This is a genomic window from Pseudomonas subflava, assembly GCF_023823685.1.
In the GTDB taxonomy this organism is placed as follows: Bacteria; Pseudomonadota; Gammaproteobacteria; order Pseudomonadales; family Pseudomonadaceae; genus Aquipseudomonas; species Aquipseudomonas subflava.
This window is the reverse complement of record NZ_JAMXBF010000001.1, coordinates 618,274-668,153: the sequence shown is the minus strand read 5'-3', so window position 1 is coordinate 668,153 and position 49,880 is coordinate 618,274. Positions and strand designations below refer to the sequence as shown.

Annotated in this window: 48 protein-coding genes (1 of these 48 running past the window's edge); 18 read left to right on the top strand and 30 right to left on the bottom strand. The window is 66.8% G+C overall.

Annotated elements, in window-relative coordinates; translation table 11 throughout:
* The 3 genes from NF616_RS03155 to NF616_RS03145 form a co-directional block, all read left to right on the top strand.
* Nucleotides 1-580: methyl-accepting chemotaxis protein (locus tag NF616_RS03155; RefSeq protein WP_252271582.1), on the top strand; the 580-nt coding region annotated here is incomplete at its 5' end.
* Nucleotides 581-693: 113 nt separating this feature from the next.
* Complete coding sequence (locus NF616_RS03150; protein ID WP_252271581.1) at nucleotides 694-1,425, top strand: 1-acylglycerol-3-phosphate O-acyltransferase; 732 nt, start codon at nucleotides 694-696, stop codon at nucleotides 1,423-1,425.
* 97 nt (nucleotides 1,426-1,522) lie between these two features.
* The gene (locus NF616_RS03145) at nucleotides 1,523-2,497 is read left to right on the top strand and encodes a magnesium and cobalt transport protein CorA (RefSeq protein ID WP_252271580.1); all 975 of its coding nucleotides are present in this window, start codon (nucleotides 1,523-1,525) and stop codon (nucleotides 2,495-2,497) included.
* On the opposite strand, the gene NF616_RS03140 is transcribed toward NF616_RS03145, so the two are convergent.
* On the bottom strand, nucleotides 2,475-3,551 hold the full coding sequence (locus tag NF616_RS03140) for a GGDEF domain-containing protein (protein WP_252271579.1): 1,077 nt from the start codon (nucleotides 3,549-3,551) through the stop codon (nucleotides 2,475-2,477). The genes NF616_RS03145 and NF616_RS03140 overlap by 23 nt on opposite strands.
* Nucleotides 3,552-3,670: 119 nt before the next feature.
* A complete protein-coding gene (locus NF616_RS03135) occupies nucleotides 3,671-4,399 on the bottom strand; it encodes an amidotransferase (RefSeq protein ID WP_252271578.1) in 729 nt (242 codons plus the stop codon).
* Nucleotides 4,400-4,744: 345 nt separating this feature from the next.
* Here NF616_RS03135 and ptrC point away from each other — a divergent pair, with 345 nt between their 5' ends.
* Nucleotides 4,745-4,954, top strand: a complete 210-nt coding sequence (ptrC, locus tag NF616_RS03130; protein WP_252271577.1) for a type III secretion system co-regulatory protein PtrC — start codon at nucleotides 4,745-4,747, stop codon at nucleotides 4,952-4,954.
* Nucleotides 4,955-4,964: 10 nt separating this feature from the next.
* Here the strand turns inward: ptrC and NF616_RS03125 are convergent, their stop codons facing one another.
* From NF616_RS03125 to NF616_RS03115, 3 genes are all read right to left on the bottom strand, one after another.
* Complete coding sequence (locus NF616_RS03125; protein WP_252271576.1) at nucleotides 4,965-5,738, bottom strand: substrate-binding periplasmic protein; 774 nt, start codon at nucleotides 5,736-5,738, stop codon at nucleotides 4,965-4,967.
* Nucleotides 5,739-5,840: 102 nt separating this feature from the next.
* Nucleotides 5,841-7,985, bottom strand: a complete 2,145-nt coding sequence (locus tag NF616_RS03120) for a 3-hydroxyacyl-CoA dehydrogenase NAD-binding domain-containing protein (RefSeq protein ID WP_252271575.1) — start codon at nucleotides 7,983-7,985, stop codon at nucleotides 5,841-5,843.
* A gap of 111 nt (nucleotides 7,986-8,096) precedes the next feature.
* Nucleotides 8,097-9,302 carry an acetyl-CoA C-acetyltransferase gene (locus NF616_RS03115; protein WP_252271574.1) on the bottom strand — a complete coding sequence of 402 codons (1,206 nt, stop codon included), beginning with the start codon at nucleotides 9,300-9,302 and terminating at the stop codon, nucleotides 8,097-8,099.
* Nucleotides 9,303-9,923: 621 nt separating this feature from the next.
* On the opposite strand from NF616_RS03115, the gene NF616_RS03110 reads away from it, so the two are divergent.
* Nucleotides 9,924-10,274, top strand: coding sequence for a rhodanese-like domain-containing protein (locus NF616_RS03110; protein ID WP_252271573.1), 351 nt, complete (start codon nucleotides 9,924-9,926; stop codon nucleotides 10,272-10,274).
* 1 nt (nucleotide 10,275) lies between these two features.
* Nucleotides 10,276-11,097: a c-type cytochrome gene (locus NF616_RS03105; protein WP_252271572.1), complete on the top strand. Its 822-nt coding sequence runs from the start codon at nucleotides 10,276-10,278 to the stop codon at nucleotides 11,095-11,097.
* Between the two features lie 59 nt (nucleotides 11,098-11,156).
* Here the strand turns inward: NF616_RS03105 and NF616_RS03100 are convergent, their stop codons facing one another.
* A complete protein-coding gene (locus NF616_RS03100) occupies nucleotides 11,157-11,882 on the bottom strand; it encodes a type 1 glutamine amidotransferase (RefSeq protein WP_252271571.1) in 726 nt (241 codons plus the stop codon).
* A gap of 188 nt (nucleotides 11,883-12,070) precedes the next feature.
* A complete protein-coding gene (locus NF616_RS03095; RefSeq protein WP_252271570.1) occupies nucleotides 12,071-16,933 on the bottom strand; it encodes an NAD-glutamate dehydrogenase in 4,863 nt (1,620 codons plus the stop codon).
* A 258-nt stretch (nucleotides 16,934-17,191) separates the two neighbouring features.
* Between NF616_RS03095 and NF616_RS03090 the strand changes: the two genes are divergently transcribed.
* The 9 genes from NF616_RS03090 to NF616_RS03050 all read left to right on the top strand — a co-directional run bounded on the left by NF616_RS03090 (nucleotide 17,192) and on the right by NF616_RS03050 (nucleotide 26,169).
* The gene (locus NF616_RS03090; RefSeq protein WP_252271569.1) at nucleotides 17,192-18,079 is read left to right on the top strand and encodes a DUF1353 domain-containing protein; all 888 of its coding nucleotides are present in this window, start codon (nucleotides 17,192-17,194) and stop codon (nucleotides 18,077-18,079) included.
* A gap of 62 nt (nucleotides 18,080-18,141) precedes the next feature.
* Nucleotides 18,142-19,101 carry an AAA family ATPase gene (locus NF616_RS03085; RefSeq protein WP_252271568.1) on the top strand — a complete coding sequence of 320 codons (960 nt, stop codon included), beginning with the start codon at nucleotides 18,142-18,144 and terminating at the stop codon, nucleotides 19,099-19,101.
* 241 nt (nucleotides 19,102-19,342) lie between these two features.
* The gene (locus NF616_RS03080; RefSeq protein WP_252271567.1) at nucleotides 19,343-20,284 is read left to right on the top strand and encodes a DUF58 domain-containing protein; all 942 of its coding nucleotides are present in this window, start codon (nucleotides 19,343-19,345) and stop codon (nucleotides 20,282-20,284) included.
* Nucleotides 20,281-20,778 carry a DUF4381 domain-containing protein gene (locus NF616_RS03075; RefSeq protein ID WP_252271566.1) on the top strand — a complete coding sequence of 166 codons (498 nt, stop codon included), beginning with the start codon at nucleotides 20,281-20,283 and terminating at the stop codon, nucleotides 20,776-20,778. Before NF616_RS03080 ends, NF616_RS03075 begins: the two co-directional genes overlap by 4 nt.
* Nucleotides 20,771-21,790, top strand: coding sequence for a vWA domain-containing protein (locus NF616_RS03070; protein WP_252271565.1), 1,020 nt, complete (start codon nucleotides 20,771-20,773; stop codon nucleotides 21,788-21,790). Before NF616_RS03075 ends, NF616_RS03070 begins: the two co-directional genes overlap by 8 nt.
* Complete coding sequence (locus NF616_RS03065; RefSeq protein ID WP_252271564.1) at nucleotides 21,790-23,547, top strand: VWA domain-containing protein; 1,758 nt, start codon at nucleotides 21,790-21,792, stop codon at nucleotides 23,545-23,547. Before NF616_RS03070 ends, NF616_RS03065 begins: the two co-directional genes overlap by 1 nt.
* A complete protein-coding gene (locus NF616_RS03060; protein ID WP_252271563.1) occupies nucleotides 23,544-25,157 on the top strand; it encodes a BatD family protein in 1,614 nt (537 codons plus the stop codon). The genes NF616_RS03065 and NF616_RS03060 overlap by 4 nt, the downstream gene beginning before the upstream one ends.
* A 15-nt stretch (nucleotides 25,158-25,172) precedes the next feature.
* Nucleotides 25,173-25,790, top strand: a complete 618-nt coding sequence (locus NF616_RS03055) for a hypothetical protein (protein ID WP_252271562.1) — start codon at nucleotides 25,173-25,175, stop codon at nucleotides 25,788-25,790.
* Nucleotides 25,791-25,803: 13 nt separating this feature from the next.
* Nucleotides 25,804-26,169: a VOC family protein gene (locus tag NF616_RS03050; protein ID WP_252271561.1), complete on the top strand. Its 366-nt coding sequence runs from the start codon at nucleotides 25,804-25,806 to the stop codon at nucleotides 26,167-26,169.
* 37 nt (nucleotides 26,170-26,206) lie between these two features.
* On the opposite strand, the gene NF616_RS03045 is transcribed toward NF616_RS03050, so the two are convergent.
* The 6 genes from NF616_RS03045 to NF616_RS03020 form a co-directional block, all read right to left on the bottom strand.
* Nucleotides 26,207-26,485: a hypothetical protein gene (locus tag NF616_RS03045; protein ID WP_252271560.1), complete on the bottom strand. Its 279-nt coding sequence runs from the start codon at nucleotides 26,483-26,485 to the stop codon at nucleotides 26,207-26,209.
* 68 nt (nucleotides 26,486-26,553) lie between these two features.
* Entirely contained in the window at nucleotides 26,554-27,123 is a 570-nt protein-coding gene (locus NF616_RS03040) for a DUF1285 domain-containing protein (RefSeq protein WP_252271559.1), read from the bottom strand.
* 29 nt (nucleotides 27,124-27,152) lie between these two features.
* On the bottom strand, nucleotides 27,153-27,758 hold the full coding sequence (locus NF616_RS03035; RefSeq protein WP_252271558.1) for a DUF4823 domain-containing protein: 606 nt from the start codon (nucleotides 27,756-27,758) through the stop codon (nucleotides 27,153-27,155).
* A 68-nt stretch (nucleotides 27,759-27,826) separates the two neighbouring features.
* Nucleotides 27,827-28,720: a radical SAM protein gene (locus NF616_RS03030; RefSeq protein ID WP_252271557.1), complete on the bottom strand. Its 894-nt coding sequence runs from the start codon at nucleotides 28,718-28,720 to the stop codon at nucleotides 27,827-27,829.
* 141 nt (nucleotides 28,721-28,861) lie between these two features.
* Nucleotides 28,862-29,830, bottom strand: a complete 969-nt coding sequence (locus tag NF616_RS03025) for a GTP 3',8-cyclase MoaA (protein WP_252271556.1) — start codon at nucleotides 29,828-29,830, stop codon at nucleotides 28,862-28,864.
* A 79-nt stretch (nucleotides 29,831-29,909) separates the two neighbouring features.
* Entirely contained in the window at nucleotides 29,910-30,548 is a 639-nt protein-coding gene (locus NF616_RS03020) for a TetR/AcrR family transcriptional regulator (RefSeq protein WP_252271555.1), read from the bottom strand.
* Between the two features lie 75 nt (nucleotides 30,549-30,623).
* Between NF616_RS03020 and NF616_RS03015 the strand changes: the two genes are divergently transcribed.
* Nucleotides 30,624-31,757, top strand: coding sequence for an aminotransferase class V-fold PLP-dependent enzyme (locus tag NF616_RS03015; RefSeq protein ID WP_252271554.1), 1,134 nt, complete (start codon nucleotides 30,624-30,626; stop codon nucleotides 31,755-31,757).
* Between the two features lie 237 nt (nucleotides 31,758-31,994).
* Here the strand turns inward: NF616_RS03015 and NF616_RS03010 are convergent, their stop codons facing one another.
* From NF616_RS03010 to NF616_RS02950, 13 genes are all read right to left on the bottom strand, one after another.
* Nucleotides 31,995-32,777, bottom strand: coding sequence for a TatD family hydrolase (locus NF616_RS03010; protein WP_252271553.1), 783 nt, complete (start codon nucleotides 32,775-32,777; stop codon nucleotides 31,995-31,997).
* A 215-nt stretch (nucleotides 32,778-32,992) separates the two neighbouring features.
* Nucleotides 32,993-33,349 (bottom strand): PilZ domain-containing protein, encoded by a 357-nt coding sequence (locus NF616_RS03005; protein ID WP_043310025.1) that lies wholly within the window; start codon nucleotides 33,347-33,349, stop codon nucleotides 32,993-32,995.
* A 34-nt stretch (nucleotides 33,350-33,383) separates the two neighbouring features.
* On the bottom strand, nucleotides 33,384-34,370 hold the full coding sequence (locus tag NF616_RS03000; RefSeq protein WP_252271552.1) for a DNA polymerase III subunit delta': 987 nt from the start codon (nucleotides 34,368-34,370) through the stop codon (nucleotides 33,384-33,386).
* Nucleotides 34,363-34,995, bottom strand: coding sequence for a dTMP kinase (gene tmk / locus NF616_RS02995; protein WP_252271551.1), 633 nt, complete (start codon nucleotides 34,993-34,995; stop codon nucleotides 34,363-34,365). The genes NF616_RS03000 and tmk overlap by 8 nt, the downstream gene beginning before the upstream one ends.
* A gap of 9 nt (nucleotides 34,996-35,004) precedes the next feature.
* Nucleotides 35,005-36,042 (bottom strand): endolytic transglycosylase MltG, encoded by a 1,038-nt coding sequence (mltG, locus tag NF616_RS02990; protein WP_252271550.1) that lies wholly within the window; start codon nucleotides 36,040-36,042, stop codon nucleotides 35,005-35,007.
* 3 nt (nucleotides 36,043-36,045) lie between these two features.
* Complete coding sequence (pabC, locus tag NF616_RS02985; protein ID WP_252271549.1) at nucleotides 36,046-36,861, bottom strand: aminodeoxychorismate lyase; 816 nt, start codon at nucleotides 36,859-36,861, stop codon at nucleotides 36,046-36,048.
* Complete coding sequence (fabF, locus tag NF616_RS02980; RefSeq protein WP_252271548.1) at nucleotides 36,861-38,105, bottom strand: beta-ketoacyl-ACP synthase II; 1,245 nt, start codon at nucleotides 38,103-38,105, stop codon at nucleotides 36,861-36,863. Before fabF ends, pabC begins: the two co-directional genes overlap by 1 nt.
* Nucleotides 38,106-38,214: 109 nt before the next feature.
* Nucleotides 38,215-38,448 (bottom strand): acyl carrier protein, encoded by a 234-nt coding sequence (gene acpP, locus NF616_RS02975; RefSeq protein WP_220815957.1) that lies wholly within the window; start codon nucleotides 38,446-38,448, stop codon nucleotides 38,215-38,217.
* Nucleotides 38,449-38,628: 180 nt separating this feature from the next.
* Entirely contained in the window at nucleotides 38,629-39,372 is a 744-nt protein-coding gene (gene fabG, locus NF616_RS02970; protein ID WP_252271547.1) for a 3-oxoacyl-ACP reductase FabG, read from the bottom strand.
* A 17-nt stretch (nucleotides 39,373-39,389) separates the two neighbouring features.
* Nucleotides 39,390-40,328, bottom strand: a complete 939-nt coding sequence (gene fabD, locus NF616_RS02965; protein ID WP_252271546.1) for an ACP S-malonyltransferase — start codon at nucleotides 40,326-40,328, stop codon at nucleotides 39,390-39,392.
* A gap of 188 nt (nucleotides 40,329-40,516) precedes the next feature.
* Nucleotides 40,517-41,497: a phosphate acyltransferase PlsX gene (gene plsX, locus NF616_RS02960; RefSeq protein ID WP_252271603.1), complete on the bottom strand. Its 981-nt coding sequence runs from the start codon at nucleotides 41,495-41,497 to the stop codon at nucleotides 40,517-40,519.
* A gap of 30 nt (nucleotides 41,498-41,527) precedes the next feature.
* Entirely contained in the window at nucleotides 41,528-41,710 is a 183-nt protein-coding gene (gene rpmF, locus NF616_RS02955) for a 50S ribosomal protein L32 (protein ID WP_013791824.1), read from the bottom strand.
* Nucleotides 41,711-41,723: 13 nt separating this feature from the next.
* Nucleotides 41,724-42,251 carry a YceD family protein gene (locus tag NF616_RS02950; protein WP_252271545.1) on the bottom strand — a complete coding sequence of 176 codons (528 nt, stop codon included), beginning with the start codon at nucleotides 42,249-42,251 and terminating at the stop codon, nucleotides 41,724-41,726.
* Between the two features lie 117 nt (nucleotides 42,252-42,368).
* Between NF616_RS02950 and NF616_RS02945 the strand changes: the two genes are divergently transcribed.
* The gene (locus tag NF616_RS02945; RefSeq protein WP_252271544.1) at nucleotides 42,369-42,947 is read left to right on the top strand and encodes a Maf family protein; all 579 of its coding nucleotides are present in this window, start codon (nucleotides 42,369-42,371) and stop codon (nucleotides 42,945-42,947) included.
* Nucleotides 42,948-42,973: 26 nt separating this feature from the next.
* Here the strand turns inward: NF616_RS02945 and sppA are convergent, their stop codons facing one another.
* Genes sppA through rluC form a run of 3 tightly spaced genes read right to left on the bottom strand, consistent with a single transcriptional unit; the run spans nucleotide 42,974 to nucleotide 45,564 of the window.
* Complete coding sequence (gene sppA, locus NF616_RS02940; RefSeq protein WP_252271543.1) at nucleotides 42,974-43,933, bottom strand: signal peptide peptidase SppA; 960 nt, start codon at nucleotides 43,931-43,933, stop codon at nucleotides 42,974-42,976.
* Nucleotides 43,926-44,618, bottom strand: coding sequence for an HAD-IA family hydrolase (locus NF616_RS02935; protein ID WP_252271542.1), 693 nt, complete (start codon nucleotides 44,616-44,618; stop codon nucleotides 43,926-43,928). Before NF616_RS02935 ends, sppA begins: the two co-directional genes overlap by 8 nt.
* Entirely contained in the window at nucleotides 44,611-45,564 is a 954-nt protein-coding gene (rluC, locus tag NF616_RS02930; RefSeq protein WP_252271541.1) for a 23S rRNA pseudouridine(955/2504/2580) synthase RluC, read from the bottom strand. Before rluC ends, NF616_RS02935 begins: the two co-directional genes overlap by 8 nt.
* A gap of 609 nt (nucleotides 45,565-46,173) precedes the next feature.
* Between rluC and rne the strand changes: the two genes are divergently transcribed.
* Nucleotides 46,174-49,206, top strand: a complete 3,033-nt coding sequence (rne, locus tag NF616_RS02925) for a ribonuclease E (RefSeq protein ID WP_252271540.1) — start codon at nucleotides 46,174-46,176, stop codon at nucleotides 49,204-49,206.
* Nucleotides 49,207-49,291: 85 nt separating this feature from the next.
* Here the strand turns inward: rne and murB are convergent, their stop codons facing one another.
* Nucleotides 49,292-49,880, bottom strand: the 3' portion of a protein-coding gene (gene murB, locus NF616_RS02920; RefSeq protein WP_252271539.1) for a UDP-N-acetylmuramate dehydrogenase. 431 nt of this gene lie beyond the right edge of the window; the window shows 589 of its 1,020 coding nt (coding positions 432-1,020); its start codon lies beyond the right edge, outside the window — the gene reads right to left on this strand; its stop codon occupies nucleotides 49,292-49,294.

Here is a 49,880-nt window from a genome sequence, read left to right as displayed (position 1 = left end):
CCTGGCCGACGAGATGGACGACACCGGCCACGCCATCAACGAGCTGGCCAAGCTCAGCCACAACATCGAGTCGATTCTCTCGGTGATCACCAGCATCGCCGACCAGACCAACCTGCTGGCGCTCAACGCCGCCATCGAGGCGGCACGCGCTGGCGAGTCCGGCCGCGGCTTCGCGGTGGTCGCCGACGAGGTGCGCTCGCTGGCCTCGCGCACGCAGCAGTCGACCCAGGAAATCCGCCAGATGATCGACCAGCTGCAGACCGGCGTGCGCCAGGCCGAGGCACGCATGCAGCAGAGCCGCGATACCGCCAGCCGGACCGCCGACGACGCCAGCGCCGCCAACGACATGCTCGGGCGCATCCGCGAGGCGATCACACGCATCAACGACATGAACCTGCAGATCGCCACCGCCGCCGAACAGCAGAGCGCCACCACCGAGGAGATCAACCGCAACACCACCAACATCCGCGACATCAGCCACGAGGTGGCCGGCGGTGCCGAGCAGCAGGTGCGCCAGTGCGCGATGATGGTCGAGCAGGTCGGCGAGCAGGATCGCCTGCTGGGCCGCTTCCGCGTCTAACGCCGGCCAACGCGCTGGAAATGCGCGGTAATAATTGCTGATCGGGGTCAATTGCTGAATGCAGTGCACGCCCGTACACTGCGCGCCTTTTTGTCTGTCAGCGGGCCTTACCGATGCTTTTCCTCGCGCGCATGTTGTTGATGGGTGTGCACTTCATCATTGCCGGCACGCTCGGCCTGCTCCTGGGCCTGTGCCGGCCCTTCAACCCGGACAACAGCCGCCTCTGCGCGCGCCTGTATTCGCTGCCCGCCCTGTGCATGCTGCGCCTGAAGCTCAAGGCTGACGTGAAGAGCCTGTTCGGCCAGGACCGGCCCTGCGTGATCGTCGCCAATCACCAGTCCAACTACGACCTCTACGTGCTCGGCCGCGTGGTGCCGCCGCGCACCGTGAGCATCGGCAAGAAGAGCCTGAAGTGGGTGCCCTTCTTCGGCCAGCTGTACTGGCTGGCCGGCAATGTGCTGATCGACCGCGGCAACGGCCGCAAGGCCAAGCAGGCCATGCTGCAGACCACCGAGACCCTGCAACAGCGCGACACCTCGATCTGGGTGTTCCCGGAAGGCACGCGCAACCTGGGCAAGGGCCTGCTGCCGTTCAAGAAGGGCGCCTTCCAGATGGCCATCGCCGCCGGCGTGCCGATCATCCCGGTGTGCGTCAGCACCTATGCCGGGCGCTTCCGGCTCAACCGCTGGAGCAGCGGCAAGGTGATGATTCGCTCGCTGCCGGCCATCCCCACCCTGGGGCTGACCCTGGACGACCTGCCGCAACTGATGGAGCGCTGCCAGCAGATGATGCGCGAGTGCATCGAGCAGCTCGACGGCGCCGTCGCGGCCAAGGCCGCGGCCTGACGCCTCGCGCTGAACGAGGCCCGACTCCCGCCGGGCCTTTTGCTACCTGAGCCACGTCCTGGGTTAAGCTGCGGCATCGCCACGCAGAGGACACTCCATGGGTCAGGTCGTTGCCGCCGCCGCGTACCACAAGGGCAAGAAGGTCGCCGACATCACGCTCGACGAGGGGCGCAGCTGGGCCTCACGGCCCGATCATTTCGTCTGGATCGGCCTGCGCGACCCCGGCAGCCCGGAACTGAGCGTGCTGCAGCAGCAGTTCGACCTGCACGAACTGGCGATGGAAGACGCCATCGCCCAGCACACCCGCCCCAAGCTGGAGATCTTCGGCGACGCCCTGTTCATGGTGCTGTACTCGCCGATCCGCCGCCCGAACGGCCGCCTGGAGTTCGTCGAGACCCAGCTGTTCGCCGGCAAGGGCTACGTGATCAGCGCCCGCTACGGCGACTCCGCGCCCTACTCCACCGTGCGCCAGCGCTGCGAGGCGCGGCCGCTGCTGCTCGAGCACGGCGAAGACTTCGTGCTCTATGCCCTGCTCGCCTTCGTCATCGAGAATTACCGGCCGCTGCTGGACTGCATCCACGTCGAGCTGGAAGACATCGAGCAGACGGTGCTCAGCCGCCCCTTGACCCAGGCGGACGTGGAGCGCATCCACGCCCTGCGCCGCGACCTGCTGCGCCTGCGCCGCCAGGTGGCGCCACTGTCGGAGATCTGCCAGGAGCTGCAGCAGCTCGACTTCCCCTTCATCGACAAGCACATGCGGCCGTACTTCCGCGACATCGCCATCCACGTCAACCGCCTGCTGGAAGACCTCACCGGCCTGCGCGAGATGGCCGACCACGCCATCGAGATCGGCCTGCTGCTGGAGTCCTCGCGGCAGAGTCTGACCCAGCGCAAGTTCGCCGCCTGGGCGGCGATCCTGGCGTTTCCCACGGCGGTGGCGGGCATCTACGGGATGAACTTCGACTACATGCCGGAGCTGACCTGGCACTACGGCTATTTCGGCGTGCTCGGCGTGGTCGGCCTCGGTTGCGTCGGGCTGTTCGCCAACTTCAAGCGGATGGGCTGGCTGTAGCGCTCGCGCGGCGGCTGCGCTTGTCCGCGTACATGCGCTCGTCGGCGCGGGCCAGCACGTCGTCCAGGGTCACTCCGGTGCAATCCTCAACCTCGACCAGGCCGATGCTGGCGGCCAGCGGAAACAGCTGACCTTCCTCGTTGCAGGCGGCGATGGCCTGCTGCAGGCGCCGGCACAGGTTGTCGCCGGCCAGGCCCGGGGCCAGCACGCAGAACTCGTCGCCACCCATGCGCGCCGCCACGTCGGCCTCGCGCAGCACCGAGCGCAACACCTCGGCGGCGCAGCGCAGCAGTGCGTCGCCGGCCTCGTGGCCGGCCTGGTCGTTGACCTGCTTGAGGCCGTCCAGGTCCATCAGCATCAGGGTGTAGCCGCCGCCGTAGCGCGCCGCATGGCGCAGCGCCTGGTCGGCCAGCAGGTAAAAGCCGCGGCGGTTGTGCAGGCCGGTCAGCTCGTCGGTCATCGACAGCCGGTGGATACGGTCGTAGGCCTGCTGCAGCTCGCGGGTGCGCTCCTGCACGCGGTGGTCGAGGTGCTGGGAGAGCCGCACGTTCTCCAGGGCGATGGAGGTGGAGTCGGCCAAGGCCTGCAGCAGTTGCACCTCTTCCGCGCAGGGCTGGTGCGGCGCGGCCCAGTAGTTGCCGATGGCGCCGATCGGCTCGCGGCTGCGGATCGGCACCATCACCAGGCTCTGCACGAAGGTCGGCCGGTAGGCATCGTGGGGAATGCGTGAGTCGGCATAGATATCCGGGATCACCGCCTGCTCGCCGTGGAGCATCACCCAGCCGCTGATGCAGGATTCCATGGGGAAGCGCTTGCCCTTCCACAGCGGGCTCACGGCGTCCTCGTCGGCGTAGTAGCACAGATCGCCTTCGCGCAGCACGAAGGTCGCGCCATCGCAGCCGGTCAGCCGCCGGGCGGCGCGGCGGATGATGTCCTGCACGTTCTCCAGATCACGCGCCAGGGACAGCTCCTGCACCACCTGCAGCAGATGGAACATGCCCTGCTGGTAGCGCTCGCTGCTCCAGGGGGTACTGCCGAGTGGCTCGCTGTGCATCGTCTGTCCGCCGTGTCGCGCCCACCGCGGAAGAACCGGGCCGCACGCAGCATTGGGAAATCGGGTAGCCCGTGGGCTACGGGAAGTCGCCGGGCGGCAGCACTGCCGCCCGCGTTGCATCAGGCCGACTGGGCCTGCTTGCCCTGGGCCACGAAGCGCATCATCCATTCGGCCACGGTGACACCCTGGTGCTGACTCGCGAGGCTCTCCACCGCCTTGCTGTAGACCGGCTCGCCGATGCACCGCTGGCGAATGTCGAGCAGGGCGCGGGAGTAGTCGTGAACGAACTCCGGGTGGCCCTGGAAGCACAGGACCTGGTCCTCGATGCAGTAGGCCGCCACCGGGCAGAACGGGCTGGAGGCCAGCAGGGTGGCCTTTTCCGGCAGCGCGGTGACCTGGTCCTGGTGGCTGATCAGCAGGGTCAGCTGTTCCAGCGCCGGGCTCATCCACTGCGCCTGCTGCTTCATCTCGTAGTTGTGGATGCCCACGCCCCAGCCCTGGGTGGCGCGCTCGGCGCGGCCGCCGAGCAGCAGCGCCAGCAACTGGTGCCCGAAGCAGATGCCGAGCAGCTTGTCGCCGGCCTCGTAGCGCTCCAGCAGGTAGGTCTTCAGCGTCTGGATCCACGGATCGCTGCCGAACGAGTCGGCCTTGCTGCCGGTCACCAGGTAGGCGTCGTAGCGCTCTTGCGCGGCCGGGTAGTGGCCCTGCACCACGTTGAAGACCTCGAAGGCCGCCTCGACCGGCTGCTGAGCGAACAGGCGCTCGAACATGCGGCCGTAGCCCTGATATTGGTCGATGAGTTCGGGGCGGAGTACATCGGTTTCCAGAATGCAGATACGCAGGGACATGGAGCGGACTACCTGAGACAGCCGAGGTGATGGGGAGAGGTGGCTAGCGTGCATCGAAGCGGTGTCGGAACGCAACAGCCACGGGGCCTGCGGCGACATCCGGCAATTATCAGCGGCCTCGATACCTACCATGCCCACCATTCACTTCTGTCGATGCAGCGGCTCGGCAACCATGCAGCCGTACCCAGCCACTTTCCCAAGGAGAAAAAACCATGAGCAGCTTCGCCGCCCTCGCCAGCCTGATCGCCGCCTCCGCCTTCCACAGCGTTCCGGCCACCAACCCGCAACCGCAACAGGCTCGCGCCCGCCAGTAACCCTGGCGGCGCTTCATTCGGAGGATCGACCATGACCATCACCGAAGCCTTCTCCAGCAGCAACACCTATGGCATCACCTACGTCAGCCTGACCGACTCCGGCCTGCACTTCGAATCCGAAGCCGCGGTGCACATGGACGACGGCAGCCTGCTGACCCTGCGCATGCCGACCCGGCAGAACGAGAAGATGTCCATCCACTCCGTGGTGTGCATGCAGAACGGCTGGTGCCAGGCCGCCTGAGCGACGCCGCTCAGCGAACGCTCAGGCGCCGCGCCAGCTCGTCGCCCAGGTGCCGGGCGAGGATGCGCTGCCAGCTGCCGTCCGCACGCATGGCCGCGAAGGCCTGTCGCATCTGCGTACACAGCCGTTCGGCCTGCTGCAGCACCGGGCTGCCGGCGATGAAACTGTCGATCGAGCCCAGTGGCTTGCCGGTCCTGATCTCGCTTTCGGCGTAGCCGAGACTGTGCCAGAGGTAGTGCACCCGCAGGTCGATCTCGTACCAGCTCAGCACCCGGCCGCCGTGCAGCATGCGCGCCGCCTGCTCCGGGTCCGTCACCTCCACCACCGCCTGCCCCGCCTTCTTCAGCGCCAGCGCCTCCTGCGCCCGCGGCGTGCCGCCCATCACCACCACCGGGCCGGCGGCGAGCGCCTCGTCGAGCGTGTCGAAGCCCTGCCGCGGGCTGGCCAGCACGTAGGAGGTGGACACCACATCGAGCAGCCAGACGAAGCCACGCTCACGCCCGGCAGTGCGCCCCAGGTTGAGCACGATGCCGTAGGGGTCGTGGGCCACCGTCACCTGCACCCGCTTCCACGGCACGCTGTGATAGAGGCATTCGCGTTGCAGGCGGCGGCAGAGTTCGGCCATCAGGTCGCCGAACAGTCCGCGGTTGCGCGGATCGTCGTCGGCGAAGGGCATCTGCCCCTGACCGACGTAGACATTCAGCGGCGGTTCGGCCGCGGCCAGGCCGCCGCTCAACAGCAACCCCGCCAGTAGCAGCGCCCCGATTTCCGATCTGCTGTTCACACGCCCTCTGCACTCCTGGACCGCGCCTGCGAGCACGATGACAGAAAGCCCGAAAAAGCAAAACCGGCCACGCGGGCCGGTTCTGTTTGCAGCGGGTCGAGATCAGAAGCCCTCGCCCTTGGCCGCCTTCTCCAGCAGCAGGGCCGGCGGCAGGAAGCGCTCGCCGTACTGCTCGGCCAGGTACTGGGCGCGGGCGACGAAGTCCTTCACCCCGTACTGATTGATGAACTGCAGCGCACCGCCGGTCCAGGCGGCGAAGCCGATGCCGAAGATCGAGCCGATGTTGGCGTCGGCCACCGACTTCAGCACGCCCTCCTCCAGGCATCTCACCGTTTCGATGGCCTGGATAAACAGGATGCGATCACGCACGTCTTCCTGGGAGATCTGCGCATCGGCCTTCTCGAAACGGGCCTTGAGCTCCGGCCACAGGCGCTTCTTGCCACCTTCCGGATACTCGTAGAAGCCACCGCCAGCCGCCTTGCCCGGGCGCTTGTACTCCTTGAGCATCAGCTCGATGACGTCGAACGCCGGATGCTGCGGGATCTGCTTGCCCTCGGCGGCGAGGTCGGCAACGGTCTGCTGGCGGATGTGCTCCATCAGGCTCATCGACACTTCGTCGCTGATCGCCAGCGGGCCCACCGGCATGCCGGCCTTGCGCGCCTCGTTCTCGATCATCGCCGCGCTCACGCCCTCGCCGAGCATGGAGATGCCTTCGTTGGTGAAAGTGCCGAACACCCGCGAGGTGAAGAAGCCGCGGCTGTCCTCCACCACGATCGGGGTCTTCTTGATCTGCAGCACGTAGTCGAAACCACGGGCCAGGGTCTCGTCGCTGGTCTTGGCGCCACGGATGATCTCCACCAGCGGCATCTTGTCGACCGGGCTGAAGAAGTGCAGGCCGATGAACTTGTCCTGCTTCTGCACCGCGGTGGCCAGGCCGGTGATCGGCAGGGTCGAGGTGTTGGAGGCGACCACGGCATCCGGCAGCGCGGCGGCCTCGGCGGCGGCATTGACCTTGGCCTTGAGGTTGCGGTCCTCGAACACCGCCTCGATGATCAGGTCGCAGCCTTCGAGGTCGGCATCGCTGGCGGTCGGCTTGATGCGGGCGAGGAAGGCGTCACGCTTGTCGGCGGTCATGTGGCCTTTGCTGACCTTCTTGTCGAGCAGCTTGGCCGAATAGGCCTTGCCCTTCTCCGCCGCCTCGATGGACACGTCCTTGAGCACCACTTCGATGCCGGCGGCCGCCGACACATAGGCAATACCGGCCCCCATCATGCCGGCGCCGAGCACGCCGACCTTCTTGGTCACGTACTGGGGGATGCCCTGCGGGCGCGAGCTGCCGGCATTGATCTCGTTCAACTGGAACCAGAAGGTGCCGATCATGTTCTTCGCCACCTGGCCGGTGGTCAGTTCGGTGAAGTAGCGCGCCTCGATCAGCTGTGCGGTGTCGAAGTCGACCTGCGCACCCTCGACGGCGGCGCACATGATCTTCTCCGGCGCCGGGAAGCAGCCCTTGGTCTTGTCACGCAGCACGCTCGGGGCGATGGCCAGCATCTGCGCCACGGCCGGGGTGCTCGGCGTGCCGCCGGGGATCTTGTAGCCCTTCACGTCCCACGGCTGCGCAGCAGTCGGGTTGGCGACGATCCAGGCACGAGCCTTGGCCAGCATCTCTTCTTGGGTCGCGGCGATATCGTGGATCAGGCCGGCCTTGAGCGCGGCGTCCGGGCGCACCTTCTTGCCTTCGGCCAGGTACGGCAGGGCCTTTTCCAGGCCGAGGATGCGCACCATGCGCACCACGCCGCCACCGCCCGGCAGCAGTCCGAGGGTCACTTCCGGCAGGCCCAGCTGCACGCTGGAGCTGTCCAGGGCAATGCGGTGGTGGCAGGCCAGGCAGATTTCCCAGCCGCCGCCCAGCGCGGCGCCGTTGATCGCGGCCACTACCGGCTTGCCCAGGGTCTCCAGGCGGCGCAGCTGGCCCTTGATGTTGAGGATCATGTCGTAGAACGGCTTGGCGTCGGCCTTAGTGACCTTGATCAGCTCGTTGAGGTCGCCGCCGGCGAAGAAGGTCTTCTTCGCCGAGGTGACGATCACGCCAGCGATGGAGTCCTTCTCGGCCTCCAGGCGCGCCACGGTGGCGCCCATGGCCTCGCGGTATACCGCGTTCATGGTGTTGGCGCTCTGGCCGGGCATGTCGATGGTCAGGACGACGATATTGTCCTGGCCCTTTTCGTAACGGATGGCGTCAGTCATTTTTCATTCCTCGAATCCGGAGGGCCGCGTAGGGTGGAAAACCCGCAAAGCGGTTTTCCACCGGGGCGACTTCTGGTGGATGAGCTTCGCGTCATCCACCCTACAAATCGGTCAGATGCGTTCGATGATGGTCGCGATGCCCATGCCGCCGCCCACGCAAAGGGTGGCCAGGCCGTAGCGCAGCTCGCGCTTCTCCAGCTCATCCAGCAGGGTGCCGAGGATGGCGCAACCGGTGGCGCCCAGCGGGTGCCCCATGGCGATGGAGCCGCCGTTGACGTTGACCTTGTCCTCGCTTACGCCCATGTCCTTCATGAACTTCATCACCACCGAGGCGAAGGCCTCGTTGACCTCGAACAGGTCGATGTCTTCCACCGAGAGCCCGGCCTTGGCCAGCGCCTTGCGGGTGGCCGGCGCCGGGCCGGTGAGCATGATGGTCGGGTCGGTACTGGTCACCGCGGTGGCGACGATGCGCGCACGCGGTTTGAGGCCCAGCTCCTTGCCCTTGGCCGGGGTGCCGATCAGCATCAGCGCCGCGCCGTCGACTATCCCTGAGCTATTGCCCGGAGTGTGCACGTGCTCGATGCGCTCGACATGGCTGTACACGCGCAGCGCGGTGGAGTCGAAGCCCATCTGGCCCATCATCTCGAAGCTCGGCTTGAGCTTGCCCAGGCCCTCGAGCGTGCTGTCACCGCGAATGAATTCGTCGTGATCGAGGATGACGATGCCGTTCTGGTCGGTCACGGGAATCAGCGACTTGGCGAACGAGCCATCGGCGCTGGCACGCGCGGCCTTCTGCTGCGAGCGCAGGGCGAAGGCGTCTACATCGCTGCGGCTGAAGCCTTCCAGGGTGGCGATCAGATCGGCGCCGATACCCTGCGGCACGAAGCTGGTATGGATATTGGTTTCCGGGTCCATCACCCAGGCACCGCCGTCGGAGCCCATCGGCACGCGCGACATGGACTCCACGCCGCCGACCACCACCAGATCCTCGAAGCCGGAGCGCACCTTCATCGCGCCCATGTTCACCGCCTCCAGGCCCGAGGCGCAGAAACGGTTGAGCTGCACGCCGGAGACGCTGACGTCCCAGTCCGCCACCATCGGCGCGGTTTTGGCGATATCGGCGCCCTGGTCGCCCACCGGAGTCACGCAGCCGAGCACGATATCGTCGACCTGGCGGGTATCCAGGCTGTTGCGCTCCTGCAGCGCACGCAGCAGGCCGGCTACCAGATTGACCGGCTTGACGCTGTGCAGCGCGCCGTCCTTCTTGCCCTTGCCGCGCGGCGTGCGCACGGCGTCGAAAATATATGCTTCGGTCATGACGTCCTCGGTACATGGCAGCGGCGGATGCCGGGTCGCCTTACCTTAATTCCCCGTCCCGCGGACTCAATGACCGATGCGCTCAGCCCCGTTGACCATTGGGCTCAGACGAGCGGTCGTCGCCGCCAGTGCCACGCTTCGCTGGGCCGCGGCCCCTCTGGCTTGCGGCATGCCGCCTGGTGACCTGACCGGAGCCAATAACCACAGCGTTCAAGCTATTCGCCGCTAGAAACCAAGTCGTCTAAGGCGGCTGTGACCGGCCCCCTAGCCTTAAACGTGCAAGGTGCCGTCGCCGGGTTTTGCCGGGACGGCTTTTTTATCCGCGCCACGGTGTTCGCCCCGTCCGCAGCGTGCTACGGGCACAGGCCGGAACGCCTACAAGAACAAAGGCAGTCGCATCATGTTCAAACGAGACAAGTACCGGCAGGCAAGCCTGATCGTTCTCGCCACCACCGTCATCCTGATCCTGCCCAACGTCCCCCGTCTGGTCAGCTGATCGTCCTTATACTCGCCGTGGCCCGATGCCGTCGCTGCTCGGGCCGCGGAACAACCCCTCCCACATCTCTGCCGCAGGCGCCGCTGTGCTAGCGTGGAATCCCCTCCACGCCCGAGGCCATCGCCATGCGTACCCTGTTGCTCAGCCTGAGCCTCTGCCTGCCCCTCGCCCACGCCGGCGAAATCGACCAGCCCGCCGCCCTCGCCGCCCTGGAGCAACCGAATGCCGTGCTGATCGACGTGCGCACCACGGAGGAGTTCGCCGACGGCGCCCTGCCCGGCGCATCGCTGATTCCCCACGAACAGATCGCCCGGCGCATCGCCGAAGTGGCGCCAGACAAGGACGCCCCCATCGTCCTCTACTGCCGCAGCGGCCGACGCTCCGGCATCGCCCAGGACCGCTTGCTGGAGCTGGGCTACAACAACGTGATCAACGCCGGCAGCTACGACCACCTGCAACCCGCACTCAAGGACTGATATGCACAACCCGCTCAAATATATTGCCCACCTGCCTCTGCTCGCCGCCCTGCTGGCGCCTGCCGCCTGGGCCGCCGAACTCAAGCTGGAACTCGCCAGCGGCAGCCGCAGCTGGAGCACCGAACAGTTGCTCGCCCATCCCCGGGCCCGGCAGATCGAAATTCCCGCAGACGTGGCCTACAAGCGCGACATGACCTACCGCGCCGTACCGCTGGCCGCCCTGCTCGACGGTGTACAACCCGGCGACCACCTGCAAGCCGTGGCCCTGGACGGTTTCGCCGCCGAACTCCCCGCCGCCCCGCTACTCGGCACCCAGGGCGCCCGCGCCTGGCTGGCGGTGGAAGACCCGGCCCAGCCATGGCCCGCCCTGGCCACCGGCAAGCCCAGCGCAGGACCTTTCTATCTGGTGTGGCAGAACCCGGAAGCCGCGCAGATCGGTCCGGAGCAGTGGCCGTTTCAGGTTTCCACCTTCCGCCTGCTCGCCCCGGTGGCGAAGCGTTTTCCCGCGCTGCTGCCGGCGGCCGATGCCAACGCCGAGGTGCGGGCGGGGTTCGCGGTGTTCCAGAAGAACTGCCTGGCCTGCCACCGCCTGAACGGCGCGGGAGATTCGCAGTTCGGGCCGGACCTGAATATTCCGCATAACCCGACGGAGTATTTCGCGGGGGATTTTCTGCGGCGGTACATTCGTGATCCGCAGAGCCTACGGAAATGGCCGCAGGGGCGGATGCCGGGGTTTAGTCGGGAGGTTTTAAGCGATAAGGAGCTGGAACAGTTGATTGGGTATCTAGGGCATATGGTCGGGCGGAAAGGCAGCCCCAAGTAGCGAGGAGCAAGAGGTCCGACCTGCGCCCCGCGGCCTATCCGAACGGCGCGCCTTAAGGTTCAACGCACCTGAGCCAATCCCCGCTCGCCGAACGCCAGGCGCAGCCAGTGCCGATAGAATCCCTCGGCCACGCTGTTCAGCGCCGCGATCCGGGCCGGCAGGTCGGTGAGCATCTGCCGTGGGCTCTGCTGGCTCGGCTGGGTCTCGTCGAGCAGGTGCGACCAGTCGCGCAGCCAGTTGCGCACCAGGTCTTCGGTCACTTCCGGGTGGCCCTGCAGGGCCAGCACCTTGTTACCCCAGGCGAAGGCCTGGTTCGGGCACCAGGGGCTGGAGAGCAACCACTCGGCGCCGGGCGGCAAGTCGAAGGTGTCGCTGTGCCACTGGTACACGGGGAACTCGCGCGGCAGGTGCGCCAGCCAGGGATTGTCGGCGTCGCGCCGCTCGAGCGGCTGCCAGCCCGCCTCGGTATAGGGCATGCGATGCACCGCGGCGCCCAGGGCGCGGGCAATCAGTTGGCCGCCGAGGCAGTGGCCAATCAGGGGAATGTCGCGCTGGATGAAACGCTGTAGCGCGGCGATCTCCACCGCGATCCACGGCAGGTCGTCGTTGACGCTCATCGGCCCGCCCATCACCGCCACCGCGCGGGGGCGCTCCAGGTCGTAGCCGTCCAGCTCGCCGAGGTCGGTGCGCAGCACCGTGAAGTCGAGACCCTGCGCGTCCAGCATGGTCGCGAGATGGCCCGGAGCACAATAATCGACGTGGGTCAGAATCAGGATGTCGGTCATGACTACTCTCCGTTGTCCGCTTGCCGAGGCAAGGCCCGTGCCGGAACACGAACCTCGCCTCGGCGCGACGAACCGATTGTGTCGAGCGGGCTAACCGAAGCCGTACAGGCGGAGCCACCTCCGCCGGCGCAGACACGCACCGGCGAGAGAGTGTTCCCCTTCCCCGGGCGGGAAAGGGGCCGCACGCATCAGGAAACGCGCACGCTCTGGTTGTCGCTCTGCGCCAGGTCCATCAACTCGCGACTGGCCACGGTGTACATGGCGTAGTCGGTGCCGGTGGCCGCGCGCAGCTCGGCGAGCATGGCCAGCCAGCGTTGCACCAGGGTCTTGTGCTGCTCCAGCCAGTAGGCAACGCGCTCCTCGATGTCCTTCGGACCTTCGGCCATCTGCAGCACGGCGATGGTGATCGCCCGCTGCTGACCGTCCAGGTCGTCGCGGAAGGCTTCGCGGGCCAGGGCCTGCCAGTTGTTTTCCACCGGCAGGCCGGTGATCTGCTGCAGGTACCAGGTCAGCTCCAGCGCGCCGCCCACGGCGAAGTAGGCGGTGGCCACTTCGCTGGCATCCTTGCCGGCAACGTCGGCGGCCTCGATGATCGGCAGCAGGGTGTACAGGTGGCTGGTGCCAGCGACCACGCGGGCCAGGTCCTCCGGCGCGCCGGCCTCGACGAACGCCTGGTAGCGCGCCAGCCACTGCTCGCGGGCCGGGCCTTCGAGCAGCTCGTCCAGACGCCCGGCCAGCTCGGCCACGCGCGGGGCGAAATGGCCAACGTCGCGGGCGGCATCCAGGTTCTCGCGGCGGCTGCGCAGGAACCAGCGGGTGGCGCGGCGGCCCAGGCGCATCAGCTCGTCCATCAGCTGCAGCTGCAGCTCGGCCGGCACCTTATAGTCCAGCGCCTCGATCTGCCTCCACCAGTGCGGCAGACGGAACACGTCGCGCACGATGACATAGGCGCCGGCGACGTTGGCCGCGCTCATGCCGGTGGACTCCTTCAGGCGCTGCACGAAGGTGATGCCCATGTGGTTGACCAGGTCGTTGGCGATCTGCGTGCTGACGATCTCGCGCTTCAGGCGATGGCGGCGCATGGCCTCGCCGAACTTCTGGGTCAGGCGCGCCGGGAAGGCGGTCTCCATCTCGCGGGCGAGGTAGTCGTCGTCCGGCACCAAGGATTTCAGCAGCGCTTCCTTGAGGTCGATCTTGCTGTAGGAGATCAGCACCGACAGCTCCGGTCGGGTCAGGCCGCGGCCGCTGGCGGCGCGCTCGTTGAGCTCGTCGTCGGTGGGCAGGAATTCCAGCGCGCGGTCCAGCTTGCCGGCCGCCTCCAGCGCCGCCATCAGGCGCTTGTACTCGGCCAGGCGTTCGCGGGCGCGGCGCTCGGCCAGGGACAGGGCCTGGGTCTGCTTGTAGTTGTTGCCCAGCACCAGGTTGCCGACGTCGTCGGTCATCTCGGCCAGCAGCGTGTTGCGCTGCTTGCCGGTCATGTCGCCGGCCGCGACGATCTCGCCGAGCAGGATCTTGATGTTCACCTCGTGGTCGGAGCAGTCCACGCCGCCGGCGTTGTCGATGAAGTCGGTGTTGCTGGCACCGCCGTTGAGGCCGTACTCGACGCGGCCGAGCTGGGTCATGCCGAGGTTGCCGCCCTCGCCCACCACCTTGGCGCGCAGTTCGTTGCCGTTGACGCGCAGGCCGTCGTTGGCCTTGTCGCCGACGTCGGCATGGCTCTCCTTGCTCGACTTGACGTAGGTGCCGATGCCGCCGTTCCACAGCAGGTCGACCGGCGCCTTGAGCAGCGCGTTGATCAGCTCGTTGGGCGCCAGCTTGTCGGCGGCGATGTCGAAGCGCGCCTTCATCTGCGGGCTGATGGCGATGCTCTTGGCACTGCGCAGGAAGATGCCGCCGCCCTCGGATATCAGCTTGGCGTCGTAGTCGGCCCAGGACGAGCGCGGCAGGGCGAACATGCGCTGGCGCTCGGCGAAGCTTCTGGCCGGGTCCGGATTCGGGTCGATGAAGATGTGCAGGTGGTTGAAGGCCGCGACCATCTGCAGCTGGTCCGACAGCAACAGGCCGTTGCCGAACACGTCGCCGGCCATGTCGCCGATGCCGATCACGGTGACCGGGTCCTTCTGCACGTCGATGCCGCGCTCACGGAAGTGGCGCTGCACCGAGACCCAGCCGCCCTTGGCGGTGATGCCCATGCCTTTGTGGTCGTAGCCGGCCGAGCCGCCGGAGGCGAAGGCGTCGCCCAGCCAGAAGCCGTAGTCCTGGGCGATGCCGTTGGCGATGTCGGAGAAGGTCGCGGTGCCCTTGTCGGCTGCCACCACCAGGTAGGGGTCGTCCGGGTCGTGGCGCACCACGCCTTCGGGCGGCACCACCTTGCCTTCCTTGAGGTTGTCGGTGACGTCGAGCAGGCCGCTGATGAAGATGCGGTAGCAGGCGATGGCCTCGGCCTGGATATCGTCGCGCGAGCCGCCCACCGGCAAGCGACGCGGGATGAAGCCGCCCTTGGCGCCCATGGGCACGATCACCGCGTTCTTCACCTGCTGCGCCTTGACCAGGCCCAGCACCTCGGTGCGGAAGTCCTCCTCGCGGTCGGACCAGCGCAGGCCGCCGCGGGCCACGTCGCCGAAGCGCAGGTGCACGCCCTCGACGCGCGGGCAGTAGACGAAGATCTCGTACTTCGGCACCGGCCGCGGGATCTCCGGGATCAGCCGCGGGCTGAGCTTGAAGCTGAAGTAGTGCTTGGCCTGGCCGTCGGCACCGTTCTGGAAGAAGTTGGTGCGCAGGGTGGCCTTGATCAGGTCCAGGTAGCGCCGCAGGATGCGGTCCTCGTTGAGCACCGCGACGTTGTCCAGCGCGGCGAGGATGGCCTGCTCGAGCTTCTGCTGCTTGTCCTCCAGATCCTCGGCGGACAGCTTGCGCGCCAGGTAGAAGCGAGTGCGGAACAGGCGCACCAGCTCCTTGGCGATGTCGGCATGATTCACCAAAGTCGACGCGATATAGCCGAGGTCGAAGCCCAGGCGGATCTGCTTGAGGTAGCGGGCGTAGGCACGCAGCAGCGCCACGTCGCGCCAGGGCATGGCGGCGCTCAGCACCAGGCGGTTGAAGCCATCGTTCTCGGCCGCGCCCTCGACGATGCGCACGAAGGCGTCCTGCAGGGTCTCGTTGAGCTCCTGGATATCGACGCTGACGCCCTCGGCGGTGGTGAAGGCGAAGTCATGAATCCAGTACTCGCGGCCGTCGGCGCGGCGCAGCTTGTACGGGAACTCGCCGAGCACGCGCAGGCCGAGGTTCTCCAGGATCGGCAGCACGTCGGACAGCGGCAGCGGCGTGTCGGCGTGGTACAGCTTACAGTGCAATTCCTGGGCGCCCTGGGTCAGCGGCTGGTAGAAGCTCATCACCAGCGGGCGGCTGTCGGACAGGCTCAGCAAGTGCTGCATGTCCACCACCGCCGAATGCGGGGCGAAGCGCTCGGTGTAGCCGGCCGGGAAGCCCTTCGGGAAATCGGCCAGCACCTGGGTGCCCTGGGCCTCGCCGAAGCTGTCGACGGTCAGGCTGGCGTAGTCGTCCTTCCACGAGCGGCAGGCCTGGATGACTTCCTTCTCCAGGCGCACCGGGTCGATCTGCACGCGGTTCTTCGGGTCAACCTTGAGGATGAACTGCACGCGCGCCAGCACGGATTCGGAGAAGTAGGTCCAGAACTCGCAGTCGCTGGCCTGCAGGCGGTCCATGAGGATCTGCTGGATCTTCAGGCGCGTCTCGGTGGAGTACACGTCGCGCGGCACATAGGCCAGGCAGTAGGCGAAGCGGCCGTAGGGGTCGCGGCGCAGGAACAGGCGCAGCTTGTTGCGCTCCTGGATCTGCACGATGGAGATCGCGGTGTTGAACAGGTCGTCCACCGGGGTCTGGAACAGATCATCGCGCGGCAGCACTTCCAGCACCTGCTCGAGTTCCTTGCCCAGGTGCGCCTTGCGGTCGAAGCCGGAACGCTCGGCGATCACATCGACCTTGCGGCGGATGTAGGGGATGCGGCTGACGCTCTGGGCGTACACCGCGGAGGTGTACAGGCCCATGAAGCGGCATTCCTTGATGACGTTGCCCTTGGCGTCCAGCTCACGGATGGAGACGAAGTCCGGGTAGGCCGGGCGGTGCACGCGGCTCGGCGTGGCGGCCTTGGCGAAGGACAGCAGCACCGGCTTGCGCAGGTACTCGACGGCCTCTTTCTCGATGTGCACGTCGTCCCTGGTCAGCCCTGGGCGCAGGCGCTTGGACAGGCCCAGCAGCGACGACTCGTCGTACACCAGATAGCCACCGTCCTTCTCGTCAACGACGGTGAACTCCTCGTAACCGAGGAAGGTGAAGTGGTTGTCCAGCAGCCAGGCCAGGTAAGTCTTGACCTCCGCCAGCTCGGCGCCATCGACCTTGAGCTTGGCCTTGTCCAGCCAGGCCAGCAGTTGCTCGGCCTTGGCCTTCATCGGCGCGAAGTCGGCCACCGCCAGGCGCACTTCCTCCAGCACGTCCTGGATGCCCTTCTCCAGCGCACGCAGCTCGCTGACATTGGCGCAGCGGTCGATCTCCAGGTACATCAGCGCCTCGTGGCGCACGTCCTCGCCATTACTGCCCTTGGCCAGGATCTGCTGCAGCTCGCCAGCCTTGCCGCGCTTCACGCTGAACACGCTGTTCTGCAGGGTGTGGATGCTGTAGCCGCGACGGTTCAGCTCCATGCGCACCGAGTCGACCAGGAACGGCAGGTCTTCGTGCAGGACTTCCACGGCGGTGTGGGTCGACTGCCAGCCGTGCTTCTCGTAATCGGGGTTGTACACCCGCACCACCGGCTTGGCGGCGTCGAAACGCTCCAGCAGGCGCCAGGAAGACAGGGTGCTGCCGGCCAGGTCGCCGAGGCGGCGCTGGGTGAGCTCATCGAGGGAAACGATGCCGAAGAACTGTTCGGCGAAGAGCGCCACTTGTGGCAGCGCCTCGTCGCCGACGTGCTGGGCCAGGGCCGCTCGCAGTTGCTGCTGGAAGTCGGCTTTGCTGGCCGCGGTGAAGAACGCCATGGTAATGCTCCACTGGACTTGTTGTTCGTGAGGTGACGCGCTTTGCGCGGGGTTCAAGGCAGTCTAGGCGATCCCCGGAACCCGACGGTGCGCGCGTCGACCATCAGGTCACGGCAAGCTTAGCGACAGCCCATGGCGGCTGGATTGCGGCGGCGCGACATATTCGTTCATCGACCGACGATGGCGCGCCGGCGCGTCTGCCACGGGCTCGGCGCCGGCATGCTATGTTGCGCCTCCACGACCTCCGGAAGGGAATGCATGCTGTCTCCACTCCGCCGCCGTCTGGTCCTCCATTTCGGCAACCTGCTGATCACCGCGATCGGCCTGGCCCTGCTCGGCCTGGCCGCCTGGCTGCGCCCGGGCCTGGTACAGCCGCTGCTGTGGGCCGGCGTGCCGGTCTATTTCGGCGTGCTGCTGCCACGCTGGTTCGGGCGCCGCGAACGCCTGCGCCGGGCCGCCGCCACGCTGGCCGCCGACCAGGAAAAGTGGGGCTTCGCCAGCCGCAATCACTGGGGGCCCTGGCTCAACTACATCGACCAGCCGTATCTGCGCCGCTGCCCCGAGTTCGCCGGGCGCTACTTCTATGGCGAATGGCTGGTGATCCACGACGGCCTGCTGATCGTCAATCCGGGCCACTCGACCGTGGACCTCGCGCGCCAGGAGGTTCGCTACGACTTCGCCCGCCCCACCACCTACGCCTGGGACGGCTGCACGCCCAAGGTGCCGTTCTACTGGCTGGCGATCATCGGCATTCCCGACTGGTGGGAAAAGCCGCACCCGGTGCTGCAGCTGCGCGGCGGCGCGCTCTGCGAGGCGGAGGTGTTCTGGCCGCTGGCGCACCCGGCGAGCCTGGTGCACGACGCCCTGTACCAGTACCTGAACGCCGCGCCGGTGGCCAAGCACGAGGCCGACCTGCTGTTTTTTCGCATGCTGCGCGAAGCCGGCATGGCCTGGCCGCTGGCATTCGCCTACTACCTGGCCGTGCGCCTGCTCGGCGCGCCGGAGGTGCGCGGCCCGCGGCCGGGCAACAGCCTGTTGCGCTGCGTCGGCGAGCTGCCGGGCGATGGCTCGGCGGCGCCGGCGCGAAGCGGAACTGGTCGGCAGAGCCCGGCCGAAGACATGCCAGCCACGGCTCCGATGCAGTAGAGTTAGCAGCCCCTTTGGGGTGAATTCGACGATTCGTCAGTCCCTTTCCAGGAAAATTCCCGATGGAACATCGTGAGGCGCTCGTCGCGCTGCGGCAATTTCTCGCCACCCAGATTCTCGGCCAGGACAAGCTCGTCGAGCGCCTGCTGATCGCCCTGCTCGCCGACGGCCACATGCTGGTGGAAGGCGCGCCGGGCCTGGCCAAGACCAAGGCCATCAAGGAGCTTTCCGAGGGCCTCGAGGCCGAGTTCCACCGCATCCAGTTCACCCCCGACCTGCTGCCCGCCGACATCACCGGCACCGAGATCTACCGGCCGGAAACCGGCAGCTTCGTGTTCCAGCAGGGGCCGATCTTCCACAACCTGGTGCTGGCCGACGAGATCAACCGCGCCCCGGCCAAGGTGCAGTCGGCGCTGCTCGAGGCGATGGCCGAGCGCCAGGTCAGCGTCGGCCGCTCGACCTACGACCTGTCGCCGCTGTTCCTGGTGATGGCCACGCAGAACCCCATTGAGCAGGAGGGCACCTATCCCCTGCCCGAGGCCCAGCTCGACCGCTTCCTGATGCACGTGAAGATCGGCTTCCCGGACGCCAGCGTGGAACGCAAGATCCTCGCCCAGGCCCGTGGCGAGGCGCTGCACGGCGAGGCCAAGCCCGAGCACCGGGTCAGCCAGCAGGCGATCTTCGCCGCGCGCCAAGAGATCCTCGGCCTTTATATGGCCGACGCCGTGGAGGAATACCTGGTGCAACTGGTGATGGCCACCCGCACCCCGGCCAAGCACGACGCCGAGCTGGCCGAATGGATCGCCTATGGCGCCAGCCCGCGCGGCACCATCGCCCTGGACCGCTGCGCCCGCGCTCACGCCTGGCTGGCCGGCCGCGACTTCGTCAGCCCCGAGGACATCCAGGCGGTGCTGTTCGACGTGCTGCGCCACCGCATCATCCTGTCGTTCGAGGCGGAAGCCGCCGGCATCGACCAGGACCGCGTGGTGCAGCGCATCCTCGACGTGGTGGCGGTGGCCTGAGTGAAGCCGCCAGTCGTAGCCCGGATGCAATCCGGGGTGGCCCGCACTTCGCCCCCGGATTGCATCCGGGCTACCGGCTGCTCCCCTCTCCCGCCCGCGAGAGAAAGGTCGGGGGAGAGGGTACATGGCCACGCCGCCCTCTCCCCGACCCTCTCCAATCCGTGGGTGCCCGTAGCCCGGATGCAATCCGGGAATACGCATGCCGCCCTCCCGCTTTGCATCCGGGCCACGGGCTGACGCCATGCACGTGCAACCCACTCCACCGGGCATCCGCGTCAGCCTCGCCGAGTTGATCGAGATCCGCCATCGCGTGCGCGAGGTGCAGCTGTTCTCCACCCCGGCCCGGCGCAGCCCGCTGATCGGTCTGCACCACTCCAAGCTGCGCGGCCGCGGCGTCGACTTCGACCAGGTGCGCGTGTACCAGGCCGGCGACGACGTGCGCACCATCGACTGGCGCGTCACCGCGCGCACCCAGGAGCCGCACACCAAGCTGTTCCATGAGGAGCGCGAGCGGCCGATCTTCATCATGGTCGAGCAGAGCCGCCGGCTGTTCTTCGGCTCGGCCCTGCAGTTCAAGTCGGTGCTCGCCGCCCAGGCCGCCAGCCTGTTCGGCTGGGCCGCGCTGGCGCACAACGACCGCATCGGCGGCCTGGTGTTCGGCGATGCCGAGCACCACGAGATCAAGCCGCGTCGCAGCAAGCAGAGCCTGCTGCAGCTGCTCAACCGCCTGGCCCGCGCCAACCAGGCGCTGCACCCGGACGCCGTCGGCGAGCGCGACAGCTTCGGCCTGGCCCTGCGCCGCGCCCGCGAGGTGCTGCGCCCCGGCAGCCTGGTGGTGATCCTGTGCGACGAGCGCACCCTGAACGACGCCGCCGAACAGCAGCTGAGCCTGCTGGGGCGCCACACCGACCTGTTGCTGTTGCCGGTGTCCGATCCGCTCGACCATGACCTGCCCAACGCCGGCCTGCTGCGCTTCGTCGAACGCGGCGCGCGGCTGGAACTGGACACCCGCGGCGGCGACCTGCGCGTGGCCTATGGCGGCCTCGCCGAACAGCGCCGTGCGCGCTGGCAGCGCATGGCGCAGAAGCTCGGCGTGCCGCTGCTGGCGCTGTCCACCGCCGAGGATCTGGTCGAACAGCTGCGCGAACACCTCAGCGGGCCGCAGGCGGGCAAGCGTCCATGAATCCGCTCGATCAGCTGCAACCGACCATCGCCCCGCCGCCGGTGCCCTGGTGGCCGCCGGCGCCCGGCTGGTGGGCGCTGCTGGTGCTGGTGCCGTTGCTGCTCTGGGGCCTGTGGCTGCTGCGTCGCCACCTGCCGAAACGCACGCGGGCGCTGGAAGCGCAGGAGCAGCCGCTCGACCCGGCGCGCCAGGCCGCCCTGGCCGAGCTGGCGAGCCTGGTGCGTCCCTACGATGGGCAGCACGCCGGCCCCTGGCTGCAGCAACTCAATGCCCTGCTCAAGCGCTTGGCCCGTGCCCACTATCCGCACGACAACAGCCATGTGCTCAGCGGGCGCGCCTGGCTGGCCTTCCTCGACAACCGCTGCCCGGCCGCCGGCCTGACCCGCTGGATGGTGCTGGTGGAAGGCGGCTACCGCGGCCACTGCAGCCTCGACGACAAGGCCATCAACGGCCTCAATCAGGCCGTCGACACCTGGATCCGCAAGCATGTTTGAATTCGCCTGGCCCTGGGTCTTCCTGTTCGCCCCACTGCCCTGGCTGCTGCGCGCCCTGTTGCCGGCGGCGGACAGCGGCGAGGCGGCGCTGCGGGTCAGCTTCCTTGCCGAACTCGAAGGTCTCAGCGGCCGCCGCGCCCGTGCCCATCTGCCGGCCTGGCGCCAGCAGGCGCCCTTCGTCCTGCTGTGGATGTTGCTGGTCATCGCCGCGGCCCGGCCCGAATGGGTCGGCGAACCGCTGCCGCTGCCCACCAGCGGCCGCGACCTGTTGCTGGCGGTGGACGTGTCCGGCTCCATGGACCACGACGACATGGAATGGGAAGGCGAAAGCATCCAGCGCCTGGAGCTGGTCAAGCGCCTGTTCGGCGACTTCGTCGAGGACCGCCGCGGCGACCGCATCGGCCTGATCCTGTTCGGCAGCCGCGCCTACCTGCAGTCGCCGCTGACCTTCGACCGACGCACCGTGCGCACCTGGCTGGACGAAGCGCTGATCAACATCGCCGGGCCGCAGACCGCCATCGGCGACGCCATCGGCCTGGCGGTCAAGCGCCTGCGCCAGCGACCGGCCGACAGCCGCGTGCTGGTGCTGATCACCGACGGCGCCAACAACGGCGGCGAGATCGAACCCAAGGTCGCCGCACGCCTGGCCGCCGAGCAGCGGGTGAAGATCTACACCATCGGCATCGGCTCCGACCCGCAGCAGAGCGGCATCCTCGGCATGCTCGGGCTGAACCCGGGCGTGGACCTGGACGAAGCGACGCTGATCGACATCGCCGAGCAGACCGGCGGCAGCTATTTCCGCGCCCGCACCACCGAAGAGCTGCGGCAGATCGAGGAAACCCTTGACCGCCTGGAGCCGGCCGCCCAGCTGCCGACCCGAGCGCGGCCCGCCGAGGCGCTGTACCCCTGGCCGCTGGGCGCGGCGCTGCTGGTCAGCCTGTTGCTAGTAGCGCGGGAGCTGTGGCCGCAGCGCTGGCAGGCGCTGACCTCTCGCCTCGGGAGGTCGGCCTGATGGAGATGCTCTGGCCGCACTGGCTGCGCCCGTTCTGGCTGATTTTGTTGCCGCTGCTCGGCTGGCTGCTGTGGCTACTGTGGCACCGCGAACGACGCAGCGGGCGCTGGCAGCAGCTGTTGCCGGCCGCCTTCCAGGCAGTCTTGTTGAGCGGTGGGCGCGCACGCAGCAACAAGCTGCCGTGGGTCGCCCTCGGCCTGGCCTGGTTGCTCGCCCTGCTGGCGCTGCTCGGACCCAGTTGGCAGCGCCTGGAACAGGCCAGCCAGAAGCGCGCCGACCCGCTGGTAGTGCTGCTCGAACTCACCCCCGCGATGCTCGCCACCGACGCCACGCCGAATCGCCTGGAACAGGCCCGGCGCAAGCTGCTGGACCTGCTGCAGGCGCGCAACGACGCGCAGACGGCCATCGTCGTCTATGCCGGCAGCGCCCACACCCTGGTACCGCTGTCCGACGACCTGGCCACGGCGCGCAACCTGCTGGAGGCGATCCGCCCCTCGATCATGCCGGAGCCGGGTCGCCGCGCCGATCTGGCCGTGGCCAAGGCCCTGGCGCTGCTGGAACAGGGCGCCCAGGGACGCGGACGGCTGCTGCTGATCGGCAGCGCGCTGAGCGATGAGGAACGCCAAGGCATCCGCGCCGCCCTCGGCGACCGTGGCGAACGCCTGGCCATCCTCGGCGTCGGCACCGCTCAGGGCGCGCCGATCCGCGGCGAGGATGGCAGCCTGGTCAAGGGCGCCGACGGCGCGATCCTGGTCCCGCGCCTGGACGGCGCCGGTCTGCGCCGCTTCGCCGGCGAACTGGGCGGGCACTATCGCAAGGCACGCCTGGACGACAGCGACCTGCAGGGCCTCGACCTGCTCGACGGTCCGCAACAGCTGCGCGAAGGCGCGGAACCGACCCACCTGGCCGCCTGGGCCGACCAGGGCCACTGGCTGTTGCTGCCGCTATTGCTGATCGCCGCCTGTGCCGGCCGCCGCGGCTGGCTGTTCTGCCTGCCGCTGCTGTGCCTGGCGCCGCAACCGAGCTATGCGCTGGGCTGGGACGACCTCTGGCTGCGCCCCGACCAGCAGGGCCAGCGACTGCTCCAGGCGGACGAACCCAAGCGCGCCGCCGAGCGCTTCGAGGACCCGCAGTGGCAGGGCGAGGCGCTGTACCGCGCCGGCGACTATGCCGGCGCCGCCGAGCGCTTCGCCCGCTCCGACAGTGCCGCGGCCCATTACAACCGCGGCAATGCGCTGGCCAGGAGCAACGAGCTGGAGGCCGCCATCGACGCCTACGAGCAGGCCCTGGAGCGCCAACCGGAGCTGCAGCAGGCGCAGCAGAACAAGGCCCTGGTCGAGCAGTTGCTGCGCCAGCAACAGCAGCAACAGTCGCAGCAACAGGGCCAGGACTCGCCAAAGGAGGATGCGCAGCCGAATCCACAGAACGGCCAGCCGCAACCCGGCGCGGGCCAATCGAGCCCCGAACAGGATTCCAGCGAGGCCCCGGCGCAACCGCAGCCTTCCCAGGACGCCCAACAAGGCGAAGCGCAGCAAGCCCAGCAGCCGGGCCCGCAGAACGGCCAGGGCCAGTCGGCCCCGCAGGAGCCCGGCCAGGGCCAACCGGAGAATCCCTCGAACGGCGGCGTCGCACCGCTGGACGGCGAGCAGCGCGACGCGCTCGAACAGTGGCTGCGGCAGATCCCCGACAATCCGGGCGAGCTGCTGCGACGCAAATTCCTCTACGAACAACAGCAGCGCCAGGAACAGTCCCGATGAAACGCCTGCTCTGTGCCCTCCTCCTCTGCCTGCTCGGCACGCAGCTGTGGGCCGCCACCTTTTCCGCCACCGTCGACCGCGCCCGCCTGAAGGAAGGCGAGACCTTCGACCTGATCCTCGAATCGGACGACGCTACGCAGTTCGGCATGCCCGACCTGGCCCCGCTCGATCCGCTGTTCGAGCGCATCAGCACGCGCCAGGAAAACAACATGTCGAACCAGGGCTCCAGCACGCGCTGGATCGTCACCCTGCTGCCCAAGGAGACGGGCTTCGTGGTGGTGCCGCCGCTGACGCTGGGCGATGCCCGCAGCCAGCCGATCACCCTGCAGGTGGACGAGAGCGAAAGCGCCGGCAACGGCAAGCTGGCGCCCATCTTCATCGACGCCAGCCTGGACCAGGAAAGCGTCTACGTGCAGGCCCAGACGATGCTGACCCTGCGCATCTACCACTCGGTCTCGCTGTACGACGACAGCAGCCTGACCCCGCTGAGCATCCCCGGCGCACGCGTCGAACAGCTGGGCGAACCGCGCACCTTCGAGACCGACGTCAACGGCGTGCGCCACGGCGTGATCGAGCTGCGCTACGCCATCTTCCCGCAGCAGAGCGGCACGCTGACGATTCCCGCGCAGGAATTCAGCGCCACGCCGGTGCTGCGCGACCACAACTACAACCTCTTCGGCCCGCGCCCCGGACGCCTGACCCGGGTCAAGTCGCCGGAAATCCCGCTCACGGTCAAACCGCGTCCCGCCGCCTGGCCGGCCGACGCGCCCTGGCTGCCGGCCCGCGCGCTGAGCCTGAGCGAGGCGTGGAATCCCGAGCCGATCAACCCCAGCGTCGGCGACTCGCTGACCCGCAGCATCATGCTGCGCGCCGAGGGCCTGTCCAGCGCCCAGCTGCCACCATTGCCGACCCAGGACGGTCCGGGCCTGCGCCGCTACCCGGACCAGCCGCAGCAGCGCAACGAGATCAACGACAAGGGCCTGATCGGCAGCCGCGAAGAAAGCACGGCGCTGGTGCCGAGCCAGAGCGGCCGCGTCGACCTGCCGGAAGTCCGCGTGCTGTGGTGGAACACCGACGAGGATCGCCTGGAAACCGCCAGCCTGCCGGCGCGCACCCTGGACGTGGCGCGCAACCCCGCGCTGGAAGTCGAATCGCCGGTGAGCGTGCCGACGCCGCTGGCACAGCACAATCCGCTGCTCTGGGCCTGGCAACTGGCCTGTGCCCTGCTCGCCCTGACCACCACCCTGGGCTTCGGCCTGTGGTGGCACGCCAGGCGCCAGCCGGCGATCCTGCCGACCGCCCAGACCGGCCCCAGCCCGCGCACCCTGCTCGACGACCTCAAGCGCGCCTGCCAGGCCAACGACCCGCACGCCACCCGCCAGGCCCTGGATGCCTGGGCGCGCCAGCAGCCGGAGACCCTGGCCGACATGGCCGCCCGCTTCGCGCCGCTCTCCGACGCGCTCGACGGCCTCAACGGCGCGCTCTACAGCGAGACCGGCCACCAGTGGCAGGGCGAGAGCCTGTGGAAGGCGATCCGCAGCCTGCCGCCGCTGGAGGCGGTGGCCAACCCGCAGGAAGGCAGCGCGCTGCCGCCGCTGTACCCGCGCTGATCAGGAGAGACACGCATGACGCTCAGGGAAGAACTCGCCGCCTTCTACCGCCGCTGCGGCTTCAGCGACACCGCCGACCGCCAGGCCTGCACCGTGCCGGTGTATACCGGTTGCCTGCTGGTGCCACTGCCGAACATCGAGACCCGCCACGTCTACCTGAAGTACCACGACCTGCACCACGTCGCGACCAGCTACAGCACCGGGCGCATCGGCGAGGGCGAGGTCAGCGCCTGGGAGCTGGGCACCGGCTCGATGCTCAACTCGCCGCTGCTCGGCACCATGAACCTGATCGCCCTCTCCACCGGCCTGGTGCTGGAGCCCAGGCGCATGTGGCGCGCCTTCCGCCGCGGCTGTCGCAGCCGCAACCTGTATCCGCGGGCGATGCGCGAGAAGATCGACGGCGAGCACTGGGCCGACCTGCCGGCCCTGCGCCACGATCTGCTGGAGAGCCGCCGCGACCCTCTGCCGCGGCTCCTGCGCGCGCTCGAGTTCGGCAGCTACGCGGCGGTTGCCATGCTGATCCACGCGCTGATCGCCATCCCCGCCATGTGCACCCGCGTGGTAACCGACATCGGCCTGGGCTACAGCTTCATCCAGGCGGTCAAGCCGGTGAAGCGCACCGACCTCTATTGAGAGGGAACGCTCGATGAGCAACCTCAACACCGTTGAACTCAAGACGCTGGTACCGGCCCGGGACTTCGCCCGCTCGAAGGACTTCTACCAGGCGCTGGGTTTCCAGATGCCCTGGAGCGACGATCAGCTGGCCTACCTGCGCCATGGCAATTGCAGTTTCCTGCTGCAGAACTTCTACGTGCGCGAGCAGGCGGAGAACTTCGTCATGCACCTGCTGGTGGAAGACGTGGACGCCTGGCACCGGCACCTGAGCGACTCGGGCCTGGTCGAGCGCTTTGAAGTGCGGATGGGCGAGTTGGTGGACCAGCCGTGGGGCATGCGCGAATTCGTGCTGTTCGACCCCAGCGGCGTGCTCTGGCATATCGCGCAGAATATTTAAGGGTCGCTGCTAGCAGCGGTGCACCCATGCGCGCCGATTAATCCAGAAAATCTGCCGGGAGGGTCTTAGCAAATTCTCTTGCCCTCCCAATGAGTTCATCCCATTCGGGTTGAGGCCTTGAGGAAACGCCGTTTTCCTTTAGGGCTCGTTCGAACAAATCCTCCAGAGACCAAACGGCGCGTTTCTCTTCTTCAGTGAAGGACTCATTGATCGGCACGCAGGAAAGCTTGCTGGAGAGGATGTCCCACATCACTAGGAGATGGCCGAGAGGAAGGTGGACTCGTACTTCCTTGGACAAATCTTCTTTCTGTGTCACCCGATATCTCCTTATCCCACATCGTGAGGACTAGCGGCGGCTCAGGCGGCAATCCCAGGTCGAGCGGCCTACTCCGGCTGCGGCCCGATCGGGAAGAACTCTCCCCCGCTCCAGACCCCGAGCCAGGTCCGGCCATCGATCTGCCGCTCCACCGCCAGGTCCACCAACTGGTAAAACACGTTGCGGTGCACCAGCGCCTCGAGGTTGCGCCGCACATGCAGGTAGGGCGCGGGCTCCTGGGTCTCGGGATCGATCTCGACGCGTAGCGGATGCTCGCTCCCGGCCTCGACCTCCTCGTCGACATTGGTGGTGAAGCGCAGCACCTGCGCCTCGCCATCCCCGATCACCTGCAGGGTCACGGCCACGAAGGGCGCGTCGTCGACGATGATGCCGACCTTCTCCACCGGGGTGATCAGGAAATACTTGTCGTCGTCGCGGCGGATGATGGTGGAGAACAGCTTGACCATCGGCTTGCGCCCGATCGGCGTGCCCAGGTAGTACCAGGTGCCGTCGCGGGCGATGCGCATATCGATGTCGCCGCAGAAGTCCGGGTTCCACAGGTGCACCGGCGGCAGGCCTTTGCCCTCGCCCTTGGGAATCTGTGCCAGCAGGTCGCCGGCCTTGCCCGAATCGGTCATGTGTCGCCTCCTTCGCCCGCCGTCATGGCTCAGCGCGCGCTCACGCCCAGCAGGGACCGAGCGTACTGCTCGAAGGGCGCGCGCAGCTGATCGACGGGCTGGTTGTCGTAGAACGTCAGGAAACCGCCGTGGTTGCGGATGCGGGCAGTGTCCACCAGGTAGCGGGTGCTGGTCTCGATCAGCATCAGCTGGATGACGCCGGAGTCCACGCCGAGGCGGTCGACGGCCTCCTGGTCCTCCCATTCCTGCAGCGTGCCGATGCGGTCGTCGGCGTCGGCGAAGCGGGTGTACAGCAGGTAGTGGGCGCCGGCGATGCGCGCCTCGTTCATCGCCTCGTCCAGGCCCGCTGGCTTGGGGGCACGGCGCACCAGCGGGAAGTATTCGACGAAGGCCTTGAAGGCCTCTTCCGCCACCACGTTGGGCCGCGGATGGGCATCGCCCGGCGGCACGTAGTGGCCCTGGGCGATGAACACCAGAGAATCGGCCTGCAGTCGCCAGGAGGCGGAACGGCGGGTGTCGCTGCGGTCCAGCACGCCGGCGTCACGCAGGTGGTATTCGGTGCCGGCGGCCATGTCACTGACCTTCATGCAGCCGCCGAGCGCGGCCAGCGCCAGCAGCAGAATCAAGCTACGCATTGGATTTTCTCCCTGCCGGTGACGGAAAACCGGCGGATGGAGAGACATAGCACCTTCCGCGCCAACCCTCACAATCCCCTCTGCCATTCCTGGCGCAACCGCGCCTGATCCGGCCGCTCGATGGCCTGGCGCACCTGCGCCAGCAGCCTGGCCTTGTCGACGCCCAGATTGCCCTTGAGCACCAGATAGTTGGACGCGTGATCGCTGCGGAACACCGTGTCGCGCAGCTCCAGGCCCTGCAGCAGGCGCTCCACCTCCAGAAACAGCTCGTGCTGGCCCAACGGTTGGAAATCCGCGAAGCCCTGGCGGAAACGCTCCTCGCCCATGGGAAAGCTGACCACCAGCGTGGAGAGGAATTCCGGCTGCGCGGCGTTCATCAGGCGCGCCGAGTTGTCGGCATGCTGCGCGCTGAGGGCGATGCCGCCGAGGCCATTGAGGATCATCACCGAGCGGGTGATGCCGGCCTGGCCCAGCTTGTCCAGGGCGCTGAGGCTGGATTCGTAGGTTTCGCCCTTGTTGACCCGCGCCAGCACCTCGTCGTCGCCGGACTCGCAGCCGACATAGGCCATCTTCAGGCCGGCGTCGGCCAGCTCCTTGAGCTCGTCTACCGACTTCTTGCGCAGGTTGCGCGGCAGGCAGTAGCTGGAAACCCGCTCGACCTCGGGCAGGTGCTCGCGGATGGCGCGCAGGATGTTCAGCAGACGCCGCGTCGGCAGCACCAGGGCATCGCCGTCGGCGAGGAACACCCGCTGCACGATCAGCCGCTCGCTGGCGCGGCGGATTTCCTCCAGCACCTGGTCTTCGTCGCGGGCGCGGAATTTCTTCTGTGGCGCCGTGTACATCTCGCAAAAGGTACAGGCGTTCCAGGAACAGCCATTGGTGACCGGCAGGATCAGGGAATGGGCTTCGCTCGGCGGACGGAACACCGGCTCGATATAGGCGATGGGGAATTCGGCGGACATGGCTTAAGACTTTCGGTTAACGATGATCTTGCGAGCTAGAGCCAGGCTAGGCGAAAGCAGGCGAGGCAGCGGAGTTTACAGGCGGTAAATGAGCATGCCGAGCCTGCTTTCAACAACGCATGGCCGACGCGCAGCAGATCATCAGCCGCCGATGATTTTCATGACGGTGGCGCCGCCGGCAAAGGCGACGTCCTGTTTGTCGGCCAGGGCCCGCACCAGCAGCCGCTGCAGCGCCGGCAGGGCCTGGTGGCGCGGCTTGTCGAGCAGATCGCCGACATAGTGGCGGTTGCTCGAGGACAGGCAGCCATGCAGCCAGCCGGTCGAGGACAGGCGCAGGCGCGAACAGGTGCGGCAAAACGGCACGCTCTCGTTGGCGATCACGCCGAAGAAACCGTGGCCGGGAATCTCGTAGCGCAGCGCGGTGGCGTCCAGCGGTGCTGGCGCCTGGGCGAATTCATAGTGCTCGGCGACCGCCGCCAGCAGCTCAGGCATGCTGTAAAACTGCTGCTGGAAGCTCGCCCCCTCACGGGCCAGATGGCCCATGCGCATCAGCTCGATGAAGCGCAGCTCGAAGCCACGTTCCAGGCAGTAGTCGAGCATCGGCAGCACCTGCTCATGGTTCTGCCCGCGCAGCGGCACCATGTTGACCTTGATCTTCAGCCCGGCCGCCCGCGCCTCTTCCAGGCCCTGCAGCACGGTCGCCAGGTCGCCGCCGCGGGCGATGCGCTTGAAGTCCTCGGGATCGAGCGTGTCCAGCGAGACGTTGATGCGTTTGAGCCCGCACTCCAGCAGCAGCGGCAGCTTGCGCGCGAGCAATTGGCCATTGGTGGTCAGGCTGATGTCCTGCAGGCCGAGCTGGCTAGTCTCACGGAGGAAATGTTCGAGCTTGGGGCTGACCAGCGGTTCGCCGCCGGTGATGCGCAGCCGTTCGATGCCGGCCGCTTCGATCAGATAGGCCACGCTGCGCACCATGGCCTCGGCGGACAGCTCGTCCTGGGCCGCGACCAGACGCTTGCCGTCCGGCACGCAATAGGTGCAGGCGTAGTTGCAGGCAGCGGTCAGGCTGATGCGCAGGTTGCGGAAGCGCCGCCCCTGGCGGTCAACGATCATGGTGAACTCCGGCTGTGTTCGCTCCGGAGTATATGCCCGCCGCCGACTGCATCAAACGCATCATTGGCGGGCTGAATGATCAGGCCGCCGGCGCGTCGCCGTCGCGCTTGCGCTTGTTGCCCATGCGCACGCCGATGTCCATGAGGAACTGGAAGAAGCCGTCCTGATCCTCCAGTACGCTGCTCCAGAACGGCGAGTGGTACAGGGCCACGGCGCCGTGTACCAGCGCCCAGGCGGCGCAGTAGTGGAAGTACGGCGGCACGTCTTCCAGCTTGCCTTCCTCGATGCGGCCCTTGATCAGGTGCGTCAGGCGCTCGAAGTTGGAGGCGCGGATCTTGTGCAACTGCTCGACCATCTCCGGCACCTGGTTGCCCTTGACCACCTTCTCTTCCAGGCGGTCGAACAGCCGATAGCGCTGCGGATCGCGCATGCGGAACTCGAAGTAGGCACGGGACAGGGCTTCCTTGTCGCGGGCCACGTCTTCGGAATGGAACAGGGCGTTGAGGTCGCGCTCGTAGTCCAGCATCAGCCGCAGGTAAACCTCGGCCTTGGACTTGAAGTGCTTGTAGATGGTGCCTTTGCCGATGCCGACCGCATCCGCGATCATCTCGACAGTCACGCTGTCTTCACCCTGTTCAAGGAAGAGCTTGAGCGCGGTATCGAGAATTTCCTGTTCGCGACGACGGAATTCACGGACTTTGCGAGGTTCTTTGTTCATAAAGTGACTGCAGGATGAAAATCGAGGCGCGTTATTATGCCTGTTCAGCACGAAAATGCACGGATCATCGGCCCCATGCCCAATTTAAACGACGAATTTTCTCTTATTCCCGGCCTGTCCTACCTCAACCACGCTGCCGTGGCGCCCTGGCCCAGGCGTGCCAGCGAGGCCGTGCGACGCTTCGCCGAAGAGAACATCGCCACCGGCGCCCGTGACTACCCCGAGTGGCTGAAGGTGGAAAAGCGACTGCGCGAGCGTCTGGCGCGCCTGCTCAACGCCTCCGGCACCGCCGACATCGCGCTGGTGAAGAACACCTCGGAGGCGCTGTCCTTCGTCGCCTTCGGCCTGGACTGGCGCGCCGGCGACCAGGTGGTGATCAGCGACGAGGAATTCCCGTCCAACCGCATCGTCTGGGAGGCGCTGAAGCCGCGCGGCGTCGAGGTGGTGCAGGTCAACCTGAGCGGCAGCGACCCGGAAGGCGCCCTGCTAGCCGCCTGCGGCCCTCGTACGCGGCTGATGTCGATCAGCTCGGTGCAGTTCGCCAGCGGCCTGCGCCTGGACCTGCCGCGCCTGGGCGCCGGTTGCCGCGACAAGGGCGTGTTGCTGTGCGTCGACGCCATCCAGCAACTCGGCGCCCAGCCGCTGGACGTGCAGGCCTGTGACTGCGCCTTTGCCATGGCCGACGGCCACAAGTGGATGCTCGGCCCCGAGGGCCTCGGCGTGTTCTATTGCCGTAGCGATCTGCGCGAGCAGCTGGCGCTGCACGAGTTCGGCTGGCACATGCTTGAGCACGCCGGCGACTACGACCGTACGGAATGGCAGCCGGCCCGCAGCGCCCGCCGCTTCGAGTGCGGCAGTCCGAACATGCTCGGCGCCATGGCGCTCGAAGCCAGCCTGTCGCTGCTCGAAGAAGTCGGCATGGAGCGGGTCGCGGCGCTGATCGAGGAGCGGGTACTGCAGCTGCAGGAAGGCCTGCAGCGCATCGCCGGCGCTCAGCTGCACAGCCCGCTGAATCCGGCTCGGCGCGCCGGCATCCTGACCTTCAGCTGGGATGGCTGGGACAACCAGGCGCTGTTCGCCAAGCTCCGGGAGCAGCAGGTGATCTGTGCGCAGCGGGGCAAGGGTATCCGTCTGTCGCCGCACTTTTACACCGAGCCGGCGGTGATCGAGCGAAGCCTGGCGGCACTGAGCCAGCTGCGACAAGGCTGAGTGCTCAGCAGCGGAAGCGGTATTCCAAATACGTTTAAGAAACCGCCGCGACCCCTCTGGACGGTGAGCGATCCTGGCCAATACTGGAACTACTGGCGTGCGGCATCTCCCCCCAAGTGCCCCGCCAGTCGAGGTACCGTGGATCGCGTACCTTTGTTTTACTCCTAATGGTCTTGACCCGGATTCATCCCCCAGAACCCGGGTTTTTTTTGTCCGCGATTTCTATGAGGCGGCCACTCAGGCCAGGCGCGCCAGCGGGAACAGCCGCTTGAAGCTCGCCGTCGTCTGTGCGGCCAGCGCCTCGAACGATTCGCCACGCACCATCGCCAGGAACTCCGCCACCTCACGCACGTACTGCGGCAGGTTGGGTTTGCCGCGATGGGGAATCGGCGCGAGATAGGGCGAATCGGTCTCCACCAGCAACCGGTCGGCCGGCACCTTGCGCGCCACCTCGCGCAGCGCATCGGCGTTGCGGAAGGTGACGATGCCCGATAGCGAGATATAGAAGCCGATGTCCAGGGCGGCCTTGGCCATGTCCCAGTCTTCGGTGAAGCAGTGCAGCACACCGGCCTGAGGCAAAGCCGCTTCGCGCAGCAGCGCCAGGGTATCGGCGCGCGCCTCGCGCGTATGGACGATGACCGGTTTGCCGGTGATTTTCGCCGCGTCCAGGTGCAGGCGGAACGACTGCTGCTGCAGCTCGGCCGCTTCGGGCTCGTAGTGGTAATCGAGGCCGGTCTCGCCGATGGCCACCACATTGGGATGGTTCAGCTCGCCGAGCAGCCAGTCCAGCGCCGGCGCCTCACCCTTCTCCAGGTCCAGCGGATGCACGCCCACCGAGCAGTCGACGTCGGCATAGCGCTCGGCCAGGGTCTTGACCGCACCGGCGTTGGCGGCGCTGACGCCGATGCACAGGAAGTGCTGCACGCCGCGGGCGCGGGCGGCGTCCAGCGCCGCGTCGAGGGAGCCGTCGTGGGCCGCCAGGTCGAGGCGGTCGAGGTGGCAATGGGAGTCAACCAGCATGGGATTTCTCTGTCTCTGAGCCTGCCTACGATCTGCTGCGCGTCGGCCATGCGTCGTTAAAAGCAGACTCGGAATGCTCATTTACCATTCGTAAACTCCGCTTCCTCGCCTGCTTTTGCCTAGCCTGGCTCTAGCTCGCAAGATCGTAAACAGGCTCTCCGAAATGACGAAGCGCCCGATTCGGGCGCCTCTGCTTTGAAGCTCGACGTCGTGACTTACATGGTGTGGGTCGGGCGATCCGACTTCAGCGCACCGGCCAGGTAGGTCTCGATCTTGTTGCGCGCCGTGTTGTCGCCGTCGTTGAACTGCACGCCGACGCCGGCTGCGCGGTTGCCCTGGGCGCCCTTGGGGGTGATCCATACCACCTTGCCGGCCACCGGAATCTTCTCCGGCTCGTCCATCAGGTTCAGCAGCATGAACACTTCGTCGCCCAGCTTGTAGCTCTTGGCCGTGGGAATGAACAGGCCGCCGTTGCGGATGAACGGCATGTAGGCTGCGTACAACACGGACTTGTCCTTGATAGTGAGGGACAGGATCCCGTTACGCGGTCCTAGATTCGGTGGCAAGCTCATGCACTCTTCCTGGCGGCTGATCCGATGCCCGATTCTAGCCCGGTCCAGGCAGGCTTGCCCACTGCACCAGCAGGGCTTCGAGAAGTAGAGCACCGTTCAGGTTGGCCTTGCCCAGCACCTTCTGGCGCTGCTGCAGCAGCCAGTCCTGCATGCTCAACAGTTTGTGCTGGGGCGTCTTGTCGGCCAGGTACTGCACCACCTTGCGCATGTCGGCCGCGCCGAGGCCCTCCTCGTCGCGGCTCAGCTGGTAGCGCAGCATCAGCTGGGCCCAGTCGCAGAACCAGTCGAACAGCATCGCCATCGGCAGGGTCTTCCAGGCCTCGGCCAACTGGCTGGCGCTGGCCTGCTGCTTGAGCAACTTCTTCACGCCCTCAACCACCAGCGCGCGCTGCTCCAGCACGCCCTGCCCCTGCAGGCGGCGCGCCATCAGCGGCGAGCCGCCGGCTAGCGCCAGCAGCTCCTGACGCTGCTCTTCACTGCACTGGGGTAGCGCCTGGGCCAGCCAGGTCAGGCTCTGCTGCGGGTTTGGCAGCGGGCAGGCCTGCTGCACGCAGCGGCTCTTCACGGTCGGCAGCAGGCGACTGGGCTGGTGGCTGACCAGCAACAGCACGGTATCTCCGGAAGGCTCCTCGAGGCTCTTGAGCAGCGCGTTGGCCGAGTTGAGGTTCATCGCCTCTACCGGCTCCAGCAGCACCACCTTGCGCCCGCCGAGCTGGGCCGTCTGCACCACGAAACTCACCAGCTCGCGGACCTGGTCGACCTTGATCGCCTTGTCCGCCTCCTCCGGCTCCAGCACGAACACGTCCGGATGAGTGCCGGCCGCCAGCAGGTGACAGGACTTGCACTGGCCGCAGGCGTCCAGACCGGCCGGCTGCTGGCACAGCAGGCGCGCCATCAGGCGTTCGGCCAGATCGCGCTTGCCGATGCCGGCAGGGCCGTGCAGCAGGTAGGCGTGGGCATGCCGCAAGCGGCTGGCCAGCTGCTGCCAGAGCTGCGCCTGCCAGGGGTAAGCCTCAGCCATGGCAGCGCTCCAGGATTTCCGGCAGCAGGCCGTCGATGGCGCGCTGCACCGCCTCCAGCGACTGCGCGGCATCGAGCACGCGGTAGCGCGCGGGCATGGCCGCGGCGCGCTGCAGGTAGGTCTGACGTACGGCCTCGAAGAAGGCCTGTCCTTCCTGCTCGAAGCGGTCCAGACGGCCACGCGCCGCGGCGCGGGACAGGCCGATCTCCACCGGCAGGTCGAACACCAGAGTCAGGTGCGGGCGCAGTTCGCCCTGGACGAAACGCTCCAGCTCGGCGATGCGCTCACCGCCCAGGCCCCGGCCGCCACCCTGGTAGGCGTAGGTGGCGTCGGTGAAACGGTCGCACAGGACCACCGCGCCACGCTCCAGCGCCGGGCGGATGACCCGCGCGAGATGTTGGGCGCGGGCAGCGAAGACCAGCAGCAGCTCGGCATCGCTGTCCATGGACTCGTCGCTGGGCGCCAGCAGCAGTTCGCGGATGCGCTCGGCCAGCGGCGTACCGCCGGGCTCACGACTCAGCACCACCTCGACGCCCCGCTCGCGCAGGCGCTCTGCGAGGTACTCGCGATTAGTGCTCTTGCCGGCCCCTTCCGGGCCTTCCAGGGTAATGAACAGACCGCTCACGGAGTTTCCTTATCTGGGGGCCGGGCTGGACCGGTAATCGGCGCGGCGCTTGAGCTGATACTGGCGTACGGCACGGTTGTGCTGCTCCAGGGTTTCCGAGAACACGTGGCTGCCGTCGCCTCGGGCGACGAAATACAAGGACTTGCCCGCTACGGGGTGAAGCGCGGCATGGATGGCCTCGCGCCCGGACAGGGCGATCGGCGTCGGCGGCATACCGTCGATGACGTAGGTGTTGTAGGGAGTCGGTTCAAGCAGATGAGCGCGCCTCAGCTTGCCGTTGTAACGCTCGCCGAGGCCGAAGATCACCGTCGGGTCGGTCTGCAGGCGCATGCCGCTGCGCAGGCGGCGGACGAACACGCCGGCGATCTGGCCGCGCTCCTCGGGCACGCCGGTTTCCTTTTCCACCATCGAGGCCATGATCAGGGCATCGTAGGGCTTGCGATACGGCAAGCCTTCCGCTCGGCCCTTCCATTCCTCGTCCAGCACCTGATCCAGACGATCACGCGCCTGCTCGAGCAGGTCGAGATCGCTCATGCCGCGCACGTAGCGGTAGGTGTCCGGGAAGAAACGCCCCTCGGGGCTGACGCCGGGCAGGCCGAGACGCTCCATCAGCGCCTTGTCGTCCAGGCTGGCGAGCTGTTGCTCCAGTTTTTCCTGGCGCACCAGCGCGGCACGGACCTGGCGGAAGCTCCAGCCTTCCACCAGGGTGAGGCTGTATTGCACCACTTCGCCGCGCTGCCACAGGCCGATCAGGTCACGGACGCTCTGTCCCGGGGTCAGGCGATACTCGCCCTTGTGCAGGGGCTGCCCTTCGAGGTTGAAGCGCCAGTACAGTCGCAGCCAGAACGCGCCGTCGATGATGCCGTCGTGCTCCAGGCGATTGAGCAGACCACCGGGGGTATCGCCCGGCACCACTTCGATCAGGCGCTCGGCTTCCAACTGGAGCGGTTGGTTCAGTGCGGCATGCAGACGCCAGCCGGCCAGCGCCAGGGCCAGCACGAGCAGCACCGTGCCGGTGGCCAGCAGCAGCAAAATCTTGCGAATCACGAATCAGGAATCCAGGAGACTGCGAATGATGGCCTGCAGTTTACGGGTGAGCGGGCCGGCCGGCCAGACGCTCGCGGCCAGTTCGCGCACCGGCCAGATACCGTAGAGGCTGTTGCAAAGAAACACCTCGTCGGCGGCGAGCAGTTCGTCATGGGCGATGTCGCGCACCTCGCACGAAACGCCCAGGCGCACCGCCTGCTCCAGTATCTCCGCGCGCATCACTCCGGCCACCCCGCTGCGCGACAGCGCCGGCGTCAGCAGCACGCCATCCTTGACCAGAAACAGGTTACTGAACACGCCCTCGATCACCCGGCCGGACACATCCCGCATCAATCCCTCCGCGTAGCGCGCGTCCTGCCATTCGCTGCGGGCCAGCACCTGCTCCAGACGGTTGAGGTGTTTGAGGCCGGCAAGCAGAGGCTGCTCGGCCAGGCGCGTGGCGCAGGGGAACAGGCGCACGCCCTGCTCGGCGTGACTAGCGGGATAGCTGGGCAAGGGGTTGCCCAGCAGAATGCGCCGGGGGCTGGCAGGCTGCGGCGCCGCGTAGCCGCGCAGGCCCTCGCCGCGGGTCACCATCAGCTTGGCTACGCCCTCGCCCAGTTCGGCGAAAAACGCCTGCAGCTCGGACTCCAGAGCCACTAGGTCGAGGTCGATGGATAGCCGCCGCAACCCCTCGCCGAGGCGAGTGAGATGGCGCGGTAGCAGCACCGCGCGGCCGCGCTGCACGGCGATGGTCTCGAACAGGCCATCGCCATAGGCCAGGCCGCGGTCAGCCAGCGGCAGGTCCGCGGCCGGGCGGCCGTCGACCCAGCTCAGCATCAGCCGTTGAAGCGGCGGAACACCAGCGAACCGTTGGTGCCGCCGAAGCCGAAGGAGTTGGACAGCACCGCGTCGATCGCCAGCGGCTTGGCTTGGTGGGCGACGAAGTCGAGGTCGCAGCCCTCGTCCGGCTCGTCCAGGTTGATGGTCGGCGGCGCCACCTGATCACGCAGGGCCAGCACGCTGAAGATCGCCTCCACCGCACCGGCGGCGCCCAGCAGGTGCCCGGTCATGGATTTGGTCGAGCTGACCGACAGCTTGTGGGCATGCTCGCCGAACACCGCCTTCACCGCGCTGGCCTCGGCCTTGTCGCCCGCCGAGGTGGAGGTGCCGTGGGCATTGATGTATTGCACCTGATTCGGGTTCAGGCCGGCATCGCGCAGGGCGTTGGTCATGCAGCGGGCTGCGCCGGCGCCGTCTTCGGGCGGTGCGGTCATGTGGAAGGCATCGCCACTCATGCCGAAACCGATCAGCTCGGCATAGATGGTCGCGCCACGGGCCTTGGCGTGCTCCAGCTCTTCCAGCACCAGGGCGCCGGCACCGTCGGACAGCACGAAGCCGTCGCGATTTTTGTCCCAAGGACGGCTGGCCTTGGCCGGATCATCATTGCGGGTAGACAGCGCACGGGCCGCGCCGAAGCCGCCCATGCCAAGGCCGCAGGTGGCCATCTCGGCGCCGCCCGCCACCATCACGTCGGCCTCGCCGTAGGCGATATTGCGCGCGGCCATGCCGATGCAATGGGTGCCGGTTGTGCAGGCGGTAGCGATGGCGTAGTTCGGTCCCTGCAACCCCAGGTGGATCGACAGGAAACCGGAAATCATGTTGATGATCGAGCCGGGCACGAAGAACGGCGAGATGCGCCGCGGGCCCTGCTCGAGCAGCGACTGGCAGTTGTTCTCGATGTTGGTCAGGCCGCCGATGCCGGAGCCCATGGCCACGCCGATGCGCTCACGGTTGGCGTCGGTGACTTCCAGACCGGAATCGCGCATTGCCTGGAAACTGGCGGCCAGGCCGTACTGGATGAACAGGTCGAGCTTGCGTGCCTCCTTGGCCGAGAGATAGTCCTCGACGTTGAAGCCCTTCACCGAACCGCCGAAGCGAGTGGAGAAGGCCGACAGATCCATATGCTCGATCAGGCCGATACCACTGCGGCCGGCCAGAATGCCCTGCCAACTGCTGGCCACATCGGTGCCCAGCGGCGACAGCATGCCCATTCCGGTAACCACGACGCGTCTACGCGACACTGCACAATCCTCTTATTCGTTGAAACGGGTCGGCCCGATAAAGAAAAACCGCACGCCTTTTGAGGGGCAGTGCGGCTTTTCGGGGCCGAAAACCGGCGATTACAAGCGCTTAGGAGTGCGCGGTGATGTAATCGATGGCTTCCTGAACGGTGGTGATCTTCTCAGCCTGCTCGTCCGGGATCTCGGTCTCGAATTCCTCTTCCAGAGCCATCACCAGCTCGACGGTGTCAAGGGAGTCGGCGCCCAGGTCTTCGACGAAGGAAGCGCTGTTGGTCACTTCATCTTCTTTGACGCCCAGTTGCTCGGCGACGATTTTCTTGACGCGTTCTTCGATGGTGCTCATGTCTTGGTTTCACTCCTGATGGAAAATTCCGTGCAGCTGGGCTGCAGTGTATAGAAAGGGTTTTCTAAGTTTCAAGCCGATTACCGGCCACCCTCTCGAACTGCCGTCTACCGCCAGTCGCACTTTTGTAACGGACTTTAGACTGGTTCTATGACAGTTTCCTGAAGAACCGAGTCACATTCAGCTCATGTACATACCGCCATTCACCGGAACGGTTGCACCGGTGACGTAAGCCGCGCCGTCGGAGGCCAGGAAACCGACCACCTTGGCGATCTCTTCGGCCTGGCCCAGACGCCCCAGCGGAATCTGGGTCAGCAGCGCTTCACGCTGGGCTTCCGGCAGTTCGCGGGTCATGTCGGTATCGATGAAGCCCGGCGCCACCGAGTTGACGGTGATGGCGCGCGAACCCACTTCGCGGGCCAGCGCCCGGCTGAAGCCTTCCAGGCCGGCCTTGGCCGCCGCGTAGTTGGCCTGCCCGGCATTGCCCATGGCACCGACTACCGAACCGATGTTGACGATGCGACCCCAGCGGGCCTTGGTCATGCCCCGCAGCACAGCCTTGGACAGGCGGAACAGACTGTTGAGGTTGGTGTTGATGACGTCGAACCACTCCTCGTCCTTCATCCGCAGCATCAGATTGTCGCGGGTGATGCCGGCGTTGTTGACCAGGATGGCCACTGCGCCGAAGTCCTTCTGGATCTGTTCCAGAACGGCATCCACCGACTCGCTGTCAGCCACGTTCAGCATCAGGCCTGCGCCCTGGATGCCCTGCTCCTTGAGCGCCTCGCCGATGCGCGCGGCGCCGGTTTCGCTGGTGGCGGTGCCGATCACTACGGCGCCCTGGCGGCCCAGTTCGAACGCGATGGCCTGACCGATACCACGGCTGGCGCCGGTGACCAGCGCGACCTTGCCTTGCAGACTCATGACTCTCTCCTTGTGACTCAAACCAGCGCCGCACGCGTGGCGGCGAAGGCGTCCGGGGTTTCCAGACTGTGGGTATTGATGCCTTTGACGCACCGCTTATTGAGGCCAGCCAGCACTTTGCCGGGGCCGCATTCGACCAGTTCGCCAACGCCCTGGTCGGCCAGATAGGTCACGCTCTCCACCCAGCGCACCGGGCTGTACAGCTGGGCCAGCAGATCGCGCTTGAGGGTGTCGAGATCGGCAGGTACAGCCGCACTGACGTTCTGCACCAGGGCGATCTGCGGCGCCTGCCAGGCCAGACCGTTGATCGCCTCGGCGAACTTCTCGGCGGCCGGGCGCATCAGTGCACAGTGCGACGGCACGCTGACCGGCAACGGCATGGCGCGTTTGGCGCCACGCGCCTTGGAGGCCTCGATGGCGCGCTCGACGGCCGCGGCACTACCGGCGATTACCACCTGGCCAGGTGCATTGAAATTGACCGCACTGACCACCTCACCCTGCTCGGCCTCGGCACAGGCCGCCAGCACGTCGGCATCTTCAAGACCGAGGATGGCCGCCATGCCGCCCTGCCCGGCCGGTACGGCCTGCTGCATCAATTGGCCGCGCAGCTCGACCAGCTTGACCGCGTCGCGGAAGCCGATGGCGCCGGCAGCGACCAGTGCGGAGTATTCACCCAGGCTATGACCGGCGACGAAGACCGGACGCGCGCCGCCCTCGGCCTGCCACAGTCGCCACAGTGCGACGGAAGCGGTGAGGATGGCCGGCTGAGTCTTGTCGGTTTCATTCAGGCGCTCTTCCGGGCCCTGCTGGGTCAGCGCCCAGAGATCGTAGCCGAGCACCTCGGAGGCCTCGCCGAAGGTATCGCGGATCAGCGCCTGCTGGGCGCCGAGCTCGGCGAGCATGCCGAGCGACTGCGAACCTTGGCCGGGGAAGACAAATGCGAGGGAGGCGGACATCGAAACTTTCCCTTATCTAGTCGGAGGAAGTGGCGCGGCCAGGCCGAGCCGAAACTGCAGATTGGATGGAGCGGCCGCGGCTGCGGTCACAGCCCAATGTCACGACGATCAGGCTTGGAGATGACCAAGCGCCAGGAGTTCAGGAGACGGGGCTGCACGGTAGCGAGACACATCGCAGCGGCTGCCGGTCAGAGCAGCAGGTCCTCGAGGCGTCCGTGCAGGCGCTGCGGCAGATTCTCGCGCACCTCGATGACAGCCCGACGGATGGCGCTCTGGAAGCCCTCGCTGCTCGCAGCGCCGTGACTCTTCACCACGATGCCCTGCAGGCCGAGGAAGCTGGCGCCATTGTGCCGCGCCGGGGCCAGCTCGCCGCGCAAGCGCTTTAGCAGCGGCAGCGCCACAGCGCCGGCCAACCTGGAGACGAATCCTTCGTTGAACAGCGCCTCGATGCGCTCGGAAATCATCGAGACCAGGCCCTCGCTGGATTTAAGCAGGATGTTGCCGACGAAACCGTCGCACACCACCACGTCGGCCTCGCCGCGGTACAGGCCGTCGCCCTCGACGAAGCCGACGTAATTCAACCCCGGCGCCTGCTGCAGCAGACTGGCGGCCAGCTTGACCTGCTGGTTGCCCTTGATGTTCTCGGTGCCGACGTTGAGCAACGCCACCCGCGGCCGCTCCACGCCCTGGGCCTCGGCGGCCACGGCGCCCATGACGGCGAACTGATAGAGCTGCTCGGCGCTGCAATCGACATTGGCACCCAGGTCGAGCAGATGACAGTCACCCTTGGCAGTGGGCACGACGGTGACCATCGCTGGCCGGTCGATACCCGGCAGCGGCTTGAGCACATAGAGAGAGAGAGCCATCAGCGCACCGGTGTTACCGGCACTGATACAGGCCTTGGCCCGCCCGCTGCGGACCAGTTCGAGCATGACGCGCATGGAGGCGTCGGGCTTGCCGCGCAGAGCATGGGTGGGGCGCTCGTCCATGCCGATCACCTCACTGGCATGCTCGACTTGCAGGCGCGCGCGATCGACACCCGGGTGGCGGGCGATCAATTCTTCGAGGACGGGAGCTTGGCCGACGAGGACCAGGTGGAGCGAGGGGAATTCAGCCAGACTGGCGATGCAGGCTGGAACAATGCAGTGGGGACCGAAGTCCCCACCCATTGCATCGATCGCGATCGGAGCGGACAAGGATTACTCGTCGGCGCCCTTGTCGATCACTTTACGGCCGCGGTACACACCTTCCGGGGACACGTGGTGACGCAGGTGAACTTCACCGGTGCTCTTCTCGACGGACAGAGCGTTGGCCTCGAGAGCGTCGTGCGAACGGCGCATGTCGCGGGCAGAGCGGGATTTTTTGTTCTGCTGAACAGCCATAACTCAATAACTCCTAAACGTTTGGGTCACGCTTTAACTGCGCCAAAACACTGAACGGGTTGGACCGCGATACCTCGTCCTGGCTCGGCTCGGGCTCTTTTGCACCGGCCGGCTGCTGGCATTCCTCAGGGGCATGGGTCGGAACGATGGGCAGAGCGAGCAACAGCTCATCTTCGACCAGCGTCAGCAGATCCAGTGGATCTTCGCCCATTTCCAGCACGTCATAGCCCTTCGGCAGCGACTGGGTATCCGCACCTTCCTTCACCACCGCGTAATGACACTCGCTGCGGATCGGCAGGGCGACCAGTTCCAGACAACGCTGGCAAACCATCTTGACCTCAACCTCGAGCTCGCTGTGAATACTCACAGCACGACGCTCGCCACGTTCGAAGACCAGCTTCGCGCGCACCTGGCCAGAATTATCTTCCAGCGAGTCGCACAGTCGCCCGAAACTGGCCAGCGGAAGCTCCCCTTCAAGGGTGGCACCGCGATCGGCGAGTTTGCGCGGATCAACGTGAGGTGGAATCGGCCCATTCGACATAGGCGCGGTATTCTAGGGATGCACCCTGCCAGTGTCAAAGGAATTTCCGCCCTGTCCGTCGGACGCCACGACCGCTAGAATCGCGCGCTTCTCGCAATTCCGGTCAGGAGATCGCTCATGCTGCCGCTGGTACTCGCCTCTAGCTCGCCCTACCGCCGCGAACTGCTGACCCGCCTACGCCAGCCCTTCACCTGGGCATCACCGGCCATCGACGAAACGCCTCGCCCCGAAGAAAACGCCGAGGAGCTGGTGCGCCGCCTAGCCGAAGCCAAGGCGCGCGCGTTGAGCGAGACGCACCCGGCGCATTTGATCATCGGCTCGGACCAGGTTGCCGTGCTCGGCGAGCAGATCCTCGGCAAACCCCATGATTTCAACCGTGCCCGCAGCCAGTTGCTGGCCGCCAGCGGTACCCGCGTGACCTTTCTCACCGGCCTGGCCCTGCTCAACAGCGCCAGCGGCGAATGCCAGGTGGACGTAGTGCCCTTCACCGTGCATTTTCGCGAACTGGACGAGGCGCAGGTGAGTCGCTACCTGCAGGCCGAACAACCGTACGACTGCGCCGGCAGCTTCAAGGCCGAGGGACTGGGCGTGAGCCTGTTCCGCGCCACCGAAGGCGAGGACGGCACCAGCCTAGTCGGCCTGCCATTGATCAGGCTGGTGCAGATGCTGGACAGGGAAGGCATCGCCATTCCCTGACCCCTATATAAGGAAGCGTCCCGCTATCAGCGCAGGCTCGGCCCCTGGAAGCCCATCCACAGCGCCAGCCGCTCCGCCACGCTAGCGCCGAGCTTCTTGGTGAAGCGGTCGAACGGGCTCTCTTCACGGGTGAAGTCGACGATATCCCTGGCACCGATCACTTCGCGCGCCACGTAGCTGCTGCTACCCAGCGCATCCACCAGCCCCAGTTCAAGCGCCTGTTCGCCGGACCAGATCAGGCCGGAGAATAGCTCCGGATGCTGATCGACCTTCAGGCGCTCGCCGCGCCCCTTCTTCACGCTGTCGATGAATTGCTTGTGAGTGGTCTCCAGCACGCCCTGCCAGAAGCGGGTCTCCTCTTCTTTCGGCGGCTGGAAGGGATCGAGGAAGGCCTTGTGCTCGCCGGAGGTATAGACGCGACGGTCTACGCCGACCTTCTCCATCGCTCCGACGAAGCCGAAGGTGGCCGCGGTGACGCCGATGGAGCCCACCAGGCTGGCCTTGTCGGCGTATATCTGGTCGGCGGCGCTGGCGATGTAGTAGGCGCCCGACGCTCCCAGGTCGCTGATCACCGCGTAGACCTTGACGTCCGGATGCTCGCCGCGCAGGCGCTTGATCTCGTCATACACGTAACCGGACTGTACCGGGCTGCCGCCCGGACTGTTGATTCGCAGGACGACGCCCTTGGTCTTCTCGTCTTCGAAGGCCGCGCGTAGGCTGCTGACGATATTGTCGGCGCTGGCCTGCTCGTCGGCCATGATCATGCCGCGCACCTCGATCAGCGCCGTGTGGTGCTCCGCCGTCGAGGCGGTCTTGCCCAGCTTCAGCGACGGAGAGAACAGCGCCAGGGCGCCGAACAGGTAGATGAACGCCAACAGTTTGAAGAAGATGCCCCAGCGGCGAGCCCGGCGCTGCTCGATTACACTGGCCTGCAGCGTTCTTTCCAGCAGCTTCCAGGCCTTATCGTCCCTCACTTCATCAGACATATTCGCCAACCTCGACAGTGTTTGCGGACACGCGCCCTTCCAGCCAGGCGCGCAGCTCGGAGAATTCGTTGATTGCCAGACGCGGTCCGTGCAGACGGAGGCCGTCCAGCGGCTGCGCGCCGAAGCCCACGGCCACCGAGTCCACGTCGGCATTTTTGGCCATCATCAGGTCGAAGACAGAGTCGCCAACCATCAGTGCCCGCTCCGGCGCCACGGCGCACTGCCCCATGATCTCGCGCAGCATGAGCGGATCGGGCTTGCTGGCCGTCTCGTCCGCGCAACGGGTGACGTCGAAATAATCCAGCCAGCCATGCCCTTCCAGAACCCGATGCAGGCCGCGGCGACTCTTGCCGGTCGCCACAGCCAGGCGATAACCCTGCTCGCGAAACGCCGCCAGTGATTCCTCAACGCCAGGAAAAAAGGCCGAAGGCTCGCTCTCCAGAGTCATGTAGTGCTCGCCGTAGCCAATGCGGAAACGTTCGATAAGCGGCGTTTCCCGCAGTTCCGGATAGAGCGTCTGGATTGCCTCGGGCAGGCCGAGACCGATGATGCCCTTGATCGCCTCGTCGCTCAGCTGCGGCAGGCCGCAGGCCTCGGCGGCACGGTGCATGGACTCGACGATGCGGCCGATCGAGTCGACCAGCGTGCCGTCCCAGTCGAAGATCAGCAGTTGATAGTCAGGCACCGAGACGCTCCAGGGTCTGCTCCCACATGCTGTCTACCTCCGCTTCCAACTCAAGAGACTGACCATCCGGCAGCTGGATCTTCAGCTGATAGGCGTGCAAGAACAGACGCTTGCCGCCCAGCTCACGAATCTCGCGGGTAAAGTCCTCGTCGCCGTATTTGGGATCGCCGGCGATGGAGTGCCCGGCGTGCTTGGCATGCACGCGGATCTGATGGGTACGCCCGGTGATCGGACTGGCCTCGACCAGAGTGGCGAACTCACCGAAGCGGCGCAGCACACGGAATTCGGTGAGCGCCTCCTTGCCTTCGGGATTGACCTCGACCATGCGTTCGCCCGAGCGCAGGTTGTTCTTCAACAGAGGCGCCGCGACCTTCTTCTTCGAGGTCGGCCAACTGCCGCGCACCAGCGCCATGTAGCGCTTGTCCACGCCGTCGCCGCGCAGCGCCTCGTGCAGGTGGCGCAGCATGCTGCGCTTCTTGGCGATCATCAGCAGGCCCGAGGTGTCGCGATCGAGGCGATGTACCAGCTCGATATCCTTGGCATCCGGGCGCAGCTGACGGAAAGCTTCGATCACCCCGTAATTCAGACCACTACCACCATGCACGGCGATGCCGGCCGGCTTGTTCAGCACGATCAACGCCTTGTCCTCGTAGACGATGGCCGCCTCCAGCCGCTCCAGTAAGCTCTGCGCCAGCGGCGCCGGCTCGTCACGCTCGGCCAGGCGCAGCGGCGGCACCCGCACGACATCACCGGCCTGCAGCTTGTATTCGGGCTTGATCCGTCCCTTGTTCACCCGCACCTCGCCCTTGCGCAGAATGCGGTAGATGAGCGTCTTCGGCACGCCCTTGAGCTGGGTACGGAGGAAATTGTCGATGCGCTGGCCGGCGAGCTCAGGCGCGACCTCGAGCAGCTGAACGCCGGAGGTCGGGGAGGCAGGAGTAGTCATCGGCGGATCATAACAATTTTTCATGCAATTGAAGCACTTAATCATTGCTGCTATAGTCGCGAACGCCGCCAAAAGCGGCCCGGTCAGCGGATGATCGACAATCCTGCCATCCCTGCCGAGCGCAACCCTTTCAGGACGTAAGGCCGTCCGACGGGAATCTCGCCGCACAGAGCGCGACGAATCCCGGAAACAAAGCCTTGAGCCACGAGCCTGTCATCGATGCGCCACGCGCAGAAGTCGCGAGCAGGCTCGACAGACGCGCAGACCTCCCGAAGAGATCTGCGATTAATGCAAACCCGCTGCGGATTCAGCGAGCGGCACCCGATTTCAGCGATACGTGTAGGGTGGAGATGCACAACCGTCGGACAGCGTAGCTTCAAGCATTACAGACGCTTCACCATCGTCCGCACCGACCGGTTGATTCCTCCCCTGACTGAGTGCTTCTGTCACCACAGCAAACAGGAGCGTAGTCGCGGCCCAGGCCCCGTTGGCCAGAGCCGCTGGACACTGGAGTGATTTACGACCACTCCCGAGCGCACCCTGACACCGACCGTGAGAGTCGTGTGTGCCAAACGCCGTTTCCGGCAGCCCGGAAACCATTGGTACAACATGAAAAGAATGCTGATCAACGCAACTCAGCCCGAAGAGTTGCGTGTCGCCCTGGTAGACGGCCAGAAGCTCTACGACCTGGACATCGAGTCCGGCGCCCGCGAGCAGAAGAAGGCCAACATCTACAAGGGCCGCATCACCCGCGTCGAGCCCAGCCTCGAAGCGGCGTTCGTCGATTTCGGTGCCGAGCGCCATGGCTTCCTGCCGCTGAAGGAAATCTCCCGCGAATACTTCTCCAAGGCCCCCGAAGGCGGCCGCGTCAACATCAAGGAAGTATTGAAGGAAGGCCAGGAAGTCATCGTCCAGGTCGAGAAGGAAGAGCGTGGCAACAAGGGCGCCGCCCTGACCACCTTCATCAGCCTCGCCGGCCGTTACCTGGTCCTGATGCCGAACAACCCACGCGCCGGTGGCATTTCCCGCCGCATCGAAGGCGAAGAGCGCAACGAACTGCGTGAAGCGCTGAACGGCCTCAACGCCCCGGGCGACATGGGCCTGATCGTGCGCACCGCCGGCCTCGGTCGCTCCAGCGAAGAGCTGCAGCTCGACCTGGACTACCTGATCCAGCTGTGGACCGCCATCAAGGAAGCCTCCCAGGGTCGTGCCGCACCGTTCCTGATCTACCAGGAATCCAACGTCATCATCCGCGCCATCCGCGACTACCTGCGCCAGGACATCGGCGAAGTACTGGTGGACAGCGTCGAGGCCCAGGAAGAAGCCTTGGCCTTCATCCAGCAGGTCATGCCGCAGTACGCCAGCAAGATCAAGCTGTACGAAGACAGCGTGCCGCTGTTCAACCGCTTCCAGATCGAGAGCCAGATCGAGACCGCCTTTCAGCGCGAAGTGAAGCTACCGTCCGGCGGCTCCATCGTGATCGACCCGACCGAAGCCTTGGTGTCCATCGACATCAACTCGGCGCGTGCGACCAAAGGCGGCGACATCGAAGAAACCGCCCTGCAGACCAACCTGGAAGCGGCCGAAGAGATCGCCCGCCAGCTGCGCCTGCGCGACATCGGCGGCCTGATCGTCATCGACTTCATCGACATGACCCCGGCCAAGAACCAGCGCGCCGTGGAAGAAAAAGTCCGCGAAGCCCTGGAAGCCGACCGCGCCCGCGTCCAGGTCGGCCGCATCTCGCGCTTCGGCCTGCTGGAAATGTCCCGTCAGCGCCTGCGTCCGTCGCTCGGCGAGACCAGCGGCATCGTCTGCCCGCGCTGCAACGGCCAGGGCATCATCCGCGACGTCGAGTCCCTGTCGCTGGCCATCCTGCGCCTGATCGAGGAAGAGGCCCTGAAGGACCGCACCGCCGAGGTTCGCGCCCAGGTGCCGATCCCGGTTGCCGCCTTCCTGCTCAACGAGAAGCGCAACAGCATCACCAAGATCGAGCTGCGCACCCGTGCGCGCATCGTGATCCTGCCGAACGACCACCTGGAAACCCCGCACTTCGAAGTCCAGCGCCTGCGCGACGACAGCCCGGAAGTGATGAGCGGCCAGTCCAGCTACGAAATGGCCGCTGCGGAAGTCGAAGACGCCCAGCCGGTCAGCGCCACCCGCACCCTGGTTCGCCAGGAAGCCGCGCTGAAGACCACCCCGCCGCGCCCGGCCGCACCGACCCCGGCCGCCCCGCTGGCGCCGGTCGCGCCGACCCCGCAGCCGAGCCTGTTCAAGGGCCTGGTCAAGGGACTGGTCAGCCTGTTCGCCGGCAAGGAAGAAGAACCGCAGCCGACTGCCGAAGCCAAGCCCGCCGAGCGCAAGCCGCGTGGCGACGAGCGCCGCAACGGTCGCCAGCAGAATCGTCGCGACGGCCGTGGCCGTGATCGTAGCGAGCGTGGTGAACGCAACGAGCGCAGTGACCGTGGCGAGCGCGAGGAGCGCAAGCCGCGTGAAGAGCGTCAGCCGCGCGAAGCTCGCGAAGAACGCCAGCCCCGCGAGGAGCGCCAGGAGCGTCAACCACGCGAGCCCCGCGAGCCGCGCGGTGAAGGCCAGGAAAACCGTCGTGAGCGCAGTGAGCGCCAGCCGCGCGAAGGTCGCGAAGAGCGCCGCCGCGAACTGCGCGAACCGCTGGATGCCGGCAATGCCGAAGCCCAGGAGCAACGTGCAGAGCGCAAGCCGCGCGAGGAGCGTCAGCCGCGCCCGCCGCGTGAAGAGCGCCAGCCGCGTCCCGAGCAACTGAGCGCCGAGGCCGCCGAAGAGGAAGTGCTGGAGAACGCCGAGCAGCTGGAAGACGGTCAGGACGCCGACGAGGGCGGTGATCGTCCGCGCCGCCGCTCCCGTGGCCAGCGTCGCCGCAGCAACCGCCGCGAGCGTCTGCGCGATGCCGATGGCAACCCCATCGTCGAGGAAGGCGAAGAGGCCGCAGCCGAAGGCACCGAAGGCGCTACCACAACGTCTGCCGAAGGCGCTGCCGTGGCCGCCGCCGCTGCCGTGACCTTCGTCGCCGAGCAGGCCCTGGCCGAAACCGAGCAGTCTCCGGTCGCCGAGCAACCGCAGCAGGCTGAAGCCAGCGTCGCGGCCGAAGAACGGGCGCAGCAGCCCGAAGTTCGCGTCATGGCCGAAGAGCCCGCGCCGGTCGTCGCCAACGAGCCGGTAACCGTGGAAACCGCGCCGGTCGACACCGCGGCGGTCGTCACCGCGCCGGCCGAACCGGCCGTTGCGGAGCCTGCCGTCGAAGCTCCGGCCGCGCCGGTGGTGGAAGAGGCTCCGGCAACCGCGCCGGCCCAGGCCAGTGGCGGTCGCGCACCGAACGATCCGCGTGAAGTGCGTCGTCGCCAGCAGGAGGCCGCCCGCCTCGCCGCTGCAGCCGAGGCTGCACCGAAGGTCGAGGCCGTTGAGCCCGTGGCCGAGCCGGCTGCCGCCCCGATGGAGAGCGTCGTCGAGACCGTCGAAGAGCCGGTAGCGGAGGCCCCCGAGGCCATCCTGGAGATTCCCCAGGTAACCCAGAGCGAGCCGAGTGACGAGACCGTCGCGGAGCAGCAGGCCGAAGCCGGCACCGAGGCCGCCCCGGCGACCGAGGACGAGACCAAGCCGCAGCACTGATTCAGCGGCGCATAAAAAAGGGGATGCTTCGGCATCCCCTTTTTCGTTTCGGCCCGTACGGTAACGAGACCGGCACGAACAGCCCTCAGATCACGTTGGGCTCTATCTCCAGCGCCACACCGAAGCGCCGCTCGATATCCGCCTGGATGCGCCGCGCCAGGGCCAGCAGTTCGCTGCCGGTTGCCGCGCCATGGTTGACCAGCACCAGTGCCTGCAGACGATGCACGCCGGCGTCACCCTCGCGAAAGTCCTTCCACCCTGCCCGCTCGATCAGCCAGCCGGCGGCCAGCTTGGCCAATCCCTCGCCGGCCGGATAGCTGACCAGATCGGCGTGCTCGGCACGGATACGCTCGGCCAGCTCGATCGGCACCACCGGATTCTTGAAGAAGCTGCCGGCATTGCCCAGCTCGGCCGGGTCGGGCAACTTCTCGCTGCGGATGGCGCAGATGGCGCGGCTCACGTCGCGGGCGGTCGGCGTCTCGATGCCCTCCTGCTGCAAGCGCTGGCGCACCGGACCGTAGTCCAGGCGCAGCGTCGCCTTGCGGCTCAGGGCGAAACGTACCCGCAGGATCAGCCAGCGCCCCGGCTGCTGCTTGAACAGACTGTCGCGGTACGCGAATGCGCATTCCTCCAGGCCGAACTCGCGCAGCTCGCCGCTCTGGCGATCCAGCGCA

Bases quoted from the DNA above. Each gene is read 5' to 3' on its own strand.
- NF616_RS03040 (WP_252271559.1), bottom strand. From the start codon at position 27,123: ATGACCGATTCGGGCAAGGCCGGCGACCTGCTGGCACAGATTCCCAAG.
- NF616_RS03140 (WP_252271579.1), bottom strand. From the start codon at position 3,551: ATGCACAGCGAGCCACTCGGCAGTACCCCCTGGAGCAGCGAGCGCTAC.
- NF616_RS03055 (WP_252271562.1), top strand. From the start codon at position 25,173: ATGACGCTCAGGGAAGAACTCGCCGCCTTCTACCGCCGCTGCGGCTTC.
- NF616_RS02945 (WP_252271544.1), top strand. From the start codon at position 42,369: ATGCTGCCGCTGGTACTCGCCTCTAGCTCGCCCTACCGCCGCGAACTG.
- NF616_RS03060 (WP_252271563.1), top strand. From the start codon at position 23,544: ATGAAACGCCTGCTCTGTGCCCTCCTCCTCTGCCTGCTCGGCACGCAG.
- ptrC (WP_252271577.1), top strand. From the start codon at position 4,745: ATGACCATCACCGAAGCCTTCTCCAGCAGCAACACCTATGGCATCACC.
- NF616_RS03005 (WP_043310025.1), bottom strand. From the start codon at position 33,349: ATGAGCTTGCCACCGAATCTAGGACCGCGTAACGGGATCCTGTCCCTC.
- NF616_RS03150 (WP_252271581.1), top strand. From the start codon at position 694: ATGCTTTTCCTCGCGCGCATGTTGTTGATGGGTGTGCACTTCATCATT.
- NF616_RS03145 (WP_252271580.1), top strand. From the start codon at position 1,523: ATGGGTCAGGTCGTTGCCGCCGCCGCGTACCACAAGGGCAAGAAGGTC.
- acpP (WP_220815957.1), bottom strand. From the start codon at position 38,448: ATGAGCACCATCGAAGAACGCGTCAAGAAAATCGTCGCCGAGCAACTG.
- NF616_RS03065 (WP_252271564.1), top strand. From the start codon at position 21,790: ATGGAGATGCTCTGGCCGCACTGGCTGCGCCCGTTCTGGCTGATTTTG.
- sppA (WP_252271543.1), bottom strand. From the start codon at position 43,933: ATGTCTGATGAAGTGAGGGACGATAAGGCCTGGAAGCTGCTGGAAAGA.
- NF616_RS03075 (WP_252271566.1), top strand. From the start codon at position 20,281: ATGAATCCGCTCGATCAGCTGCAACCGACCATCGCCCCGCCGCCGGTG.
- NF616_RS03050 (WP_252271561.1), top strand. From the start codon at position 25,804: ATGAGCAACCTCAACACCGTTGAACTCAAGACGCTGGTACCGGCCCGG.
- NF616_RS03095 (WP_252271570.1), bottom strand. From the start codon at position 16,933: ATGGCGTTCTTCACCGCGGCCAGCAAAGCCGACTTCCAGCAGCAACTG.
- NF616_RS03020 (WP_252271555.1), bottom strand. From the start codon at position 30,548: ATGAACAAAGAACCTCGCAAAGTCCGTGAATTCCGTCGTCGCGAACAG.
- rne (WP_252271540.1), top strand. From the start codon at position 46,174: ATGAAAAGAATGCTGATCAACGCAACTCAGCCCGAAGAGTTGCGTGTC.
- pabC (WP_252271549.1), bottom strand. From the start codon at position 36,861: ATGCTGAGCTGGGTCGACGGCCGCCCGGCCGCGGACCTGCCGCTGGCT.
- plsX (WP_252271603.1), bottom strand. From the start codon at position 41,497: ATGGGTGGGGACTTCGGTCCCCACTGCATTGTTCCAGCCTGCATCGCC.
- NF616_RS03070 (WP_252271565.1), top strand. From the start codon at position 20,771: ATGTTTGAATTCGCCTGGCCCTGGGTCTTCCTGTTCGCCCCACTGCCC.
- NF616_RS03000 (WP_252271552.1), bottom strand. From the start codon at position 34,370: ATGGCTGAGGCTTACCCCTGGCAGGCGCAGCTCTGGCAGCAGCTGGCC.
- NF616_RS03135 (WP_252271578.1), bottom strand. From the start codon at position 4,399: ATGTCCCTGCGTATCTGCATTCTGGAAACCGATGTACTCCGCCCCGAA.
- NF616_RS03080 (WP_252271567.1), top strand. From the start codon at position 19,343: ATGCACGTGCAACCCACTCCACCGGGCATCCGCGTCAGCCTCGCCGAG.
- NF616_RS03100 (WP_252271571.1), bottom strand. From the start codon at position 11,882: ATGACCGACATCCTGATTCTGACCCACGTCGATTATTGTGCTCCGGGC.
- NF616_RS03120 (WP_252271575.1), bottom strand. From the start codon at position 7,985: ATGACTGACGCCATCCGTTACGAAAAGGGCCAGGACAATATCGTCGTC.
- NF616_RS03085 (WP_252271568.1), top strand. From the start codon at position 18,142: ATGGAACATCGTGAGGCGCTCGTCGCGCTGCGGCAATTTCTCGCCACC.
- NF616_RS03090 (WP_252271569.1), top strand. From the start codon at position 17,192: ATGCTGTCTCCACTCCGCCGCCGTCTGGTCCTCCATTTCGGCAACCTG.
- NF616_RS03105 (WP_252271572.1), top strand. From the start codon at position 10,276: ATGCACAACCCGCTCAAATATATTGCCCACCTGCCTCTGCTCGCCGCC.
- NF616_RS03025 (WP_252271556.1), bottom strand. From the start codon at position 29,830: ATGATCGTTGACCGCCAGGGGCGGCGCTTCCGCAACCTGCGCATCAGC.
- fabD (WP_252271546.1), bottom strand. From the start codon at position 40,328: ATGTCCGCCTCCCTCGCATTTGTCTTCCCCGGCCAAGGTTCGCAGTCG.
- NF616_RS03035 (WP_252271558.1), bottom strand. From the start codon at position 27,758: ATGCGTAGCTTGATTCTGCTGCTGGCGCTGGCCGCGCTCGGCGGCTGC.
- NF616_RS03110 (WP_252271573.1), top strand. From the start codon at position 9,924: ATGCGTACCCTGTTGCTCAGCCTGAGCCTCTGCCTGCCCCTCGCCCAC.
- NF616_RS03115 (WP_252271574.1), bottom strand. From the start codon at position 9,302: ATGACCGAAGCATATATTTTCGACGCCGTGCGCACGCCGCGCGGCAAG.
- NF616_RS02950 (WP_252271545.1), bottom strand. From the start codon at position 42,251: ATGTCGAATGGGCCGATTCCACCTCACGTTGATCCGCGCAAACTCGCC.
- fabG (WP_252271547.1), bottom strand. From the start codon at position 39,372: ATGAGTCTGCAAGGCAAGGTCGCGCTGGTCACCGGCGCCAGCCGTGGT.
- rpmF (WP_013791824.1), bottom strand. From the start codon at position 41,710: ATGGCTGTTCAGCAGAACAAAAAATCCCGCTCTGCCCGCGACATGCGC.
- rluC (WP_252271541.1), bottom strand. From the start codon at position 45,564: ATGACTACTCCTGCCTCCCCGACCTCCGGCGTTCAGCTGCTCGAGGTC.
- NF616_RS03015 (WP_252271554.1), top strand. From the start codon at position 30,624: ATGCCCAATTTAAACGACGAATTTTCTCTTATTCCCGGCCTGTCCTAC.
- NF616_RS03010 (WP_252271553.1), bottom strand. From the start codon at position 32,777: ATGCTGGTTGACTCCCATTGCCACCTCGACCGCCTCGACCTGGCGGCC.
- NF616_RS03030 (WP_252271557.1), bottom strand. From the start codon at position 28,720: ATGTCCGCCGAATTCCCCATCGCCTATATCGAGCCGGTGTTCCGTCCG.